At 62.0% G+C, this 57671-nt stretch carries 49 protein-coding genes and 1 pseudogene (1 of these 50 running past the window's edge); 19 read left to right on the top strand and 31 right to left on the bottom strand.

The features are described from left to right. The 4 genes in view from DXT59_RS28560 to DXT59_RS28545 are tightly spaced (at most 37 nt apart) and all read right to left on the bottom strand, a layout consistent with a single transcriptional unit that may run on beyond the window. A protein-coding gene (locus tag DXT59_RS28560; RefSeq protein WP_162878290.1) for an HlyD family secretion protein crosses the window boundary here: on the bottom strand, nucleotides 1–481 show its beginning. Its footprint begins 584 nt before the window's first position; the window shows 481 of its 1065 coding nt (coding positions 1–481); its start codon is at nucleotides 479–481; its stop codon lies beyond the left edge, outside the window. 10 nt (nucleotides 482–491) lie between these two features. Then, complete coding sequence (locus DXT59_RS28555; RefSeq protein ID WP_240324725.1) at nucleotides 492–2105, bottom strand: DHA2 family efflux MFS transporter permease subunit; 1614 nt, start codon at nucleotides 2103–2105, stop codon at nucleotides 492–494. 37 nt (nucleotides 2106–2142) lie between these two features. Continuing rightward, complete coding sequence (locus tag DXT59_RS28550) at nucleotides 2143–2793, bottom strand: HD domain-containing protein (RefSeq protein ID WP_116141639.1); 651 nt, start codon at nucleotides 2791–2793, stop codon at nucleotides 2143–2145. 12 nt (nucleotides 2794–2805) lie between these two features. Then, nucleotides 2806–3189 carry a DoxX family protein gene (locus tag DXT59_RS28545; protein ID WP_116141638.1) on the bottom strand — a complete coding sequence of 128 codons (384 nt, stop codon included), beginning with the start codon at nucleotides 3187–3189 and terminating at the stop codon, nucleotides 2806–2808. A 241-nt stretch (nucleotides 3190–3430) separates the two neighbouring features. Here DXT59_RS28545 and DXT59_RS28540 point away from each other — a divergent pair, with 241 nt between their 5' ends. Beyond that, a complete protein-coding gene (locus tag DXT59_RS28540; protein ID WP_116142227.1) occupies nucleotides 3431–3946 on the top strand; it encodes a DUF3331 domain-containing protein in 516 nt (171 codons plus the stop codon). A 64-nt stretch (nucleotides 3947–4010) separates the two neighbouring features. Beyond that, nucleotides 4011–6596, top strand: coding sequence for an ATP-binding protein (locus DXT59_RS28535; RefSeq protein ID WP_116141637.1), 2586 nt, complete (start codon nucleotides 4011–4013; stop codon nucleotides 6594–6596). Nucleotides 6597–6646: 50 nt separating this feature from the next. On the opposite strand, the gene DXT59_RS28530 is transcribed toward DXT59_RS28535, so the two are convergent. Both DXT59_RS28530 and DXT59_RS28525 read right to left on the bottom strand, forming a co-directional pair. Beyond that, complete coding sequence (locus DXT59_RS28530; RefSeq protein WP_116141636.1) at nucleotides 6647–7558, bottom strand: LysR family transcriptional regulator; 912 nt, start codon at nucleotides 7556–7558, stop codon at nucleotides 6647–6649. Nucleotides 7559–7625: 67 nt separating this feature from the next. Next, entirely contained in the window at nucleotides 7626–8600 is a 975-nt protein-coding gene (locus DXT59_RS28525; RefSeq protein ID WP_116141635.1) for a LysR family transcriptional regulator, read from the bottom strand. 315 nt (nucleotides 8601–8915) lie between these two features. Between DXT59_RS28525 and DXT59_RS28520 the strand changes: the two genes are divergently transcribed. Next, nucleotides 8916–14066 carry a trifunctional serine/threonine-protein kinase/ATP-binding protein/sensor histidine kinase gene (locus DXT59_RS28520; protein WP_162878289.1) on the top strand — a complete coding sequence of 1717 codons (5151 nt, stop codon included), beginning with the start codon at nucleotides 8916–8918 and terminating at the stop codon, nucleotides 14064–14066. Nucleotides 14067–14116: 50 nt separating this feature from the next. Here the strand turns inward: DXT59_RS28520 and DXT59_RS28515 are convergent, their stop codons facing one another. From DXT59_RS28515 to DXT59_RS28480, 8 genes are all read right to left on the bottom strand, one after another. After that, nucleotides 14117–14785: a response regulator transcription factor gene (locus tag DXT59_RS28515; protein WP_240324724.1), complete on the bottom strand. Its 669-nt coding sequence runs from the start codon at nucleotides 14783–14785 to the stop codon at nucleotides 14117–14119. A gap of 112 nt (nucleotides 14786–14897) precedes the next feature. Then, on the bottom strand, nucleotides 14898–15296 hold the full coding sequence (locus tag DXT59_RS28510) for a response regulator transcription factor (protein ID WP_205417492.1): 399 nt from the start codon (nucleotides 15294–15296) through the stop codon (nucleotides 14898–14900). Nucleotides 15297–15336: 40 nt separating this feature from the next. Beyond that, a complete protein-coding gene (locus DXT59_RS28505) occupies nucleotides 15337–16794 on the bottom strand; it encodes an ATP-binding protein (RefSeq protein WP_116141632.1) in 1458 nt (485 codons plus the stop codon). A gap of 288 nt (nucleotides 16795–17082) precedes the next feature. After that, the gene (locus DXT59_RS28500; protein WP_116141631.1) at nucleotides 17083–18000 is read right to left on the bottom strand and encodes a LysR family transcriptional regulator; all 918 of its coding nucleotides are present in this window, start codon (nucleotides 17998–18000) and stop codon (nucleotides 17083–17085) included. 221 nt (nucleotides 18001–18221) lie between these two features. After that, nucleotides 18222–18536 (bottom strand): DUF4148 domain-containing protein, encoded by a 315-nt coding sequence (locus tag DXT59_RS28495; RefSeq protein WP_116141630.1) that lies wholly within the window; start codon nucleotides 18534–18536, stop codon nucleotides 18222–18224. Between the two features lie 68 nt (nucleotides 18537–18604). After that, on the bottom strand, nucleotides 18605–18835 hold the full coding sequence (locus DXT59_RS28490) for a hypothetical protein (protein ID WP_116141629.1): 231 nt from the start codon (nucleotides 18833–18835) through the stop codon (nucleotides 18605–18607). 41 nt (nucleotides 18836–18876) lie between these two features. Then, on the bottom strand, nucleotides 18877–19143 hold the full coding sequence (gene infA, locus DXT59_RS28485; RefSeq protein ID WP_116141628.1) for a translation initiation factor IF-1: 267 nt from the start codon (nucleotides 19141–19143) through the stop codon (nucleotides 18877–18879). Nucleotides 19144–19269: 126 nt separating this feature from the next. Further along, on the bottom strand, nucleotides 19270–19473 hold the full coding sequence (locus tag DXT59_RS28480) for a cold-shock protein (RefSeq protein ID WP_102645870.1): 204 nt from the start codon (nucleotides 19471–19473) through the stop codon (nucleotides 19270–19272). 58 nt (nucleotides 19474–19531) lie between these two features. On the opposite strand from DXT59_RS28480, the gene DXT59_RS30895 reads away from it, so the two are divergent. The 3 genes and pseudogenes from DXT59_RS30895 to DXT59_RS28470 all read left to right on the top strand — a co-directional run bounded on the left by DXT59_RS30895 (nucleotide 19532) and on the right by DXT59_RS28470 (nucleotide 21965). Continuing rightward, nucleotides 19532–19702 (top strand): hypothetical protein, encoded by a 171-nt coding sequence (locus DXT59_RS30895; protein ID WP_162878288.1) that lies wholly within the window; start codon nucleotides 19532–19534, stop codon nucleotides 19700–19702. A 268-nt stretch (nucleotides 19703–19970) separates the two neighbouring features. Beyond that, nucleotides 19971–20246 (top strand): annotated as a pseudogene (locus DXT59_RS28475) (hypothetical protein). A 279-nt stretch (nucleotides 20247–20525) separates the two neighbouring features. Next, on the top strand, nucleotides 20526–21965 hold the full coding sequence (locus DXT59_RS28470) for a DHA2 family efflux MFS transporter permease subunit (RefSeq protein WP_116141627.1): 1440 nt from the start codon (nucleotides 20526–20528) through the stop codon (nucleotides 21963–21965). A 76-nt stretch (nucleotides 21966–22041) separates the two neighbouring features. Here the strand turns inward: DXT59_RS28470 and DXT59_RS28465 are convergent, their stop codons facing one another. From DXT59_RS28465 to DXT59_RS28455, 3 genes are read right to left on the bottom strand one after another with little or no spacing between them, the layout of a single operon-like run. Beyond that, nucleotides 22042–22503 carry a GNAT family N-acetyltransferase gene (locus DXT59_RS28465; RefSeq protein WP_116141626.1) on the bottom strand — a complete coding sequence of 154 codons (462 nt, stop codon included), beginning with the start codon at nucleotides 22501–22503 and terminating at the stop codon, nucleotides 22042–22044. Nucleotides 22504–22549: 46 nt separating this feature from the next. Then, a complete protein-coding gene (locus DXT59_RS28460) occupies nucleotides 22550–23875 on the bottom strand; it encodes a lysine N(6)-hydroxylase/L-ornithine N(5)-oxygenase family protein (protein ID WP_116141625.1) in 1326 nt (441 codons plus the stop codon). A 32-nt stretch (nucleotides 23876–23907) separates the two neighbouring features. Further along, nucleotides 23908–27831 carry a non-ribosomal peptide synthetase gene (locus tag DXT59_RS28455; RefSeq protein WP_116141624.1) on the bottom strand — a complete coding sequence of 1308 codons (3924 nt, stop codon included), beginning with the start codon at nucleotides 27829–27831 and terminating at the stop codon, nucleotides 23908–23910. A gap of 436 nt (nucleotides 27832–28267) precedes the next feature. Between DXT59_RS28455 and DXT59_RS28450 the strand changes: the two genes are divergently transcribed. Both DXT59_RS28450 and DXT59_RS28445 read left to right on the top strand, forming a co-directional pair. After that, entirely contained in the window at nucleotides 28268–29434 is a 1167-nt protein-coding gene (locus DXT59_RS28450) for a GNAT family N-acetyltransferase (protein WP_240324722.1), read from the top strand. Nucleotides 29435–29485: 51 nt separating this feature from the next. Then, a complete protein-coding gene (locus DXT59_RS28445; protein WP_116141623.1) occupies nucleotides 29486–30706 on the top strand; it encodes an aminotransferase class I/II-fold pyridoxal phosphate-dependent enzyme in 1221 nt (406 codons plus the stop codon). Between the two features lie 47 nt (nucleotides 30707–30753). Here the strand turns inward: DXT59_RS28445 and DXT59_RS28440 are convergent, their stop codons facing one another. After that, nucleotides 30754–31998, bottom strand: coding sequence for a metal-dependent hydrolase family protein (locus DXT59_RS28440; protein WP_116141622.1), 1245 nt, complete (start codon nucleotides 31996–31998; stop codon nucleotides 30754–30756). Between the two features lie 179 nt (nucleotides 31999–32177). Then, a complete protein-coding gene (locus DXT59_RS28435) occupies nucleotides 32178–33107 on the bottom strand; it encodes a LysR family transcriptional regulator (protein ID WP_116141621.1) in 930 nt (309 codons plus the stop codon). A 131-nt stretch (nucleotides 33108–33238) separates the two neighbouring features. Here DXT59_RS28435 and DXT59_RS28430 point away from each other — a divergent pair, with 131 nt between their 5' ends. Both DXT59_RS28430 and DXT59_RS28425 read left to right on the top strand, forming a co-directional pair. Beyond that, nucleotides 33239–34012 (top strand): SDR family NAD(P)-dependent oxidoreductase, encoded by a 774-nt coding sequence (locus DXT59_RS28430; RefSeq protein WP_116141620.1) that lies wholly within the window; start codon nucleotides 33239–33241, stop codon nucleotides 34010–34012. Between the two features lie 14 nt (nucleotides 34013–34026). After that, nucleotides 34027–35013 (top strand): aldo/keto reductase, encoded by a 987-nt coding sequence (locus DXT59_RS28425; protein WP_116142221.1) that lies wholly within the window; start codon nucleotides 34027–34029, stop codon nucleotides 35011–35013. Nucleotides 35014–35023: 10 nt separating this feature from the next. Here DXT59_RS28425 and DXT59_RS28420 read toward each other — a convergent pair whose 3' ends face one another. Genes DXT59_RS28420 through DXT59_RS28405 form a run of 4 tightly spaced genes read right to left on the bottom strand, consistent with a single transcriptional unit; the run spans nucleotide 35024 to nucleotide 38724 of the window. Next, on the bottom strand, nucleotides 35024–35665 hold the full coding sequence (locus tag DXT59_RS28420) for a response regulator (RefSeq protein ID WP_116141619.1): 642 nt from the start codon (nucleotides 35663–35665) through the stop codon (nucleotides 35024–35026). Continuing rightward, nucleotides 35655–37133, bottom strand: a complete 1479-nt coding sequence (locus tag DXT59_RS28415; RefSeq protein WP_116142219.1) for a hybrid sensor histidine kinase/response regulator — start codon at nucleotides 37131–37133, stop codon at nucleotides 35655–35657. The genes DXT59_RS28420 and DXT59_RS28415 overlap by 11 nt, the downstream gene beginning before the upstream one ends. A 38-nt stretch (nucleotides 37134–37171) precedes the next feature. Then, nucleotides 37172–37585: a response regulator gene (locus tag DXT59_RS28410; RefSeq protein ID WP_116141618.1), complete on the bottom strand. Its 414-nt coding sequence runs from the start codon at nucleotides 37583–37585 to the stop codon at nucleotides 37172–37174. After that, nucleotides 37582–38724, bottom strand: coding sequence for a sensor histidine kinase (locus DXT59_RS28405; protein WP_116141617.1), 1143 nt, complete (start codon nucleotides 38722–38724; stop codon nucleotides 37582–37584). The genes DXT59_RS28410 and DXT59_RS28405 overlap by 4 nt, the downstream gene beginning before the upstream one ends. 223 nt (nucleotides 38725–38947) lie before the next feature. On the opposite strand from DXT59_RS28405, the gene DXT59_RS28400 reads away from it, so the two are divergent. Together DXT59_RS28400 and DXT59_RS28395 are read left to right on the top strand one after the other, a co-directional pair. Continuing rightward, entirely contained in the window at nucleotides 38948–40180 is a 1233-nt protein-coding gene (locus DXT59_RS28400) for a hypothetical protein (RefSeq protein ID WP_162878287.1), read from the top strand. A 198-nt stretch (nucleotides 40181–40378) separates the two neighbouring features. Beyond that, nucleotides 40379–41173, top strand: coding sequence for a helix-turn-helix domain-containing protein (locus DXT59_RS28395; protein WP_116141615.1), 795 nt, complete (start codon nucleotides 40379–40381; stop codon nucleotides 41171–41173). Nucleotides 41174–41207: 34 nt separating this feature from the next. Here the strand turns inward: DXT59_RS28395 and DXT59_RS28390 are convergent, their stop codons facing one another. Both DXT59_RS28390 and DXT59_RS28385 read right to left on the bottom strand, forming a co-directional pair. Then, a complete protein-coding gene (locus DXT59_RS28390) occupies nucleotides 41208–42692 on the bottom strand; it encodes an aminotransferase class V-fold PLP-dependent enzyme (RefSeq protein ID WP_116141614.1) in 1485 nt (494 codons plus the stop codon). A 104-nt stretch (nucleotides 42693–42796) separates the two neighbouring features. Continuing rightward, on the bottom strand, nucleotides 42797–44851 hold the full coding sequence (locus tag DXT59_RS28385; protein ID WP_162878286.1) for an EAL domain-containing protein: 2055 nt from the start codon (nucleotides 44849–44851) through the stop codon (nucleotides 42797–42799). A gap of 309 nt (nucleotides 44852–45160) precedes the next feature. Here DXT59_RS28385 and DXT59_RS28380 point away from each other — a divergent pair, with 309 nt between their 5' ends. Next, on the top strand, nucleotides 45161–45475 hold the full coding sequence (locus DXT59_RS28380; RefSeq protein ID WP_240324721.1) for a hypothetical protein: 315 nt from the start codon (nucleotides 45161–45163) through the stop codon (nucleotides 45473–45475). A 226-nt stretch (nucleotides 45476–45701) separates the two neighbouring features. Next, nucleotides 45702–46037 (top strand): DnaJ family domain-containing protein, encoded by a 336-nt coding sequence (locus DXT59_RS28375; protein WP_116141612.1) that lies wholly within the window; start codon nucleotides 45702–45704, stop codon nucleotides 46035–46037. A gap of 26 nt (nucleotides 46038–46063) precedes the next feature. On the opposite strand, the gene gntR is transcribed toward DXT59_RS28375, so the two are convergent. After that, on the bottom strand, nucleotides 46064–47092 hold the full coding sequence (gene gntR, locus DXT59_RS28370; protein ID WP_116141611.1) for an HTH-type transcriptional regulator GntR: 1029 nt from the start codon (nucleotides 47090–47092) through the stop codon (nucleotides 46064–46066). A gap of 151 nt (nucleotides 47093–47243) precedes the next feature. Here gntR and DXT59_RS28365 point away from each other — a divergent pair, with 151 nt between their 5' ends. The 3 genes from DXT59_RS28365 to DXT59_RS28355 all read left to right on the top strand — a co-directional run bounded on the left by DXT59_RS28365 (nucleotide 47244) and on the right by DXT59_RS28355 (nucleotide 50572). Next, nucleotides 47244–47825: a gluconokinase gene (locus DXT59_RS28365; protein ID WP_116141610.1), complete on the top strand. Its 582-nt coding sequence runs from the start codon at nucleotides 47244–47246 to the stop codon at nucleotides 47823–47825. Between the two features lie 93 nt (nucleotides 47826–47918). Beyond that, nucleotides 47919–49241: an MFS transporter gene (locus DXT59_RS28360; protein WP_116142216.1), complete on the top strand. Its 1323-nt coding sequence runs from the start codon at nucleotides 47919–47921 to the stop codon at nucleotides 49239–49241. 131 nt (nucleotides 49242–49372) lie between these two features. Beyond that, on the top strand, nucleotides 49373–50572 hold the full coding sequence (locus DXT59_RS28355; protein ID WP_116141609.1) for a porin: 1200 nt from the start codon (nucleotides 49373–49375) through the stop codon (nucleotides 50570–50572). A gap of 68 nt (nucleotides 50573–50640) precedes the next feature. Here the strand turns inward: DXT59_RS28355 and DXT59_RS28350 are convergent, their stop codons facing one another. Together DXT59_RS28350 and DXT59_RS28345 are read right to left on the bottom strand one after the other, a co-directional pair. Then, nucleotides 50641–51204, bottom strand: coding sequence for an outer membrane lipoprotein (locus tag DXT59_RS28350; protein WP_116141608.1), 564 nt, complete (start codon nucleotides 51202–51204; stop codon nucleotides 50641–50643). Nucleotides 51205–51398: 194 nt separating this feature from the next. Continuing rightward, nucleotides 51399–53039, bottom strand: coding sequence for an AMP-binding protein (locus DXT59_RS28345; RefSeq protein ID WP_116141607.1), 1641 nt, complete (start codon nucleotides 53037–53039; stop codon nucleotides 51399–51401). A gap of 188 nt (nucleotides 53040–53227) precedes the next feature. On the opposite strand from DXT59_RS28345, the gene DXT59_RS28340 reads away from it, so the two are divergent. Next, the gene (locus DXT59_RS28340) at nucleotides 53228–54376 is read left to right on the top strand and encodes an AraC family transcriptional regulator (protein ID WP_116141605.1); all 1149 of its coding nucleotides are present in this window, start codon (nucleotides 53228–53230) and stop codon (nucleotides 54374–54376) included. A gap of 57 nt (nucleotides 54377–54433) precedes the next feature. Here DXT59_RS28340 and DXT59_RS28335 read toward each other — a convergent pair whose 3' ends face one another. Together DXT59_RS28335 and DXT59_RS28330 are read right to left on the bottom strand one after the other, a co-directional pair. Beyond that, nucleotides 54434–55048 carry a LysE family translocator gene (locus DXT59_RS28335; RefSeq protein WP_420823441.1) on the bottom strand — a complete coding sequence of 205 codons (615 nt, stop codon included), beginning with the start codon at nucleotides 55046–55048 and terminating at the stop codon, nucleotides 54434–54436. Between the two features lie 108 nt (nucleotides 55049–55156). Next, entirely contained in the window at nucleotides 55157–55756 is a 600-nt protein-coding gene (locus DXT59_RS28330; RefSeq protein ID WP_240324720.1) for a TetR/AcrR family transcriptional regulator, read from the bottom strand. A gap of 95 nt (nucleotides 55757–55851) precedes the next feature. On the opposite strand from DXT59_RS28330, the gene DXT59_RS28325 reads away from it, so the two are divergent. After that, nucleotides 55852–56715 (top strand): NAD(P)-dependent oxidoreductase, encoded by an 864-nt coding sequence (locus tag DXT59_RS28325; protein WP_116141601.1) that lies wholly within the window; start codon nucleotides 55852–55854, stop codon nucleotides 56713–56715. Here DXT59_RS28325 and DXT59_RS28320 read toward each other — a convergent pair. Beyond that, nucleotides 56712–57509 carry a glycine betaine ABC transporter substrate-binding protein gene (locus DXT59_RS28320; RefSeq protein ID WP_116141599.1) on the bottom strand — a complete coding sequence of 266 codons (798 nt, stop codon included), beginning with the start codon at nucleotides 57507–57509 and terminating at the stop codon, nucleotides 56712–56714. The genes DXT59_RS28325 and DXT59_RS28320 overlap by 4 nt on opposite strands. Nucleotides 57510–57671: the final 162 nt, after the last annotated feature.

Genomic DNA, 57671 nt, shown 5'->3' with positions numbered 1-57671 from the left:
CGCTTTTGCCTTCGTCGACGCGTTGCGACGAGATGGCGCGCATATCCGATACGGACTCCAGCCGGCTCAGATTGATCGCGGCTAGCTTCGCGTTGGCCTGCGCGACCTCCAGCTCCGCTCGCTGCTGCGCCACCTGCGCATCGGCAACGGGGATTTCATCGCGTGCTTCCTGCAATTTGCCCTCGGCGTCGGCCAAGCTCGCTTTGGCTTGGGACAGTTGAACCGCGTACTCGCGCGGATCGAGTTCCACCAGCAACTGGCCCGGTTTGACGCTGCTGTTGTCGTCTACGTGCAGCGTTTGCACGTAGGCTGGCACCTTCGGGATGATGGAGACGACGTGCGCATCGACGTAGGCGTCGTTCGTCGTCTGTGCGTAAAAGCCCGGCACGACGATATAGAGTGCGACGAGTATCAGCGCGGCACACGCCGATAAGCCGGCGATATGCCGGATACCGAGGGATGAATGCGTTGTCACGGCCATATGCAACCTGCTATTTGCCCTGGACAGGGGTGGGTGGGACGAGCGCGAGGGCGCACAGCGCGAGCACGCCGATCGCGGCCATGAATGCGAATGCATCGGCGTAGGCAAGTGTGGCCGCTTGACGAGCCGCTTCGTGTGCGAGCAGATGGACGGCGGCTTGAGCGGCGTCGAACGGCGTTTGCCCGCCGTGACCGACGAGCGCCGTTTGCATCGACGAGAGCCAGCTTCGCGTCGTGACGGAATCGGAGCGGACGTGCTCGAGAAGGCGCGACGAGTGTAGCGTTTCCCGATGCGCGATGAGAATGGTCAGCAGCGCGACGCCCAGCGATGCGCCGAACTGGCGAAACGTCATATAGAGGGAGACGCCGTCGAGCAGCTTGTTCTGGTCGATCCTTGCAACGGTGCCGCTGCCGACGGAGGGTAGGAGCGGCGCGAGGCAACAGGCGTAGAGCACGAGCGGCAGCACGAAACGCGGGCCCGGTGTGCCGGCGGTCATCAACTGGTGAAAGACGAGCATCGATGCGAGCAGCATGAGCAGCGAGATCGCGATCGTCTTACGCTGACCCACGCGGGTCACGAGCCCGACTACCGCGGGGCGCAGCCCCGCCGCGCACAGCGCGTAGACGCACATGATCTGACCAGTCTGGGTGGCGCTGTAAGTGTGATCGGCCAGGTTGCGCAGGAACTCGGGCAGCACGAAGACGCTGCCCGAGAGAATCATGCCGGTAAATACGCCCAGCACCGCCGAAGACAGCACATGGCGATCGCGCAGCAAATCCAGACATAAGAGCGGCGTGCGATTGGCGGTGCTCGCTTGCCACGCGACGAACGCAATGAAGGCGGCGGCGCCGGCGAACGCGAGCAAGCGCAGGTGAGCCGACCCGAACCAGTCGTCGATCTCGCCGCGGTTTAGAATGATTTGCAAGGAAACGAGCGCGATGGCGATCAATGCAATGCCGAGCCAGTCGGTCTCGATGACACGCCCCGACGCGGCCGGCGGCAGCGACGGAAAGTGACGCGAGAGCAGCCAGAGGGCGCCGCCCGCATAGAGCAGATTGGGCAAGAAGATCAAGCGCCAGTCGTAGCGGTCGGTGATATAGCCGCTCGCGAGCAGGCCCGCGGCGCTCGATAGATAAAGCACGGTCGATACGCGCATGAGCGCCGCGCTGCGCTGCGGCTTGGGCATCAGCACGTAGATGCTCGCGCGCCACCACACGACGAGACCGGCCCCCGCCAGTCCCTGAAGCGCACGGCAGAACAACATCGAATCGAGGCCGGGCGCGAGCGCGCAACCGATCGAGGCGACGGCGTACGCCCAAATCGTCGCGAGCAGGAAACGCTTGTAGCCGACGTGACCGGCAAGCCATACCGATACCGGTACCCCTAGGAACAGCGTGCAACTGTAGACGGTCAGCAGCCAACTGGCCTCGTCGGCCGAGACGCCCAGCGTGCCCGTCAAGTCGGGTAGCACGAGATTCATGCTGTCGAACGTGTAGAACTCCATGCCCGTTGCCAGGCCGAGGCCCAGCAGCAGCGATGAGTTCGCGGAGGCTGCCGGCGCGGTCGCGCCCGGCTCCGCGCTCGAGGACGCGGCGATAGGCCGGTTCAGGACGGGGTCGTTCATCGCGGATGCCTGGTGGTGGTTGGGGCGCCTTGGCGTGCTAGTCGTCCCAGTTCGATCCGAGGATCAATCCGCAGAAATTCCGGCGGCGATAGTTCGGGTCGTACCGTTCGAGGATATCCGCGTTGACCGTACCGAACGTGGTATCGGGGCGCCACACCATGCCTTGTGCGAATGCGGTGATGATGTGTTCCTTGAACTGCTCTCCGCGCGGAAATTCGTGAATGACGGCGTTGCGCTCGGCAAGCGTCATCTCGTCCGTGTGCATGCACAGCAACTCGGCTTGTACGCCTGCCGCGATCAACGAGGCGAGTGCGGTATGCGACGGCATGTCCGCATGAATGCCGAACGTCGTGTGCAGCGCGATTGCCGACCACGCTTCGGAAAGCATCTCCTGCGGCACGCCGTAGCCGGCGAGAAAGGCATGGACCGCGTTCGCGCCGTCGACCTCGAACCGCTTGCACGATCCGTGGTAGGCGGCGGTCAGTCCGATGTCGTGAAACAGCGCGGTCACGTAGAGCAGCTCCGAGTCGTGCACAAGCCCGCGGTTTCGACCGATAAGGGCCGCGAATAGAAAAACGCGCATCGAATGACGAAATAGGATTTCCGGTTTGGCGGCGCGTGCGGTCGCCAATGCGGCCTGTGCCATCTCGCTGTCCGGGATCGAAATGCCGGCGACGGTTCGGGTCATCGCAACGTCTCTTCAAAGTTTGATCAAGGGCGCCAGCGCATAGTGCCCGGGGCCCGCGATAGCGATCGTGCCGAATAGGATGAGCAGCATCCAAGCGAACTGCGCTTGTTCGACGGTCCACTCCGGATGCACGCGGGCGAGCGCGATGGCGGTGACGGCGATCACCGGAAGGGCGGCCAGGCGCGTCTCCCACCCGGCGATGATCAAGAGCGGACAGACGGCTTCGGCAAAAATCGCGAATCCGATCGTGAGCTTTTTGCCGAGGTGAAACGGGTCCTCGATGGCCGATTCTTGCGCGGCGAAGTGCCGGATTTTCGGCAGGCCATGCACGATCAACAGCAACACGCTTGCGCTGACGCGCAAGAAGAGCAACGCGATATCGGTGGTGTGGGTCATCGGGTGTTCCTCGGCGCAGGTGACCGTTCGCCTCGTCCTGCTTGTATCAAGACTACTGGAACCGCGTGCCGAAATCCTTGGTTAAGCCTGAAAGCTTCTTAAAACCCGAATGATTTGTCCTTGCGGGCGGGGCAACAGGAGTATTCAGAACGATTAAATTCGCGCGCCGAGTCCGCGTTGCTACGATGCAGTACGGAAATTGAAAGAGGTGAAGCGCAGCTACGTGCGAGGGCAAAAACATATGAACGAATTCGATCGTTGGGAGCAGATGCTCTCGCTGATTCACGCGCAGCCCGGCAAACCGCGGCCGATATTGCTGCCGCCTATCGATCCCGCGAGACGCCGCATTCCTAAGAACGGCGACGCCGGGCCGGCCGTGGCGGGCGTGCTGCTCGGCACGTCGGTGATTGCCGTCGAAAAACAAAACGCGCAGTCGCTGCTCGTCTCGTGGAGCGATTCGACGCAATGCCGCTATCTCGACCAGCGTTGGATTCGCGCCCAAGCCCGGCGAGGGGGCGTTTGCGCGTTGACGGGCCGCGCCATCCGCCGCGGCGACGCGATCTATAAACCGCAATGGCGCAGCCCGAATCGTCCCGCCAATTGCTTCGCGATGATCCTGGCGGCCGAATTGGAACGCGTGGCGATGCGCCCGGCCGGCGTACCGCCCTTGCTCCGCGCCGGCTATGTCCGGCAGGTTCAAAAAAATCGAACATTAGATTCAAAACATTTAAAACGTTGCGCGATGGCTATGCCGTAACATGTGCGCTCCGGCCGCGCCCGCCGTTCAATCACCGATCGATTTCCCGCTACACAGGTTCACCATGATCAAGATTGGACAATTGGATGTCTGTCTAGAGCACCGAGAGATTCGTTGCAACGGCGTGGCGTTGCGCATCGGCAGCCGGGCGTTCGATATTCTGGAAGTCCTCATTCGAGCCCAGGGCGCGCTGGTCTCGAAGGACGAAATTATGGCGGCGGTCTGGCCGCGCGCGGTCGTCGACGAGAACAATCTTCAGGTTCACGTGGCCGCCTTGCGCAAAGCGCTCGCATCGGACCGGGATCTCATTCGCACGGTGTCGGGCCGCGGTTACCGGCTCGTCCTCCCCGATCGTCTGCCGGTTCGTTCTCCGGCGGCCCTGTCGGTGGACATGGGCCTCCCGCGCCCCGCGATGCCCGTTTGCGCGCCGGTGCTGATCGGCCGGGACGCTTCGATCGATGATGTGGTCGATGCGTTGGATGCGACGAACCTCGTCACGCTGGCCGGCGCCGGCGGCATCGGCAAAACGAGCATCGCGGTGCAAGTCGCCAAGCGAATCGATACGCGGTTCGCGGACGGTGCGGTGTTCGTGCCGTTCGCGACCGTATCGGATTCGCGCTTCGCCGTCGACGCGCTCGCGAATGCCCTCGGCATTGCGGCGCCTGCCGGGCGGCTCACGATGGACGACGTCATGGCGGTCTTGACCGGCCGCCATATGCTGCTCGTACTCGATAACTGCGAACATGTCATCGAGGCGGCCGCGCAGATCGCGGCGGCGATCACATCGGCGAACGAAACGCTGTGCGTATTGACCACGAGTCGTGAAGCGTTGCGGATTCCGGGCGAAACCGTCTATCGCGTTCAGCCGCTCGATGTGCCGAAAGAAGGCGGGGCTGCCGAAGAGATTCTGCGCGCGAGCGCCGTGCGTCTGTTCGTCGATCGCGCCCGAGCGGCGGATCCGCGCTTCGTACTCGACGAGCGTGCGCTGACGGTCATCGGTCTTATCTGCCGCCGGCTCGATGGCATCCCGCTCGCCGTCGAATTGGCGGCGGCGCGTGCTGCCGTGCTCGGCGTCGAAGTGCTTGCGGAACACCTCGACGATCAGTTCCGGATTCTGTCCGGCGGCATTCGGACCGCGTTGCCGCGACATCAGACGTTGAAAGCGATGCTCGATTGGAGCTATCGATTGCTCGACGACCGGGAACGCGTGTTGTTGCGCTGGCTCGGCATCTTCATGAACGGTTTTTCGTTCGATGCGGCGTACCATGTCATCGCGGGGCGCGGCTTTACGCGCGCCGACGTACTGAACGCGCTGAGTGGTCTCGTCGCGAAATCGTTGGTGCAGCGCGAGAGCGAAGACGCGTGCACACGTTACCGGCTACTCGAAATCACGCGGGTCTACGCGTTGCAGCAACTCGAGGATCACGGCGAGCGTAAGGCTGCCGCGCTGGCCCACGCCAACTATTTCCGAGCAGGGCTGTCGCGGTTGCCCGCCCCGCATTCGGGGAGCGAGCAGGCTGCATGGTTCATGGCTTGCCGGCACGAGTTGGGGAATCTGCGCACCGCGCTCGACTGGGCGTTCTCGCCCGACGGCGACCGTGGCGTCGGCATCGCCTTGGCGGCGGTTGCGGTGCCGTGCCTGCTCGATCTTTCGTTGGTGGACGAATGCTGCGAGCGTGCACGCATCGCGCTCAACGCGATGTCCGCCCCGGCGGTGGCGCCGGTCTCCACCGCGAATCGCTTATCGCTGCTGGCGGCGTACGGGGCCGCGCTGTTCTATACGCAGGGGCCGGTGCAGGCTGTCGACGAAGTCTGGGGCGAAGTCCTGTCGCTGGCGGTCGCGGCGAGCGATGCGGAGTATGAACTGCGCGCGGTGTGGGGGCTATGGAGCGCCCACCAGTATCGGGGCGAGACGCGTGAGGCATTGAAGTTGGCGCGGCGCTTCGGCGCGCTTGCGCGAATGTCGGCTCGGTTCGAGCTACGCTTGACGGCCCAGCGAACGGAAGCGATCGCGTTGTTTTACGCCGGCGACCTGCGGGCCGCGCGCGCCCGGCTCGAGCAGATGCTGCCGGCCTACGCCTATGCGGACGAGCGCTGGGGCATTCCGGGTTTTCCCATCGAGGACGGCATCGTCGCGCGAACGACGCTCGCGCGCGTGCTATGGGCGGAGGCGGACGCCGGCGAAGCGCTGCGCGTCGCGCGATGCGCGCTACAAGCGGCGCTCGACTATGGGCGCGATGTCGTGCTGTGCCATGTCCTCGTCGAGGGGTTGGTGCCGATCGCGCTGATGAGCGGCGCGTTCGATTTGGCGCGCGAGGGCATCGCGCTGCTGCGCGCGCGTGCGACGCTCGGGGGCTTCGTCGTCTGGCTGGCCTGCTGCGACGGCTATGACGAATATTTGAGGTCCGTCGTCGATCCCAATCCCGCTCGCGCGCCCGCGTTCCGAGCCGCGCTCGACGCCGTGCGCGAAACCGGCTATCTCACCCCATGGACGATGCTGCTCGCGCAATACGCGCGTTTGCTGAGCGAATGCGGGCGCCGCGAGGAGGCGCGGGCGGCGCTCGAGGAAGCCATGCATCAGAGCGAGGGAACCGGCGGGCGCCGGCTGAAGGTCGAACTGGGCCGGGTGCAGGCCGACATCTCAGCTTGAACCGCGCCTCGATGGCCACCAGGCGGTTGCCCCGATGGCGCTATGCTTCGCTATACGATGTATTCGATGAAGCGGTCGATCAGATCGGGCCGGTCCAATTGGTCGACCCACCATTGCGCCGCGCGGCCAGCCTCGTCCGCACGCCATGCGAGGTAGCAATAAGTGGTGTCGCGCAGGCCGGTGACTTGCCGAGCGACGAGTTTGCCCTCGTCGATCGCGCGCTGCGCGATGCATTGCGGCAACGTGCCGACCGCGAGACCCTCGCATTGCGCGGCTAGCTTAGCGGCAAGCGTCGGCACCGCGATGCTGGGCTGCCCGTCGTTGGTGGCGACGGAGCGCGGCGCAAGTTCGCGCGACGTATCGCTGATGACCGCGCCGCGATAGCGAGCGACGGCTTCGAGCGTGAGCGGCTCGGGTACACGCGCGAGCGGGTGTTCGGGGGCAACGGCGAAGACATGCCGCAAGGTGCCGACGGGCCGCACCACGATGTTCGGCAATTGGGGCGGATCTCCGGCTGCTCCGACGACGACATCGGCGCGGCGCGAGATCAGCGCGTCCCAACTGCCGCCGAGCACCTCGGTGGACAGGCGCAGCCGTGTGTCCATTTCGAGGTTATAGAACCGATGCACGTAGGGCCATAGCGCGCCGAACGGCAGGATCTCGTCGATGCATAGCCGCAACTCGCTCTCCCAGCCGTCCTGAATGCGCCGCGCTTTGAGTTCCAACTGCTCTGCGGCGTGCAGGAGCCTGCGTCCTTCCTCCACGACGACACGCCCGGCATGCGTGAGTTTCGCGCGTCTGCCGGTGCGGTCGAATAGCGTCACCCCGAGGTCGCTTTCGAGCTTTTGCACGAGGTACGTAAGCGATGACGGTACGCGGTGCAGCAATTCGGCAGCCTCGGCGAAAGTGCCGGCGCGGTCGATGACATCGAGCGCTTCGAGCGCCTCGAATGACAATTTCATGGTTGGATTCCGCTAATCAGATCGTGAGCGCGCCGCGTGCGCGGCATAACGATCATCGTATCGCGACTTAGCCTGTTTGTTGATGTTCTTGTTGCCGATATCGGTTCGCGCGCTCGCAGCCGGTTCGCGTACGCAGTTGATCGAGGCTCTCGTCGAGCGTTCGACGCAGGCGCGAGGTGAGAAATTCGACGAACGTCTTGATCTTCGCATCGACATACCGGCGCGACGGATAGACGATGAAGATGCTCGTATGCATCAGACGCTGCTGCGGGAACAACTGCACGAGCTTGCCCTGACGTAGATCTTCGATGACGCAATGAACCGGCAGCGCCGCCGCGCCGCAACCGGCCAGCGCGGCGACGCGCGCAGCCTGCGCGTCGTTCACCACGAGCGCGCCGCCGGCTTGCATCGGTTCCTTGCGGGCGGGGCACCGCGCGCCGGGCTTGCCCTCGGATGCGGCAACCGGAATCGGCGTGAGCGCATGCGGGTCCAAGTCGGCCAGCGTTTCGATCGCGTGTTCGCGCAGAAATGCCGGCGTCGCCACGATGATGGGCTCGCATTCGCCCACGAGCATGCAGACGTTGTCCGAATCGTCGAGCGAGGGGGCGCAGAGTATGGACACGTCGACGCTTTCCTTGACGAGATTCGCGTGGCGCGACATGAACGTGAGATCGACGGTCACGTCCGGATACTGCCGGCGATACTCGATGATGGCCGAGGTCACATGCTCGAAACCAAGGTCGGGCACACTGTGCACGCGCAGCCTGCCGCGGGCCAGCGTATGCGCGGCGCCCGCTTCGGCTTCCGCTGCGTCGAGCTCGGCGAGGATTCGCTTGCAGCGCTGGTAGTAGCGTTCTCCGGGTTCCGTCACCGATACGTTGCGCGTATTTCGCTGCAACAGCCGGGCGCGCAGGCTCGTCTCCAGATCGGATATCGCGCGCGACACGCTCGCGGTACTGTGTCGCGTGTGCTTGCCGGCGGCAGTGAAGCTCCCCGTTTCGACGACGCGGGTAAACAGACGGATGCTTTCGATCTTATCCATGGCGGGACTCGTGCGGTTCGGCTGATCTGACGTATCTGACGCGCTTCGCGCTGCTGGAGTGAACGATAGCCGGCGAAGCGGCCAAGATGCTATTGCGCGATGGGCTGGCGCAGCCTATCGGTGAGGCGCACGGAGATATACGTCGGTATAGGCGCCGCGGATGCGGTCGCGGATCGATTCAGAAAATTTAAGGTAATCGTATTTGCGCGTTGTCATGGCGCCCTCATACTGCTCACTACTTGGGACTGAGCCTTGGGGGCGAATGCCCGCAAGCGCCGGACCCTCCCTCATGTAGCTAGCGAGATGCAGCCGGAGATGGCGGAAAGCGAACGTGATCCTTTCGAAGACGGGCCGGCGTGGGATGAAGCCCGGTACGCGCGGGCAACGCTGGACTTTCGGCATTCGGTCGAAGACATCGCCGAATATCGTCTCGTCGAGGACGGCTCGAATGCGTTGTGGCGCATCCGGCGGACCTCGTGGGCGTTCGACGAACGGTGCCGCCAGTTCGAGCGCGAGTATGCGCTGCGCAGCGAGTTGGGCTCGGATTGGGCGGTGTTGCCCTGCGCGCTGATCAGGCCGAGCGATGGACCGGTGCTCATCTATCGCGAGCCGTTCGGTACGACGCTCGACGAACTCGCGCATGGCACATTGCCGATTTCCAATTTGCTCCGCATGGCGGCGGGAATGGCCGCGGCTTTGGCGAAGCTGCATGGCGCGCGTCTTGTCCACCGCGATCTGCGGCCCGAGCACTTCGTATTGAGCGGCGATGGCAGCTTGCGCATCCGCTCGTTTCTGTCGGCGAAATCGCCATACGAGGATGCGAGCGCCGTCGAGCGGTTGACTGCATCGACGGCGCCTTATGCGGCACCCGAGCGTAGTGGACCGCATGCCTCGCTCGTCGATGAACGCAGCGACCTCTATTCGTTCGGCGTAGTGCTGTTTCAGCTTCTCACGGGCGCGATGCCGTTCAGAGCCGGCTCGGAGGCAGAGTGGGTCCATGCGCATTTGGCGATTCAGCCGGCGCGGCCATGGCAGTTTCGTGCCGACGTGCCGGGCATACTCAGCGAGTTGATCGCCAAATTGCTGGCGAAGGATGCCCACGACCGATACCAGACGGCCGAAGGGCTATGGCAAGACTTGATTCGCATGCAGCGCGACTGGGATACGTCGGGCACGCTTTCGCGTTTCGAACTGGCACGCGCCGAGCGGCTCGTCGCGGCTGTCGATCTCATACCGTTCATCGGCCGGCAGCAGGAACGCAAGCAACTGGCCGATGCCTATAGTGCGGTATTGCAGTCTTCGCAGGCTGCGCTCGTATTGATCGAAGGTCCGCCGGGCTCCGGTAAAACGATGCTGGCGACGGATTTCAGAAAGCGGCTGTTGCCCTTGTCGTTCTGGTCGGTGGGCAAGGCCGATCAATACCAGCCGTCGCAACCTTACGCCCCGGTCGTTCAAGCGCTGCGCTCGCTGTGCCTGAACGTGATCGGCAAGGGCGGGGCCGCGCCGACGGAGCGCGGCGCGCGACTGCAGACCTATGCCGCCGACGATCTGAACTTGTTGATACGGCTCGTCCCGGAAGTGGAGTTGCTGGTCGGGCCGCGCGACGCGGGCGGCGACGTTGCCGACGGCGCGCCCGCGCCGCGTATCCAGCGCGCGCTGATCCAGGCATTTCGTTCGTTCGCGGCCCTAGCGGCGCCGCTCGTCTTGATGCTTGACGATCTGCAATGGGCCGACGACGCCACGCTTGGGTTTGTCGAGGCTTTTGCCGCTCAGCGGCCCGCTAACATATTGCTCGTCGCGGCTTGCCGCGCGCGGACACATCAAACGGCGGCGTTTCGCGATTTTGCCGAGCGCATCGAGCGCGCGGGGGCGCTCGAGATTTCTCTGGCGGCGCTGACGCCGCAACTCGTCGTCGAAATGACGGCCGCGCTGATCGGCGAGCCGCAAGCGCGTGTCGCTCGCCTCGGGCGCATCGTGCACCGGAAAACGGGCGGCAATCCGTTTCACGTCCGGCAACTGCTGCGGGCACTCTTCGACGAGCGGTTCGTCCGGTTCGACGCCGCGCGCGAGCAATGGTCGTGGGATGAAGCGCAGGTCGAGGCGCTGCATACGACCGACGATATCGTTCATCTATTGAGGCTCCGGCTTCAGCGGCAATCGCCGCCTATCGTCGAGGCGCTCTGCTGGCTTGCATGCGCGAGCATGCAAGGCGACGAAGCGTTGTTGGCCCGCGCGTCCGGTTTACCGGCCGCCGAGCTCTCGCACCGCCTCGACGGCGCCTGCCGCGCGGGCTTGGTGGAGCCCGGCGAGGGCGGATGGCGCTTCGTGCACGACCGCGTTCTCGAAGCCGCGTATGCCGCGATGAGCGCGGACGCACGATCGGCACGGCATGCGGCCATCGCCGTCGCGATGATCGAGCTGTACGGGGGCCTCGGCGAGCAGATTGCGCTCGACATCGCAGGTCAAATCGAACTTGCCCAGGGCGCGACGATCAGTCGTGAACAAGCGAAGGCATTCGCGAGCGTGCTGGCCGATGCGGCCGAGCGTGCCGTCGTCGCCGCGGCGCGCGACCGGGCGCTGGAGTTCCTCTCGCTTGCCGCCGGATTGATCGGCGAGGATGCCTGGGCGAACCAATACGAACTGGCGAAGCGGATCGCATTGCTGCGATGCGAGAGTTTGTTGGCGGTGGGCCGCATCGAGTGCGCCGCACACGAAATCGACGCGTTGATGCCGCGGATGCGTTCGCGCGGCGACCAGGCGCACGCACATCGTTTGAAAGCGGCGCAGTTGACGGTTGCCTCGGATTTCGCGGGTGCCGTGGCCGTCGCGCTCGCGGGCCTCGAGAAGCTCGATGTGTATCTGCCTGCGCGTCCTTACAGCGAAGACCTGGTGGTCGCTTGCCGCGCCGTGGACGAGGCCCTCGGCGGCCGGGCGATCGCCGACCTCGTGCATCTGCCGAGGATGGACGATGAGGGAATCGAAGCCGCCATGGCGCTGCTCACCGCGCTCGAGGCCGCAATGTTCTATCCGAGCGAGGGCCTCGCGTTGCTGCACCTCGCGGCCATGGTACGTTTGACGTTGCGGCACGGCGTGACGGGCGCGTCGGTCCAAGGGCTCGCTTGGTACGGGGTGTATGTCGCACAGACGTTCGGGGATTACGCAGCAGGCCTCGAGTACGCCAAGGTGGCGCTCGCGCTCGTCGATCACCACGGCTTCGAGCGTTATCGCGCGGCGACCTTGATCGCGCTGGACCAAGTCAGCGTCTGGACACTGCCGCTGCGCTGGGCGCTTGCCCGCGCGCGCGAAGCCAAGGCGGCGGGCCATCTGAGCGCGGAGTTGAGATGGATGTGCTATAGCTGCAATCACATCGTGTCCGATCTCATCGCGATGGGCGAGGCGCTGCCGAAGATTCAGGAGGAAATCGAGCCGTTGCTGTCGCTAACGCGCGGCGCGGCGTATCACGACATCGTGGACCTCGTGACGACCCAGTCGGAATTCGTCGCCTCGTTGCAACGGGACCGTAGTCAGCCGATCGGTTCGTGGCAAGCGCCACCCGACGGCAGTTCGGCTAGCGCGGCGGCTCGGCCCGCGCCGATGTCGGTGCTTTCCTTTTGGACGCTCGTGTTGCGAGGCCAGTCCGCATTTTTGTTCGACGACGTGAAAACGGCCGAGATCTCCTTTCGGGAGGCGGCGCTCTTGGCTTGGTCGACGCCGGCGCACATCATGCTGTCGGACTTTCGGCTCTATAGCGCGCTGACGCTGATCTACGCCGTGCCGGATTGGCGGAGCGACGCATCGGCAACGGCGGCGATCCGGGCGCACCGCGAGCAGTTCGCGATATGGGCCGATCTCAATTCCGGTACGTTCGGAAACAAGCTTGCGATGATCGATGCCGAGTTCGAGCGCGTGGCCGGGAACGATGTCGCGGCCATGCGGCTGTACGAGACCTCGGCGAGCCTGGCGGCGGCCGCCGGCTTCGTTCATGAGCAGGCGCTCGCCCACGAACTGGCGGGACGTCATGCAGTCGAGCTTGGCCTGCCCGGCGTCGCACGCCATCATTTGGGGCTCGCGCATGCATGCTATCGGCGCTGGGGCGCGCTCGCGAAAGCGGCCCAGCTCGAAGCCAAATATGCTTTCCTTGCGGTCGACGACGTCTCGGCGTCCCGCCTCTATGCAAAGGGCGGCGGCAGGGATGACCTCGATTTCATGGTCGCCATGCGCACGGCGCAGTCGCTCTCCGAGGAGATCATTCTCGAGCGTCTGATCCAAAACTTGATGACGAACATGGTTGTGCACGCCGGTGCGCGATATGGCTTGCTGATGCTGATGCGCGACGCAAGTTTGCGGATCGAGGCAACGGCTCGCGTGGAGAACGGCGAGATCGTCGTCGATACCGCCTGCTCCGCGCCGACGCAAGAGCGTATTCCGCTCTCGATTCTCAATACGGTGATCCACACGAAAAAGCCGCTCGTGTTCGACGATGCCCAAAGGGAAGGCGAAATCGCGCATGCTGAGAGTCTGGGCATGCGTCCGGCTCGTTCGGTGTTTTGCTTGCCTTTGTTGAAGCAGGGCGCGCTCGTTGGCGTGCTGTACTTGGAGAACGCGCTGGTGCAAGGCGTATTCACGCCTAGCAAGACGGCCATGCTCGAAGTGTTGGCGCCGCAGGCGGCGAATTCTCTCGAGGCGGCCCGGCTCTACGCGGAACTCGTCGAGGAAAATACGCGCCGGCAAGAGACGGAGGCGGCGTTACGGCGCGCGAGGACAGAGCTGGCCCGCAACGCGCATGTCACGGTACTGGGTGAGATGGCGGCCTCGATCGCGCATGAGATCAACCAGCCGCTCACGAGCATTGTCTCGAGCGTCGGCGCCGGCGTTCGCTGGTTGCGGGCGGCGGACCCAGATATGGAAGAGGCGTTATCGAGCCTCGAGGATATTCAGATCGCCGCGGTGCGCGCGGCCGACATCGTGCGCTCATTGCGATCGCTGGCCAAGCAGTCGCCCGTCGCGCTCGCACCGGTGGCGATCGATGACGTACTGCGAGAAATGCTCGAATTGACGGCGATGGAAGTCGAGTCGAACGGCGTCGAATTGCGGGCCGATCTCAATGCCGGTGGTCTGGAAGTGTTGGCTGACCGTACGCTAATTCAACAAATCGTCCTGAATCTGATCACGAACGCACTCGACGCGATGGGCGGCATGACCGGCGCTCGACAGTTGGACGTGATGTCCCGGCGCGATAAAAGCACGGTCGTCGTGAGCGTCTCGGACAGCGGGTCCGGCATCGATATCGACCTCGCCGAACGGATCTTCGAACCGTTCTTTACCACCAAGGAAAACGGAATGGGGATGGGCCTCGCCATTTGCCGCTCGATCATGGAGGCGCACGGCGGCACACTATCCGTACAACCGAGGCCGCTCGGAGGGACGACCTTCGTCTTCGAATTGCCGCTTGCGTTCGCCAGCTAGCGGACCGGCGAACGCCAACCGGCGCCGGCTTTTCGAGCGCGGCGCCGTCGCTATGCGCGGTGCGGCTCGATTCCGAGTGCTTCGGCCATGCGGACGAGGTCAGGCACCGTGCGTGCCTGCATCTTTCTCATGACTTGGCCACGGTGGACTTTCACGGTGATCTCGTGAATGTCCATGTTCGCCGCGATCTGCTTGTTCATCATGCCCGTGACGACGAAACGCATGACCTCGCGCTCGCGCGGGGTCAGCAATTCGTAGGCCGCACGCAGACCCGACACGGCGCGTTCCGCCTCGATTCGATTCGCGTCGGCTTTCAACGCCTCCGTCACGGCATCGACCATGTCTTGCTCGCGAAACGGCTTCGTCAGGAAATCGACCGCGCCGCGCTTCATCGCATTGACAGACATTTGCACGTCGCCGTGCCCCGTCATGAAAAGAATCGGCAGCCGCAGACCCGCGCGCGCTGCTTCGGCTTGAAATGCGAGGCCGCTTTCGCCTTGTAGGCGGACGTCGAGCACGAGGCAACTCGGCAACGGCGGCCGATCGAAGAGCAGGAATTCGCGTGTCGATGCGAACGATTCGACACGCAGGCCGAGCGAGCGAAACAATGAGCCGAGCGAACGGCGTAACGTCTCGTCGTCGTCCACGATATAGACGATGTTCTCGCTGCTCTTACGCGCTGTGTCGGCCGGCATAGGCGATGCGTTCGCGCGTTCCATGGCGTTTTCCCTCAGCAAGGGCGGTCGATTCGATACTGCGAGTGGAAGGCATGCGGGCATTTTAGCGAGTTTCGATAAAAATCGGTCGGCGTTTCGCGAGCATGGCGACTCGCTACGGAGGAGGGGAACGTTGCTCGGGCGCGAGCGAAACGGCGCATTTTTCGATGAGCGCAAGCAGCTCGTCGGAGGAAAACGGCTTGCGCAAAAAGGCGAATGCACCCCCGGCGAGCGCGCGTCGGATGGACTCGTCATCGCCGTGCGCCGACATGAAAATAATCGGCGTGATGTCGTCCCGATCGCGTAAGGCTTGTTGTACTTCGAGTCCGTGCATGCCTTTCATCTTCAGATCGAGGACGATGCACGCGGTGGCCGCAGCAGGGGCCGGCCGCATCGCGGCGAGCAATGCGGCCCCGGACGAGAACGCGGCTACCGTATGCCCAGCCGACTTCAAGAGACTGACAATGCTTTTGCGCACGGAGGCGTCGTCGTCAACAATGCAAACGAAGGCCACTAGAACGAACCTTATGAGCTTGAGATAGTGCGCAAAGCATTCAGAGCGCCGGCGCGTTCGTATGTGAGCGCATCGGTTGAGCCGAACGCGCGTGAGCCAAGATGGGCTCGGCGGCGGCCGATGCGGACTCGAGCGATTCCCCGGCATCGATTCGGGCGGCATATCGAAGCATGAAGGCGCGAACCATTCCGAGCAGCGACCACGCTTCCGAGGCCGTACCGCCCCGAGTCATGATCATCGATTTCGATACGAGACCCGCGATGCTGTCGCGCACGGCTTTGATGTCGAAACTTTCGCAAGCGGCGAGCTCGCAAGCGGACGCGAGCTCGAACCAGCCATCGAGGCGCGCGAGCCGGCTCAGCACGATGCGTTCCGCTTCGTCGAGCAATTGATAGCTCCAATCGATCGACGCCTCCAGCGTGCTATGACGCCGTGTGACGTACCTGAGCCGATTGCGGATCGAGAGCAATAAATCGTCGGCATCCGACAGCACGGCATCGATACCGATGGAGGCCGCTCGCGACGCGGCCAGTTCGAGCGCGAGAGGGATGCCGTCAAGGCGCCTGCACAAAGCCGCGATGCGATGCAGCGTCGTGCTGTCGAGCGGAAACGCAGAGCCCATCGCCTCGCCGGTTCTGAGGAACATTTGCACGGCGCCGGCCATGAGGATCTCCGCGTTCGATGCGTCCGGCGCCGGCACGTTCAGCGCGGGTACCCGATAGATTCGCTCGTCCGGGATACAGAGCGGCTCGCGGCTCGTCGCCAGCACGGCGACGTTTGGTTTGCGGGCGCGGATCGAAAGGCATAGCACCGCAAGCTCGCCGATGACATGTTCACAGCTATCGAAGATCAGCATGACCTTCCGTTCCCCGACCGCGCGCAGGATCTCTTCGAGGCGGGCGGGACCGGCGGCGCCCAGGGCCCACGCGGTTGCTTGCATCACGGACACGGTCGGGCAGTGCGCCGCCAGATCCACGAAGTAGGCTTCGACGTCGAGGTCGGAAACCGCGTATCGCGATATTTCGCAGGCGACGGCCGTCTTGCCGATACCGCCGGGCCCCGCCAGCGTCACAACCGCCCCCTCCGCGAGCAAGGCGCGAATATCGGCAATCGCTTCTTCACGGCCGCTGAGCGACGGCTGCCCCCGCCACGCAGGGGTAGCGGGCACGAAGGTGTGGATGCGCCCACTTCGCTGCGGCGACGGTTCTGCGGCGGGGCGAACGAGCCGGTATCCGCGCCCGGCGCACGTCTTGATCCAGCCTTGTTTGCCGCCGAGCAGTTTGCGCAATGCCGAAATATGCACCTGGATATTGTTGTCGCCGACGACCGTATGCGGCCAGACGACGCGCATGATGTCGTGCTTGGTCACGAGGCCGCCGTCGGCATGGATCAACAGTTCGAGGATGTCGAAGGCGCGCGTGCTGAGGCGGTGCGGATCGCCGTCCACCCATACTTCACGGCTATCGAGGCAAACGGTGACCTGATCGAATCTGTACATTGTGTTGCTCGCTTAACGAGTCGCCCACGCGTGGCGCCGGCGCATCCCCGGCGGCCACCCCACGATGCCGGTCGAATCTCGATCGGGCGGCATCTGGTGCAATCGTAGGCCCACGGCCAGGGCGCCGCCATTATCCATGGGTTTAACACCGGTACGCCGGCACGTGTTCGGTCGCGCTCGCGTTCGATTGTCACCGCAATCATCAACCGGTGCTCGCCATTGCGGTTGGCGACGCTCGGTTCGGGGCGGCCCTGAACCGACGAGCGCACGGCGCGGCGAGGTCTTAGGTCAGCCGCGCTTGCCTTGCAGCGACGGGATATCCGCGAACAGGCTCGCGAGCCAGTCGATAAAGCATTTCAGTTTCGCCGAGACGTGGCGCGTCGGTGGGTAGAGCACGGAGATCGGGCGCGCGGGCGAGTTGAAATCGGTCAATACTTCGCGCAGTTGCCCCGAGCGCAAATACGGCTCGACCAGATACAGCGAGGTCTTGATCAGACCTAGCCCCGCGACGCCGCACGCAACGTAAGTATCGGCGTCGTTGACGGCGACCTTTCCGCACATTTGCACGACGCGCGTCGTATCGTCGACGACGAAGTCCCAGATTCTCGGGCGGCCCGTGTCCGCCGAGACATGGCTGACCGCAACGTGCTGCGAGAGGTCGTCGATCGTCAACGGCTCGCCGTAGCATTCGAGGTAAGCGGGCGACGCGCAGGTACAGGTCGTGAGACTGCCGATTTTCCTGGCGATCATCCCCGAGTCGTCGAGCGCGCCGATTCGCACGACGCAATCGACGCCTTCGCCGATCAAGTCGATCTGACGATCCGTTACGCTAAGCTCGACCGAAAGCTCCGGGTGCGCGGCGAGGAAGGCGGGCAATGCCGGAAGCACGACTTGTTTTGCCATGGCGGGGGGCAAATTGGCCTTGAGCCGGCCTCGGGGCGCATTGCGCGCATGCGACACCGATGCTTCCATCTCGTCGATTTCGCGCAATACGGCGACGCACCGCTCGTAGTAGGCTTGGCCTTCCTCTGTCAATGCGATGCGGCGGGTCGTTCGGTTCAGCAAGCGGCAGCCGAGGTGCCGTTCGAGCGTGCTCAAGAGCGCCGATACGCGCGGCGTGGCCAAGCCGGTCGTATCCGAGGCGCGCGTCAGGCTGCCCGCTTCCACGATGCGTGCGAACACGCGCATTGAAAGAAGTGTGTCCATCTTGATCGGGTCCTTCGGCGGTCTCGGTGCTTCGCGCGTACACGCGTAGGTTCGGCTACGATGAACGCCATGCTAGTGACGTGCGCCGCCGATACGCAACTGAAGCTTTCTGAATAATTCTTGTCGCTGGTATTGACGGTTTCATCGGCTTATATGAGCACCGGGTCCCGGGAAGGGGGCCGATCGCGCTTTCCGGCGGAAAGCGTCCGCCGCTCCCAAGCCTAGCCGGGCGGCGCGTTTGCGCACTCGGCTTGATACCAGATATCGACTTGGCGTTGTGCCGCTTGCAGATCTTCCGGATAGTACGGATCGAAAAATAGCGAGGGCTGATAGCCGGCTTCCTCCAGCGCGGCCAATTCACTGACGTTGCGCTCGCGCGTCAGCGGCGCGCCGTGCTTGAGCGCGGTCAAGTCGCGGCACTGCGCGGCGCTAAGCGGCGGCGCACTGCCCGTTCGAGGCGCGCCCGATAAGACGCAGCCCGCCAACAGAAGCGCGGAGAGAGGAAAAAGCGCGAATGTTTTCGATGGACGGTTCATGACGGACCTCCTTACGACGACAGGAGTGTCTCACGCATCGTCCGTTCCCGCTTGGGAACGCCGCTCGCTTAACCGCGGCTATCGATCCATTCACGAGCCCAACGATTCGAGTAGCGCAGCGCGGCGGCTTCGCTTTTGAAGTAGTCGAGCGAATAGAAGTCGTAGGAGGCGGCTTCGGCTTCGCGATGAGCGTCCGACCGAAGCAGCGTCAAGTTCGATGAAAAGCAGCCGTCGGGGAGACGGTGCGCGGAAGGGGTGATCGCGTAACCGCGGTAATGTTCGATAGTGGTACTTTGCATAACTAAACGTTGCGCACGGACGGCGCAACGGGGCGGCGGATTCAACGCCGGCGAAATTGCGAGCGTGCCGCGGCGGGCGTGGCGCGTTCGTCTTTGTGTCGATAATTGATGCGACCTTTGGTGAGGTCGTACAGCGATAATTCCAGTCTTACGCGGTCGCCGGCCAGGATGCGGATATGATTTTTCTTCAGTCGGCCGGCCGCATAGGCGGCGATGATGGTCCCGTTCTCGAGGGTGACGCGATAGCGGCTGTCGGGCAGCACTTCTTCGACGACGCCGTCTAGTTCAAGCAGCTCTTCCTTTGCCAAATTGATATCCCCAGTGATTGCGGCCGGGCCGTGCCCAAGTATCAAGACGTGGGCGCATGCCGTCGGCCGTGATGTTGCCGGCGATGCCGGCGCGTAAGACGGGAAATGCGTGCGGCTTTGCGGCTATTACAGCGGCTTGATGTTCGACGCTTGGAGACCCTTCGGGCCTTGCTTCGTTTCGAAGCTTACGCGTTGACCTTCGACGAGCGTGCGGAAGCCGTCGGCGCGAATTTCGGAGAAGTGCGCGAACAGGTCGTCCTTGCCGTTGTCAGGCGAAATGAAACCAAAACCCTTGCTGTCGTTGAACCATTTGACGATACCGGTATCCATAAAGATCCTTTGAGAAAAAAATAAGCGAACGAATATACGCACCCGATCGGGCACGAAAATGAAAATCAAGGAGGGAGAGGACAACGAATACCGCAACGTCGCGGTCAATGATGAGCAGCAATCGCGCTTCTTGAAGACTTCAGCTATCGACCATACGCGTAACTGCGGGCGCGGTCAAGACATTTCGTGTGGCGGACGGGGGCGGACGATCGGCGAACGCGGTGGCTAGGGCGTAAGAGGGCTCACGTGAACGGCGAAGTTAGCCGCAAATAAAGGCATCGAACCGCCGTGCAACCGGAGTATGATGAAACGCACGCCGGGCCGAATTCCTCATTTGCTTGCGCGCAGGTCGCTTCAAAGTCTCCGTGGTGGAGACGACCTGTTCCCGCCGTCGATAACTCGACCTCTCGTTCCCCTCACAACCGTTGCGCGTCAGGCGCGTGCCGGCCATCCCCCATCGATGGCGTCAACCTCGTTCGAACGCCAAGGAGTCAAACATGAGCATGCACGCATATCGCGGTTTTGAAATTTACCCCCTCGTCTACTCTCACGCGTAAAAGAAGGAGGGCTCGGGTCATAACTTCGAAGACGGGTTCGACGCCGCCGTGAAGATTTGCGTGCGCGGCGCCGATGCGGCATTGACCTACAGCAATACGTTCAAGCTCGACGAAGGCAAGCCGTTTCCGACCGCCGGCGCCGCGCGGCGCGCATCGCTCAAATTCGGCGAGGGCATCATCGATCAGCACGGCGGTGAAAGCTGGACGCCTGCGTAACGTGTCGCTTCCGTCTCGGGCGTGCGCGTGCGCGGCGCTCCACCGTGACGAACAGACTCGGCCTTTCTTCTAGGTTGGACATCGCTCCCCGATACCAATAACGGGGATTCGGGCGGATATCTATCGCAATCTGACGCCCGCAGTTCAAGGCACTCCTATATGCTCGCGACTCGACGATGAGGCGACGCTGCCGCCTCATCGATCCGACCGGGCTGCGAGACGCGCTTCGCGGACCGCCTAAGGCAATCGAAGGGACGCAACACACAACCGGAATAGTTCATGACGCGCGGCATCGACGAACTCAAGCGCTGGCTCGGCCTTATCGTGCTCAGCGTGGGCGTGTTGATGATCATACTGGACACGACCGTCGTGAATGTCGCGCTGCCGTCCATCAGGGCCGATCTAGGCTTTACCGAAACGTCGCTGGTTTGGGTTGTCAACGCCTATATGCTCACGTTCGGCGGCTTCCTGCTGCTCGGCGGCCGGTTGGGGGATCTGTTCGGGCACCGTCGATTGTTCCTGCTCGGCATCACGCTGTTTACGTTGGCGTCCGCCGTGTGCGGGCTGGCGAATTCGCAAAGGTTGCTGCTCGCCGCGCGCGCCGTGCAAGGACTGGGCGGCGCCGTCGTTTCGGCGGTATCGTTGTCTCTGATCTCTAACCTGTTTACTTCGCCGACTGACCGTGCCAAAGCAATGGGCATCTATGGCTTCGTTTGCGCCAGCGGCGGCAGCATCGGCGTACTGCTTGGCGGGCTATTGGTCAGCACACTCAGTTGGCACTGGATCTTCCTGGCCAACCTGCCGATCGGGGTGGCAGTGTATGCGGCGTGTGTAGCGCTGCTACCCGGCGGACAACCGCAGGCTCAACCGGGCAAGTTGGATGTGGGCGGCGCCGTCGCCATCACCGCGTCCCTCATGCTGGCGGTATATGCCATCGTGCACGGCAACGAAGCCGGCTGGGGATCCACTCAAACCCTTGCCCGGCTCGGCGTTGCCACCGTGTTGATGATCGTTTTTCTTTTCATCGAATCGCGCGTGCAACGTCCGCTCATACCGCGGCGCATCTTCGTCCTGTGCAACGTGGCCACCGCCAATGTGGTGAGTATTCTGTGGGCGGCGGCGATCCTCGACTGGTCATTCATCTCCACGCTATACCTGCAGCGCGTGCTCAACTACAGCGCGATGGAAGTCGGCCTCGCATTCCTGCCGGTCAACATCATCACGGCGGCGTTCTCGCTGGGGCTTTCGGCCAAGCTGGTAATGCGCTTCGGCATTCGTGCACCGCTGTCGGCCGGTTTCCTGGTGGCGGCGCTCGGGCTCATACTGTTTGCACGGGCACCCGTGGACGGCAGCTATGCCTTGCACGTGCTGCCAGGAATGCTCCTGCTGGGCCTAGGCGCCGGCATGGCGTTCAATCCGGTGCTACTGGCCGCCATGAACGATGTCGCGCCCGAAGAATCGGGACTGGCCTCCGGCTTGATCAGTACGTCCATCACCATGGGCGGCGCGCTGGGCTTGGCCATTGTCGCGAGCCTGGCGGCGGCACGCACTGAACGTCTGTCCGCCGACGGAGCGGACATCGATACCGCCCTCAACGGCGGCTATCACCTGGCATTCCTGCTCGGAGCGATCGCTGCCGCGGTGGCCGCGGCGCTGGCCGGTGCGTTCGTGCGGACACACGGGCGCACAGTCGCCTCCCATTGCGCTGAGACAACGTGACCGGTTTCCAACGCAAGTCGCGACAGCGAACGTCCGCTTGCGCTTCAACGCGGCGCAAGGCGAGTTAGTCGAACGCCTAGAGGGGTTTCACCAGAAACAAGCAGGGATGGTCTTCATGCCAAAGGGTCGGGAATACTTCGGCGCGAATGAATCCATTGTCGTCGTAGAACGCGCGTGTCGCATCGTAGTGCGGCTCATCTCGATCGCGCGGGGCCAAGGTCTTAACCGTCAGCAGCCGGCAATTCGCTTTTCTCGCAGCCTGCTCGGCTGCGGTCAGCAGCGCTTTGCCGACGCCGCCCCGGTGATGAGAGCGCCGCGCCGCGATAACTAAGATTTCCATTGCCGACGGCGGATGCTGTTTTAGACTAACAAAACCGATAACCTGCTCCTTAACCCGACACCCAAACATGGGCAGCGTCTCGACCGCCTCGGCACAGGCGTCGATCACCTCAGGCACCGAGAACCAGTCCGACAGATCCGACATGATCTCTCGGCAGATCTTGCCCTTGTCCTCGACGATTTCGATCGCGCTTTTCATGTGCGCTCGCTCCCTTGTTCCGGCTATATGCTCGGTGCTCGGCAATTTAGCGCGCCGCGTATGTCACCGCCGCCTCCGAGCCGCTAGGCGACGACCGTTCTCCCGCCCCCCACTGCACCATTGCATCGGGTATCGCAAGATCGAAATGCCGGCGGCCAAGAAGGGCGTTGGCGATCACCGCGCTTCGCCATGCGGCTAGACTCAGTTGCGGCTCCGCAATGCCATGGCTATAACGTCCCGCATTCATCAGGAAGATTCTGTTCTCGCGAGGACCGTCCCACGAGAGCGAAAAGTCATGCTGGAGCACAGGTTCACCGAGCGCATTGAAACTCATGCGCGACCGAAGCGATTCGAAGAAATCCGGCAGCACGAAACGATATCCCGTGGCCAGCACGATAGCGTCGACTACCAGGACCTCCGTCGTTTCATCGAAGCCGTTGCGGATCGTTAGCCAAACTTCCTTGCCGCGGCGCTCGGCGGAAAATACGTCACGATGCGGACGAAGCGAAATATCACCGCTCTTGTCGTGCGATGGATCGAGCTTTCTTTCGTAAATGCGGCGATAAAGCTTTTTCAATGTAGCAGGGGAGATCCCATCGCTCGCCAGTACCTGGCGGCGGACATGCGAAAGGCGGAGCCGCTCCGGTAGTCCGTGGAAGCACTCCATATACCCAGGGGAGAACAATTCGTTCGTAAATGGCGTCGCATCGATCGGCTCGAAGTTCGGCCGTCGACTGATCCAGCAAATCGATGCGCTCGGCTTGAGGTCGAAAAGCGCATCGACGATTTCGGCACCACTCTGGCCACCACCGATGACAGCAATGCGCTGTGGGCTGACAGAGGACAGATGCCTGGCCGCTTCATTGCTGTGGAATGCGACCTCATTGGGCAGGCGCTCAGCCCACTCCGGCACGGACGGCTTTTTGCCGACAGCAATGGAAACATTGCGCGCATACGCGCGTCCGCCATCGAACGCGATGGCGAACCGATCACCCTTGAGCGTCACTTCACGAACGCTTGCACCAAAGCGAAGGGATGAAAGCCCGGCTGCGACCCATTGCAGATAGTCGGAAAATTCGCGGCGGGGAACAGCTTCATATTCCGCGTTAATGAATTGATAGAAGCGCTTGTGCGCGACAAGGTAAGAAAGAAAACTCCACGGGCTCGTCGGGTTCGTTCCTGTCACGAGGTCTTTGAGGATCGATGTCTGCATTTGCGCGCCAGGCAACAGCATGCCCGGATGCCAGGCGAACGCGGACCGCGTATCGAAGAAGCGGGCCTTCAACTCGGGGATGGGGTCGAGTTGAGCCGCAAGACTGAGATTGAAAGGGCCAATTCCGATTCCCGCGAGATCGAGCACTTCAGGGGACATGTTCTCACTCCGACTAGAGCATTGTAGGGGTCTTAGCCGCGCTCCTTGGCAAACTCGCCCGAATTCACCCATGCCTCATCGAGCCTCCGGGCAAAGCGCTGGTGAAAGGGGCGCTTGCCGATAATCGTCAAGTGGTTGGTACCGTTGACGATTTCCGGCGCGGTTGCATTGGTGGAATAACGCCGCCAATCGATAACATTGAGTGAGCGCGTAAGCGAATCCTCTGCGGCAAAAGCGTGAATGCGAAATGCGCTTTTCTGGAGCTGGTAGTTGCGGAAGATGATGGCGTTGTCGACCAGTACCCAGAGCATATGTTCTTCCGATCCGATGTCAGGTCCGTCCGTAGGCAACTTGACACGATGCCGCACAACGTGACTCAAAAACTGCTCGTACACTTCGTCATCCATCACGGCAAAGAGTTTGTCCCAGTCGTCTCGCATCGGGGCGCTGACGCGCCATTGCTGGACACGGCGATGGGTTTCTTCCCTGACGGAATCCGCAAGCTGAGGTGAAACACCGACCGTAAACTCCTCGTCCATGTCGCAAACATCGACCATGCCGATCATCCGCAGGTCGATGTCATCGCCAAGTTGACGCGCTGCCTCATAGGCAAGAAGTCCGCCCCACGACCAACCGAGAAAAGCGCATGGCTGCCCTTTCGCAAAGCGGCGAACGACTTCTGCATAGCGTGCCGTAATATCTTCGACGCGAGTGCCGAACATCTTGGTCGCCGTTAGCGAATAACAAATGAATCCGGTAGCCGGTTGGTCTGGTCCAAGGTAATCGACGAGCCGCATATACTCCTGCGTGCTGACCAGCAGCCCAGGAAAGCAATAGAGCACTGGCCGCTCGCCGCCGCGGCGCAGATAGACCACATTCGCATCAGCATCTTCGCGCGCCCCGTTCAATGCCGACGCGAGATCACGGACCGTCGGATGATTGAAGATGTCCGCAACCGAAACCTGCCAGTCGGGATAACTCGTTTGCAACTGAGATACGATTCGGACGGCTGCGAGCGAATCACCGCCGATATCGAAGAAATTCTCGGTCACACCGATATCCGGAATGCTCAGCATGCCGCGCCAGACGCCGAGAATGGCCGTTTCCTTAGCACATCGCGGCTCGACGGCAGCAAATTGTATGCGGGGCGGAGGCAATGCATTTCTATCCAGCTTACTGTTTGGCCCCATCGGAAGCTTGTCCAGCGCAATGATGCTTTGCGGGACCATGTAATCCGGAAGCGAAACCATGGCAGCCCGGCGCAGCTCCGTGGTGCTCGGAACTTCGGAGCCACGCGGGACCACGTAGGCTACGAGCCATGTGCGCGGCCCCTCTTCATATAGCAGTACGACAGCTTCGGCCACGCGCGGATCGGCACGCAGCACCGATTCTATTTCGCCCGGCTCTATTCGGTAGCCACGCACCTTGATCTGGTGGTCGACTCGGCCCACGAATTCGACGATACCGTCCTCGCGCCAGCGTCCAAGATCACCTGATTTGTATAGTCGCGCACCCGTTCGCGAAAATGGATCGGCAATAAAACGCTCTTGCGTGAGATCAGGCCGCTCATGATAGCCACGCGCAAGCGCGCTACCGCCAATATATATTTCGCCGACGACGCCCACGGGAACCGGAACGAGATCGCTGTCGAGCACATACACCCTCCTGTCGCCGACGCCGCGCCCGATCGGAACGATCGCCGCTTCTGATTCCGTTCCGGCAGGTACCTTCCAGACCATCGGCGTCATGATCGTTTCTGTGGGTCCATATCCGTTGATGAGAATCTTCGGCCGCAGATTCCGGTTGATCATGTCGAATACAGCGCGCGGCAGCGCCTCACCGCCAAAGGAATAGAGCCTGAGCTGCGGAATGTCGCGATGCTGCCCGGCGTGTTCGGCAAGGCCGCGGACGTAGCTGGTCGGCAGGCTCGCGTTATTCACGCCGTACTTGCGCATGAGCCCGAAGGCTTCTTCCGGCGTCGCCAATTTATCGGGTGTAAGAACCACACCACCACCTGCCATCAGCGGGACCATCCAGCGCTCGTGCCCGCCATCGGATGTGAAAGGTAGCACGGGATACTCGCACGAGTCCTCGCTCATCTCGTAAATACGCAAGGTCGCCTTGCAGTGGTGTGCTAGTGGTCCATGCTCGACAGCGACGCCTTTGGGCACGCCGGTCGAGCCGGAAGTGTAAATGACGTATGCGAGTTGATCGGGCGCGATCCGTATCTGGGGAGGCTCGGCGCTTTCCGACGAAAGATCGGTCTTGTCGAGATCCAGCTTCGGCGCGGCCACATCGCGCGGCAGACTTTCGAGCAATTGCGTGCGCGTAATGACGAGCGACAGATCGGGCGCACTCAGAATATGTCGATTGCGCACCTCGGGATGGTTCGGGTCGATCGGCGTGAAAGCGCCACCCGCTTTCAGGATCGCAAGTATGGCGGCTATCGCTTCGATCGACTTGTCGAGCGCCACCGCGACCCGCTTTCCGGGACGGATACCCATCGTCATCAGACGATGCGCGAGGCGATTGGCCGCAACGTCCAATTCGCCGTGGGTCACCGAACGGTTGCCTTGCGCCACGGCAAAGGCGTGGGGGCGCCTTCCGGCCTGAGCGGAGATGACCTCGTGGATCGGCGTGCCGTCATCCGCTTGCGGCTCGTCGGGATACGGCGCAGAAAGCCGATCCAGCTCAGCCGGACTCACGAAGGGAATGTCTCGAACCTTCTCCGTGAGATGGTGCTGCAAACGCCCGAGCACGATTTCCAGATCGCTGGCGAATCGTCCGACATGCGTGCGATCCAGCCTCTGAGGATTGAAGCCCAAACTCACGATCAGGCGAGCGTCAGGCCTCGGACGGACCGTTACGACAAGTTCGGCATCGCGTCGGGACGGCGGCTCGATGATCACTTCATGAGATGTCCCCGCCCATTCGAAACCCGGCCGGACATCCAGAATCGTCCTGGCGAGCGCAGTCGCTTCGAAAGCGTCATCGCGCAGCGAGAACGCGTTTGCCATTGTCTCGAACGGCATAAAGTGGGCGGCGGCAACCGCGATTTCCTGCTCGAAAAGCCACCCCACGTCGCGCAGTGTCATCGCACCGTCGATCTGGGGCGCGAGGACCAGAATGTCCTCGATCCGCGCGGTGATAGTTGCGCGGTCGTCCCGCGTGACCAGACCGATTCGCTGCGTGCCGCAACCCGAGTAGCGTCGAAGTACGACTGCCAGCGCGGTGAGCAAGTCGACGCGGACACGCGTGGATGAAATCCGGGGCACCGGGAGTTCCGTTTCCACCCAGTCCACACTGTCCGATTCCGACGTGGAAGGAGTTGGCGAAGTCAAGGCAGCGATGGCTTCGTGTCTGCCCAGCCTGTGAAGCCAGAAATCCACCCATTCGGTCGTCGGGCCGCCGGTCGCGGTGACGTCAATCGGTGTGAGGTTTGCCCCGCCGATGTCGCCAGCATCGTCCCCGGTCTCGATATGCCGGAGGAAATCCGAGGCGATCCGTTGGAGCGCCGTGCAATCTCCAACGATGGGATGCAATGAAAAGAGAATGGCCATGGCTTCGTCGCCATGGACAAAGAGGACGAAACGGGCGGCACTCTCGCGTTCCAGATCGACCCGGCGATTACGCTCCATGCACGCCGCATCAAGCATTGCTTGATGAAGTTCACATCCGCTTGCGACGTAGCATTCCTCGATCGGTATGCGTCGATCGTCCGGCACAGTCTGGTAGACGACTCCTCCGGGGCGCAGCTCAAAAGTACTCGTGATGAGCGGGTGTCTTTCCGGAATTCCGGCCAAAGCGTTTCGCGCCGTTTGCACACTTCCGGAAAACGAGATCCCGAGCAACTGGCGACCGTACACCGCCTCGCTGCCGATGGCGGACAGATTCCAGATACGGGATTGTGTCGATGACAGAGGCCACTTCCCGGTTTTTATGATCTCGTTTTTCAACTGATGCTCCTATCGTGGGGCACGACAAAGCGTCACATATCTCTATAAGAAATTAATTTCAATTAATAATGGGAATTCCATAAGCGGAGAAGGGCCCACATTCCGCTTTCGCCTGAATGGCGCCTTCAAGCTTCGATGCGAAACACCGGCTACTTGTCGCCGTGGCATGCCGCCGCACTGACCGCAGGCTAACTTTCGTCGCTCCACGTACGCGACGCGATCACCGTTAAGTTAGCACCAGTTTCGAAAATCGTCCCTCGCAAAACGCTTTCGTGAACCGGTGCACCCAACGTTTAACCGCCTCGTCCCCAAAAATTGGTCTTTTGCTCGTCACTCCGTCGAGTCGACATTCAATGCTGATCTTTTTTCCCTATTTGTCGAATACGATGGCCAATGCAATCGTGCGGATCACATCAACGCTCATCCGAAAAAAGCGATGGACACAACACTACTGACGACCCACTCGCCAAGCTCAACGAGACACGAACAACTAAGGTTGCCCGATGGCGGGTTCAAGAGTTACGCGACAGGTTTCAGCGACAAAGCGGGGATGCCATCGGAACAGCCGCTGCGTGTACTGGCGGAATCCGATTGCATCACTGTCGAGCACGCCGGGGAGCAACTAGCGGTAGGCACGTGCTCCCTCACCACCCATTCGGTTCTGTCCTTAACAAAATTGCCGGCCTCGCCCATGCGATCAGACAGCGCGATCCTCGCGATGCTTGAAGCACTCTTCGCTTGTCATCCCGGCCTCCCGTTCATTGAACTCGAATTGGACGACAAGCACGATCTCGACGACCTTCTCGCCAGTGGCGCCGTCGAAATCCTCGGGCGCAGTTTCATCTCCCGGCCCGAAATGCTTTTTCAGGTATCGCGGCTTTGGCTCGGAACAACGCCGTTCGCGTATCCGGAATTTCCGGTAACCACCGGTGGCATACGCCACCCCGTGCGCCCGCGCAAACGACGCGGCGCACTCTATAAGCGGTTTATTCCATGGATCGACCAGACGCTCGCCTTTCACGTCGCCGACGAGGAGCGCGATATCGAACACTTTCATCGTTGGATGAACGAGCCGCGCGTCGCCGCTATTTGGGACGAATGCGGTAGCGTGGCCGATCACCGCGAGTTCATCCAACGACGCCTCGACGACCCGCGCACGCTTCCTCTGATCGGAACGATCGATGGCATCCCATTCGGTTATTTCGAACTGTATTGGGCAAAAGAGGATCGGCTCGGCCCCCATTACGACGCCTGCGGTCATGATCGCGGCTGGCACGTCGCGATTGGAGAGAATGCGTTTCGCGGAAAAGCCTTCGTTAGCGCTTGGCTTCCATCACTCATGCATTACATCTTTCTGGCCGACCCACGTACGGCAAGAATCGTTGGCGAGCCGATCCATCATCACCAGCAGCAGATACGTAACCTCGACCGTTCGGGTTTCGCCAAGATCAAGCATGTCGATTTTCCGCATAAAAAGGCACTGTTGGTCATGTTGCTGCGTGAACGCTTTTTCGTGGACCGGCTGCTTTTTCCCGATCTCGGATCGCTCACGGATGGACACGGTCACCCCGTCATCGGATCACTGGCGCGGGAGACCGGGTGATCAAACTCAACCGTAGCCACGTTTGTTTTCGCGTTTCTCGAGGAAGCCACCATGAGTGAACAGGATCACATCGTCGCCGACGACACAATCACGGCGACCTACGCCACGTCAGTCAGAAGCGATCCGTTCGATGCTGCGGTGCCCCCCATCTACCAAACGTCGCTATTCCTGTTCGACAGCTATGCCGAACTCGAGGCCGTTTTTGCGGGACGCTCATCGAAAGCCGTCTATTCGCGCGGCGACAATCCCACCGTGCGCCTGCTCGAACGCAAGGTCGCAGCGATGGAGGGCGCCGAAGAGGCTCGGGCGTTCTCGAGCGGTATGGCGGCGATCGCAGCGACCATCCTCGCCTTCGTCGCACCAGGTGACCGTATCGTCACGGTCGAGCATGTTTACAGCGATGCGTTCCGCTTTTTCGAGAAAATGCTGAAGCGCTTTGGCGTGCGGGTCGACTATATCGACGGCACGAATACGGAGCGGATGATCGCCGCGCTTCCCGGCGCACGTCTGGTCTATCTGGAGAATCCTACCTCCATGGTATTCCAGTTGCAGGAACTCCAAGCGATTGCAGAAGCCGCCCGACGACACGACGTACTGACCATTGTCGACAACTCCTGGGCCACGCCGCTTTACCAGAATCCGCTCGCGCTGGGTATCGACCTCGTCGTCCATGCCGCGTCCAAGTATCTCGGCGGGCAGAGCGATACCGTCGCCGGCCTCGTTGCAGGTTCGCGTAGACACATCAACCAAATCAACCGTGAGGCTTTCCCGTACATGGGAGCCAAGCTGTCGCCCCTGGAAGCATGGCTCGTTCTGCGCAGTCTCGAAACGCTGCCGTTACGTATGCGGCATCACCATGAAGCTGGATTGGAGGTCGCCCGTTGGCTGCGATCGTGCGATTCGGTAGCGAACGTCTTTCATCCTGCCTTCATGGACCACCCCGGCAAGCGCAGTTTCAGCGGATTCGGGGGGCTCTTCTCGTTCGAGGTAACCGACGCCATCGATGTCGAAGCCTTCGTCAACGCGCTGACGTTGATCCGCATCGGCGTCAGTTGGGGCGGGCCGGAAAGTCTCGTCGTCCCGGTGAAGGCCGCACTCAGCATTTCACCGGAAACGAACGTTTTCGCGCGTTTCGGCGTGAGTGATCGGACGATTCGCCTCAATGTCGGTATGCATGAAGCACACAAGATCGTGGATGATCTCGACCGAGCATTTCAAATCGCCAAACGAGACGTCGTTGGCCCCGCACTATTCGCTTTACCCGGCGAATGAGCTTACGCTGCCGCCGACGTAGCTCATAGCCAGACGGCCCAGTACGTTCAGTGCGAAGCCGCGTTGCGCGTCTTGACGACCTTCCCTCGTTGCAGCACGTAACGCACGTGTTCGCCGTTATTTGCAACTATGCCGATATCCTCGAGCGGATTGCCGTCGAGCACGAGCAGGTCGGCGATGGCGCCGGTTGCGACCACGCCCAACTGTCCTTGCATGTTGACGATCTCGGCTGCGACCGTCGTCGCCGAGCGCAGCGTTTCCAAATTGCCGAGTATTTCCGCGCGAATGTTGAATTCGCCGCATTGAAACGCGTGCATGTCGCCGAGCAAGTCCGAGCCGAACCCCATCTTGACTCCCGCCTTCGCGTAAATCTCCAACGATTCGCGACCGGCCCGCTGCACGGACGCGACCTTCGCGATCGAGTCGGGCAGCATGCCGAATTGCGCACCGTGCTGCGCGAGTGCGTCATAGGTGACGAGCGTCGGTACGACGAACGCGCCGTGTTCGCGCATGAGGCGAGCCGTCTCTTCGTCGACGAGATTGCCGTGCTCGATCGTACGCACGCCGCAGCGGACGGCTCGCGCGATCGCACGGCCCGTGTACGCATGTGCCATGACATAGGTATTGGCCGCGTGCGCTTCGTCGACGATGGCACGAATCTCATCCTCCGAGTATTGCGTATTCGCGATAGGATCGGTCGGCGAGGCTACGCCGCCCGACGCCATGATCTTGATTTGCGTGGCCCCTTTCTGGATCTCCTCGCGCACGGCAAGGCGTACGGCATCGACCCCGTCCGCCACCCGCGCAATCGCCCCGGTACGGAAGCAGCACGAGCACGGTTCGAGGACATCGCCGCGCGGACGGAAGTCGCCGTGCCCGCCCGTCTGCGAGAGCGCTTTGCCGGACGGGAAAATCCGCGGCCCGGGGGTGAGGCCGGTCTCGACGGCATGCATGAGACTCCAGTCGGCCCCGCCCGCGTCGCGCACGCTGGTGAAGCCTCGCGCAAGCATGGCGTCGAGAATCGGCAAAGCGCGAATGACCGCCAAGATGTTCGGCTGCGAGGCGTTCGCGCCTAGGTTCGCATTCGACGCCAGCACGTGCACATGGCAGTCGATCAATCCCGGCATGACGGTTTTGCCGCGCACGTCGATCGTTCGCGCATTCGGAAGATCGACCGGGCGATCGGTGACCTCCACGATTCGCTCGCCCTCGATAACGACATGATGATGTTCGAGCAGCGCACCACGATCGAGATCGAGGACATTCCCGCCTTCAAGCAAGGTAATGGTCATTGCAAAATCTGAGTCGGTTGATAAGGGACAAGGTGCCAAGGACGGTGCATTGGTCCGCGGTTGCCGGCGGTTTCGCGACGTCGAGCGGCGCGCGAATTCGGTTGCGCGCCACGTATGATAAATGAGTCGATGTCATGCGCGGTGGTAATGGCAGCCTCATCGATGCGGCTGCGATCCACCTAGGTTCTCTTCTTGGTGAGCTTGGGCAGCGAGTGTTGTGCCCGAATGATGTTGATGAGCGTGACCAGCGCGGGATGGTTGTAGCGGCGGCTGCTGTAGTACATGTGCAGCGGATCGTCGACGAAAGCGTTCTTTTCAAGCACGATCCGCAATTCGCCTCGCTTCAATTCTTCCGCGATCCTTGCTTCGAGCAGGTAGGCGATGCCCAAGCCGGCCTTGCAGGCGGCGATCGTCGTTGCCGTGTCGTTGATCGTCAGCAACCCCGGCACGCGGATGCGGCGTTTTTCACCGGCGTCGTTGATTTCCCAGCGGTAGCTCGAGTTATCGCCGAGCAAAAGCTGAAGGCACGTATGCCGGGCCAACTCATCGGGCTCGCGAGGCGCGCCGTATCGCTCGAGATAGGCGGGTGCCGCCGCCATCACCCATCGTTGCGGGCCGCTCAAGGGAACCGCGACCATGTCTTCCGGAACGTAATGGCCGTAGCGAATGCCGGCGTCGTAACCTTCGGCGACGATATCGATGGGCCTGTTTTCGACGACCACAGTGAGCCGCACCTCGGGACACTGGCGCACGAATTCGGGCAGGGCGGGTGCGATGAGCAGGTCGGCCGCATCGGCGAATACGTTGAGCCGGATTTCCCCGAGGCGAGCGGTTCCCGGCGCGTCGAACGTTTCGAGCGCGGAGCCGATCTGATTGAATCCGTCTTCCAATCGCGCGGCGAGATCGCGTCCGGCCGCCGTCGCGGACACCGCTCTGCTCGTTCGATTCAGTAATTTTGCCCCAAGGCGCGCTTCGAGCCGCCGCATGGCATGACTGATCGCAGACGGCGTTTGGCCCATTTCGATGGCCGCCAGTTTGAAGCTGCCGCATCTCACGATCGTGAGGAACGATCGGAGATCCGCGAAATCGATTCGGTCGGTTTTCGCCATGGTGAATGCTGTTCAATCGCCCAGTGAATGCCATTCATTTTAAGTCATGCAATGATTTCCCTCCCGGCCCAGGTGAATGTCGCGCGAGGCACGCCGGGCGATTAGCGCTTCGCCTTTTTCAAGGAGGATCCATGCCGAGCTTCGAGCACATTCGTATTGGCGATGTCGACGGCACGAGAGTGCTCGTGACGGGCGGATCGACGGGAATCGGCGCCGCGCTCGTTCGGGCGTTTGCCGCGCAGGGCGCACGCGTCGTGGCGCACTACAACGAGAGCGAGGCGGCCGCCCAAGCGCTGCGTGCACAAGCCCCGGAGCGCATCGAACTCGTGCGGGGCGATTTGAGCGAGCCCGGCGGCGCGGCGCGCGTCGTGGCGGCGGCGGTCGATTTGCTCGGCGGCTTGGACGGCCTTATCAATAACGCGGGCGGCATGCTGGGACGCATGAAGTCGACCGAGATGCCGGAGGCGCATTTCGATCGCGTCGTCAATCTGAATGCGCGTTCCGTTTGGGAGGCAACCGCGGCCGCCTATCCGTTCCTCAAGGCGTCGCGCGGTTATGTGATCAATACGTCGTCGGTCGCCGCCCGCACCGGCGGAGGCGCGGGTGCCGTCTTGTACGCGGCGACGAAAAGCTTCGTCAGCAGCGTGACGCGCGGACAAGCAAAAGAATTCGTGCAGGACGGCATCCGCGTGAATGCCGTCGCGCCAGGACTGATCCAAACGCCGTTCCACGATCGATACACTCCCCCCGACGTCATGGCGGTGCAGACGGCCTCTGTGCCGATGGGCAGGGCGGGGGCGCCCGAGGAATGCGTCGGCGCGTTTCTTTTCCTCGCGTCTCCCGCGCTATCCGGCTACGTCACGGGACAAATAATCGAAATCAACGGCGGACAACTGATGCCATGAAAGAGGAAACGAAAATGAATCAGCGGCTATTTGGGCAAACAGGAAAGCAGGTCTCCGAAATCGGCTTCGGCGCGTGGGCGATCGGAGGATCGTGGGGCGACGTATCGGAGAGCGATGCGAAAGCCGCGCTGCATGCCGCGCTCGACAGCGGCACGAACTTTATCGATACGGCCGACGTGTACGGCGACGGACGCTCCGAGCGAATCATCGCGGCCGTGCTCAAGGAGCGAGGCGGTGAGCGGCCGTTCGTTGCAACGAAGGCGGGCCGGCGACTCGATCCGCATGTGGCGCAGGGCTACAACGCGGCGAACCTCAATGCGTTCGTCGAGCGGTCCTTGGTCAACCTCGACACCGATTGCCTCGATCTCGTGCAATTGCATTGTCCGCCGACCGAGGTCTACTATCGGCCGGAAGTCTTCGACGCGATGGACCGCATGGTGGCGGCGGGCAAGATTCGAAACTACGGCGTCTCGGTGGAGAAGGTCGAGGAGGGGTTGAAGGCGATCGAATATCCGGGCGTCAAGTCGGTTCAGATCATCTACAACATCTTTAGGCAGCGGCCGGCCGAGCTGTTCATGCGCGAGGCCCGAGCGAGAGAGATCGCCGTCATCGTGCGCGTGCCGCTTGCCTCCGGTCTGCTCACGGGCAAGATGAAAGCCGATACGACCTTCGCCGCCGACGACCATCGGCTCTTCAACCGCGAAGGCCAAGCATTCGACAAGGGCGAGACGTTCGCCGGCGTCCCTTACGGCGTGGCGCTGCAAGCCGTCGAGCAGATCCGCCCCTTGGTGCCGGCGGGGATGACGATGGCCCAGTTCGCCCTGCGATGGATTTTGATGAACGATGCGGTGAGCACGGTCATTCCGGGGGCGAAGAATCGGGAGCAGGCGCTGGCGAACAATGCGGCGAGCGGCCTGCCGCCGCTGACGGATGCGACGATGAACGCCCTACGCGCGCTCTATACGGACAAGATCGCGCCGTTCGTTCATCACTTCTGGTGACATGGCGGCTTTAGCTCAAAAGACCATTTTCGAGCGCATAGCGGGTGAGTTCGGCATTGCTCCCGAGGCCCATTTTGTCGAGAATGCGCGACCGATAAGTGGTGACCGTCTTCGGGCTCAGGTGCAGTTGTTCACCGATATTGACGAGGCTTTCTCCGCGCGCGAGTAGTTTCAAGACCTCCAACTCGCGATCGGAGAGCACCTCGTGTGAGGAGGCGGGTTTGCCGCTCATTACGCTTGCGAAGCGCTCCGCAAGCGACGGGCTGACGTACTTACCGCCTTTCGATGCCTTGCGCACGGCTTCGATCAGGGTCGCCGCCGAGCTGTCTTTCGTCAGATAGCCCGCGGCGCCCAGCTTTAGCGCTCGCATGGCATAGATATCTTCGGCATACGTGCTAAGAATCAGCACGGGAAGCTCGGGATGACTGGCTTGCATACTTTTCAACAAGTCCAATCCATTCTTGCCGGGCAGCGCGATATCCACCAATGCAACGTCGAATCGCTGCGTTTCAACGGCCTGCGTCGCCTCGGCGGCGGATGCGGCTTCCGCCGCAACCTCGATATCGGCCGCCGAACTCAACATGAGACGCACGCCGTTGCGAACGATGGCGTGGTCATCGACCAGCAATACCTTGATCGTTTCAATGGCCATGGCTATCCTCGATCGGAATCCGTAGTTCGACGGTCGTGCCGTTCCCGGGACGACCGGAAATGGTCAAGCTGCCGCCGAAATGCCGCGCGCGTTCATGCATCCCGAAGATGCCCCACGATTGGCCGCTTACCGGATCTTTCCGCGCAATACCTTTGCCGTTGTCCTGCACCTCGACGACGATCTCGCCCACCCGCGCTTGCGCGCGGATGCTGACGTGCGAAGCGCCGGCGTGGCGTACGGTATTCGTGAGCGCTTCCTGCACGACCCGAAACAGCATCGTGCTTAGTTCGGCGTCGATCGAGAGCGCCGATAGCGCGGCATCGATCGAACAGTCGCAGATCAGATCGGATCGCGCCTGGATTTGATTGGCGTACCACTTCATCGCTTCCCAAACGCCTAGCTGATCTAAAACGCTGGGCCTCAGATCCGTAATTACGCGACGCACGGCGGCGATGGCGTCGTCGGCCAAGCGCGTCGCATCCACGAGTAGCGGATCGGCGGCCCCTCCCGCGCGAACGGTACGCTCGACCGATACGGATACATACGCTTTGATGCCAGTCAGCAGACTTCCGAGTTCATCATGGATCTCTTGGGCGATACGTTTGCGCTCGTTCTCTTTGATTCGCTCTTGGTGAGCGGCAAGCGAGCGCAATTCGGCCTGCGACCGCTGCAACGTTTGTTCGGCAAGTTTGCTGTGCGTGATGTCGAGCAAAATGCCTTGGATCGGCGGGCGCGGCGAGCCGTCATGGATGATCTGCGCTTCGTCGCGAAACCAAAAGATCTTGCCCTCCTTGGCCGTCATGCGATATTCGATGCTGAGCGGCTCGCCGGCCGCGCGGCTCGCCGCGACTGCCTCGCGGACGCGCTCGCGATCGTCGGGGTGAACGTGAGCCTCGTGAAAGGACGGACCGAATAGCCATTCGTCGGCCGTAAATCCGAGCATGGCGACTTGCGGGCTGACGTACTCGAGCCGGTTCTGCGCGGCCGACCAGATATAAGTGATGGCTTGTATCTGTTCGACGAGCGTGCGAAATCGCGCTTCCGCCGCGCGCTTCGCTTCGAGCAGCCGCTGCGCGCCGAGCATCCGCTCGATCGCCGCCGAAATCTGCCCGAGATACTGCCGGTCGGCATCCTTCGTCAGATAGTCGCGGGCGCCGCGGCGCATCAGTTCCACGGCCAAGGCCGCGCTGTTCCCGCCCGTCAACACCATGACCGGAATGGCGATTTCTCCATCGGCTTGTGCAAGCGCTTCGAGAAACTCGAGACCGGTTTGATCGGGAAGGTGATAGTCGAGCAAAATGCAATCGGGTCGATGCTCGGTCGCGAGCAGCAGCCCTTGCTCGCCCGTATCGGCTTCGATGAATACGTACTGGCGCTCGCCATCGGCCGCGAGCGCCCGCTTGCACGCGATTCGATCGACGAGATCGTCCTCGACGAGCAAAATGCGGATTTCGCGTGGTGCAGCCATGTCGTCCCCGCTGTCGGCGTATAGGCGGCGCGCTGCCGTCAAGGCAACTCGCTCAGCGACCAATAGATGTCGATGGAGCGCATGACGTCGACGAATTGCCGGTAGTCGACCGGCTTGGCCATATACCCCGCTACGCTGAAGTTGAAGCTGTCGACTTTATCCTCTTGTTCCCTCGATGTCGTCAGGACCACGACCGGGATTCGCTTCAAGTATTCGTCGCTCTTGATCACCTCGAGAAATTCGATGCCGCTCATGACGGGCATATTCAAATCCAGCAAGATGATGCACGGCGTCGCGTTTTTCGGGTCGCGCAAGTACGCGATCGCTTTTTCGCCGTTTTCCTGACGTTCGATCGGATTCGAGACGTGAATCTCCTTGAGCGCGCGTCGTATCGTCATGACGTCGACATCGTCGTCCTCGACGACCAGAATGGGCTTGTTCGGTATCCTCATGCTTTGTTCTCCGTCGATGGGGCAAGCATTTGCCGCGGTAACGTAAAAAAGAATGTACTGCCTGTACCCACCTCGGATTCCAGCCAGACCTGGCCGCCGTACATTTCCACGATCTTCTTGACCAGGGCCAAGCCCACTCCCGTGCTTTCGAACTGATCGCGAGGCGTCAGCGTTTGAAAGAGTTGAAATATTCTCTCGAAGTGCCGCCGCTCGATTCCGGGGCCGTTGTCGGCGATGGAAAAACGCAGCGTGTCGTCGTGCCGGGTGCATTCAATGCGAATACGTCCGGCCGGCTTGTCCATATATTTGATGGCGTTCGACAGCAGGTTCTGAAAGACTTGTTGAATCCGCGTTTTGTCCGCGAAGAGCGTGGGCAACGGTCCCGCGACCTCGATCTCGATATGCGGCGGAGGCGCCAATAGGTCGATCGCCTCGCGCAGCAAGGCGTTCAAATCGACGAGCGTCGCCGTTTCCTTGATCCGGCCCGCTCTAGAATACTCGAGTATGCCGTCGATGAGCGCACTCATGCGATGCACGCGGCGGATCAAAAGCCGCATGTGCTCTTTGCCTTCCTCGTCGAATTTGTCGGCGTAGTCTTGCGACAGCCAATCGGCCAACGAGGCGATACCGCGCAGCGGCGCCTTCAGATCGTGTGACACGACATAAGCGAAGTTGGTCAATTCCTCATTGGCGGCACTGATTTCTTGCATCAGCGTACGCATGCGGGCTTCGCTGTCGAGCAGCGCTTGCTCCGCCTTTTTGCGCACGGAGACGTCGTGGATGGTCGCCATCACGAGGTTCAGGCCGCGATCGGTTTCCAAGGGCGATAGGCTGACTTCGACCGGTATTTCGCTACCGTCGCTGCGTTGAGCGCGCAGCTCCATCCCGACACCCATGGGACGCGCCCTTAGTTGCGAGAAGAAATCCACGCGTACCGCGACGTGCGCGGACCGGAACCGCTCAGGCATCAGGATCTCGAGTGCCTGCCCGACCAATTGCTGACTCGAATAGCCGAAAAGACGCTCCGCCGGCGGATTGACGAAAGCGATTCGACCGTCTCGATCGACGATGATCATCGCGTCGGCTGCCGAACTCAGCAGCCAGTCGAGCGTTTGGCCTTCGAGGATATGGTTTTTCATCTGTGGCGAATCAGTGAGAATCCGGCGTGCCGTACGGTACGCGACCGACCGCACTGACCTCGATTTTAACAGTCCGAAAGCTTTTGCCGGTCGAGGACGGTGATTGACCCAGGTCATATCTGTACGCGTCCGCTCAGTGGAAGATATCCATTCCAGAGTCACTACGATCCGGCCGCGCGTCATGCACGCCATGCACTTTTGTTATCCCGGGCCAGAATGGTTTGTGCAGGCCCTTGGTGCGTCCTATGTCGAGTCGTGGATCAAGGCTAGCCGCCAACCGTATTGGTTTCGCCCCTCGACGTTGGTCGTCTTAACCCCGCCCGTTCGCCATAGGGGGGAGGGTTCGTCGCGCGATACGTCCGCGGGCGACGACGTCCGCGCGAATCTGTTGCGGCAAGAAATGGCGCTCTTTGCGCGAAAGCACGGTACGCGCGCCGGCTTGGCGCACGTGTATTGGTCCGTCGGCGTAACGAGCCTTCCCGTGTCCGCTTTGCGGCGCCTGCACGCCACGATGACCGACTCGTACGACGTTCAGGGTAACGCCGGATTCACGGCGCACGTGGCGATGGATTCGAGCGGTCCGGCGCTGCTTTCCACCCTGCGCGCCCTGGGCGTCACGACCTTGCGCGCGAGCATCGCCGCCACACGCACGCCGAATACGGCGGTGATCGAGCGATTTTTCAATCAAGCGCGCGAAGAGGGATTTCGGTCTATCGCCATCGACTTGCCCATCGCGGTCCCGGCCGTGCCGATACGCACCGTGCGGGAGTGGGCGAGGATGCTTTCCGCTTATCGGCCCAATCGAATTTTCTTTGCTCGCCTAGGCAGCGACGAGGCGCCCGCAAGGGCGGGCACCAGAGCGCAAGACGCGATGCTCGTCGGGCGGGCTTGGCGGGACGCCTATGCGACGCTGATCTCCACCGGGTACGGGTACATCGCCCATGACGCTTTCGCCTTGCATTCGGATGTGTTCGCCGATGCAAAACGCTTGGCGACGCTGGCGCCGGGACCCTACGGCTATGGCACGGCCGTATCGCATACGGCCATTGCAATCGGCCAGGGCGCGATCGGCAATGTCGGTCCGATGCAGTATCAAAACTGCCGCGATCCGAAAACGTATGCGGCGATGCTGCAAGCCGAGAAGCTGCCTATCGAGCGAGGCTTTCTGGCGACGGCCGACGACCTGGCGCGCCGATCGATCATGACGGGCCTCTTGACGAATTTCTCGGTGGACATCGAGGCGATCGAGCAATGCTATGGGATCGACTTTCGCGCGGCGTTTCGCCGGGAATTGACGGAACTCGAGCCGCTGCGGCTCGAGGGGGCGATCGAGCTTGGGGAGAAGCAGTTGAGTGTCACCTCGATCGGGCGCTTCGCCTGCAATCGCGTGGCCGACGTTTTCGATCGCTACATCCGGCGCGTGGAGCAGGCCCGGCCCGAACGCGACGGCTTCTGAGGCGGCAGCCGCCGGCCCGGCCGAGCCGCTAACGCTACCCGCACGGCATTGCTCTGTAGGGGATCCCCTACGAAATGCGACATGGAACGCCGATAGCCGCGGCGCGGCCCGTGCACGACAATTCGTCCTAACGGTGGCAGGCGAGGTCTCAAAGGCTATCCGCCGACATATCGACCTACGTCGCTTAGGAGCACGGACATGTACAACACGACATTCGCGGAAATCGAAGCGCCGATCAAGTGGCACGCGCAGGCGTCTCAAGCCGCGCCGAAGATGGCGCTCGCGGCCGATCGCAACGACTGCGAGCATTGCAGTTCCCGCAAATTTTGCATGCCCGAGGGCTTCGATACCAAGAAGGCGGGCGCGCACAACGGCGTCTTCGGCAATATGCGAAAAATCAAGCATGGCGACGCGATCTTCCGTGCGGGCGAGCCGTTCCGCAATCTCTACGTCGCGAAAGTCGGCTCGTTCAAGACGGTCGCGATCGACAACGACGGCCGCGAGCAGATCATCGGCTTTCCGATCGCGGGTGAGTTCATTGGGATGGACGGCATCGGGACGGGCGTGCACGCCTTCGACGCTATCGCGCTCGAAGACGGAATCGTTTGCTCGCTGCCGTTCAGCGCACTCATCGAAATGAGCGAGCATGATCTGAGCTTACGCAGCCACTTGCATAAGCTGATGAGCCGAGAACTCGTGCGCGAATCGGCCCTGCTGATGTTGATGGGGCGGATGACCGCGATCGAACGCTTGGTCTCCTTCCTGCTCAACATTTCGAAACGCTATGCGCAGCGCGGGTACTCGTCGCATGATTTCAATCTGCGCATGACGCGCGACGAGATCGGTTGCCACTTGGGCCTGACGCTCGAAACGGTAAGCAGAAGCTTGTCCAAGCTGTCTTCGCTCGGGCTCGTCAAGTGCGCCGGGAAGCAAGTGTCGATCATCGACATGGCTGGACTCGAGCAAGTAAGCGGCCACTATATTCCGCACTAACCCGCTCGGCGCTGTACCGCTGCGCTCGCCGAAACTACGTTCCGGCCGTGCTTCGGGTCGTAAGACGGCTCCAAAGCATGCCGGCTCGGCTTCCGCTTCGGCAATAGGCGAGGATGGGCTTGGGCAATGCGTCGACCAACGCGCCGAAGGCATCGACCTGTGCATCGTCGATGCTGCCGGGCTCGATCGGTAGATAGCGCGCCTCGATGCCCCATTCGCGGGCGGCCGCCGCGATTTCTTCGAAAGCCGGCTGGTCGGGACTCTCGCCGTCGGGGCGATTGCAGATTACGGAGCGAAAGCCCGCATGACGGATGGCCTTCAGATCGGCCGGCGCGATTTGCCGTGAGGCGGCAAATCCGCTCGATGCGGTCGCGCGGCATTGCTCGATCGCGCGACGGAAACATGACACCGCGAAGTCGATGTCGCGCTCCGTCGTAAATCGGCCGAGGCTCACGCGCACGGTTCGGCCCGCCGCATCCGCGTCGAGGCCGATGGCCGTTAGAACATGCGACGGCGTGCCGGCGCTCGAGTTGCAGGCCGACGTGGAAGACACGGCGAGCGCATCGCCCAGCATGGCCGGATAGAAGCCCGGCACATCCACGGTCAGACTCAACGTATGAGGGATACGTCGCGCCGGGCCGGCGTTCTCCGATATGTTCCCTAGCGCCAGAACCGACGTTCGCAATCGCGTGCTAAGGGCCGCGATCCTCGCGGCCTCGGCCTCGAGTTTCGATGCCGCCACGTCGCACGCGGTGCCCATGCCGACGATCTGATGCGTCGCGAGCGTACCCGAGCGCAACCCGCGCTCGTGTCCTCCGCCGTGCATTTGAGCGGCGATGCGGGAAGTGATGTCGCGCCGGATATAAAGCGCGCCGATACCTTTCGGCCCATAGACCTTATGCGCGGACATCGACAACAGGTCGATGCCGAGCGCACGCACGTCGATGGGCGTTTTGCCGAGCGCTTGGGCCGCATCGACATGCAACAGCGCGCCCGCGGCATGCACGATTCGAGCGATCGGCGCGATGTCGGTCAGCGTGCCGAGTTCATTGTTGACGAGCATCAGCGATACGAGCCCCGTATCCGGGCGCAGCGCGGCGGCGACGGCGTCGGCCGTGATTTCGCCGTCCGGCGACGGCGATAGATAGGTGACCGCAAAACCTCGCCGAGCAAGGCTTGCCATCGTATCGAGAACGGCTTTGTGCTCGAGCCGGCTCGTGATCAAGTGGCGTCGATCGGTTGCCGCGTCGGCGTAACCTTTGAGCGCGAGATTGTTCGATTCGGTGGCGCCCGAGGTCCAGATGATTTCGTCCGCGTCCGCACCGATGAGGGCCGCCACCTGGGCTCGCGCTTGTTCGACCTTTTTGCGCGCCAGCGTTCCGGCCACGTGTGAGGTCGATGCGGGATTGCCGAATACGCCGTCGACGCCGAGGCATGCGGACATCGCTTCGATCACGCGCGGATCCGCCGGCGTCGTGGCCGCGTAGTCGAGATAATGCAACGTATCGTTCGCGCTCATGCTGATTCTCTTGCCAATCGATGAGAGGGCATGATATAGCGATCGTGCTGGAAAAGGGCTCCAAAATCTATCGAGAATTCGAATATCGATAGAAGATTTTTCTACTACGCCGGAGCGCCGGTCTGCATCTGATCGCGCAGGGCTCGGTATTGGGGGCTGCGCATGCCATATTCGAGTGCGACCTGAACCAGCCGACGTTGCAATGGCGTGGCGAATAGGCCGTCGCGAAGCCGCTCCCGGCTATACGCATCGTCGATCACGAGCGAGAGTTTTTCTTCCCATAGCATGAACTGCGCGAGTTGGACGAAACGGTTCGTTTCGTTCCCGTGGGGCGGTTCGCCTGTGCGCTCGCGCAGCCAGGCGAAGAATTCGTTTGCCGGTAGCGGACGCGCAATCGCATAGCCCTGCGCCGCGTCGACACCGAGCACGCGCAGCGCGGGCAAGAGCGCGGGATCCTCGATCCCTTCGGCGACAACGGACATCCGCAGCGAGTGCCCGAGACGCGTCAACTGGTAGACAAAGCGCAACGGATCGGATGCGTCGCGTTTGATCTCGCCCACGATAGACCGATCGATTTTGACGAGGTCGAACGGAAATTCGTGCAGGCGAGCCAGGCTGCTGTGTCCCGATCCGAGATCGTCTTCGGCCAGGAGGACGCCGATTGCCTTGAACTTGCCGAATTCGTCATGGCATTCGAGGCTTTGCGGGACGCGCTCGGTTTCGAGCACCTCCAGGATGAGCCGTCCCGCGGGACAGCCGAGCGCCGTCATCGCTTCTTGGGTCGCCTCGACGTAGCGGCTGTCGTGAAGCGCCATCGACGGCAAATTAATGGACATGCCCAAATCGAAACCCGCCTCGAGCCAGACGTTGCGCTGCTCTAGCGCCCGCTTGAGCGCGCGGACATAGAGAGCGAAGAAATCCTCCGTCGAGAGCACGCTCAGAAAGTCGCCGGGTGCGAGCAACTGCTCGCCATCGTAGAGTCGAGCCAAAACTTCGACCTTCTTGACCTCCCCCGAAGCTAGATCGACGATGGGCTGATAGTGCATTTGGAGCGCATCGGAGCGAAGCAGCGTCACCCAACGCTGGCGCACGCCGAAGGGAATCGTGTTTGCCTCGCCCTCGGTCGCTTGTATGTGCGCGAGGGCGAACCCGAGCAATGTCTGCAGCAAATCGACGAAGACGCGTTGACTGGTACCGCTGTAGCCGCCGGGCAATGCGCTGTACAGCGACAACACCGCGAGCGGCAAGTGGCCGGGGGCGCGAATCGGAATCGCGACACTCGAACGAAAGCCCGCGTTGCGGGCCATCTCGCTCCACGCGGCCACACGCCGATCCGTCTGGAAGTTGACGACGCGCTCCGGTTTTCCGCTGCGCCATGCGTTTCCCGCCGGGCCTTGCCCGGTCGGGTCGTCGGCGTGGATCGAAATGGAGCAATCGGATTCCTCCATGGCCTCCAGGTAGCCTTGCATGCGCGCGTCCGACACCGCTTCGAAACGCAATACGCCTTGATGATCGGGGCGGCCGATCGCGCATGCCGTGACTTCGTCCAGCGAGGCGAGGATACGAACGACTTGCGCGATCAGGTCCGAATAGCTGCCGGCCGACCATGCGAGTTCGGTGATGGCGAGCACGGCTTGCTGGCGGGCCTCTTGCAGCGATTCATAGGCTTCCAATTGCCAAGCCAAATCGCGATTGAGCCGGCGCGACAATATCGATAGACATTCGCCGTATGCGGACACGTCGATGCAATCGGCCAGCGACCCCAGCAGAACGCCGCGGCTACGCGCCAAATATTGCCTGTCTAGTCCGACGATCGCGTGCACGCGCCCGATCTTCATGGCCGAGGCGCGATGGGCCTCTTCGGTGAGCTCGGGATTGGCGATCAACTGTAGGTTGGCCTTTTGTGCCGCGCGCAAATGCGCGTGCTCGTCGTCCGATAGCGTCCCGAGCAGTTGCTTCGGCAATTCGAGGCGGCTGAGTCGAACGTAAAAAAGGTCGATGGCCGCGGGAATGGCTTGCCGCAGCGTTTCTTGAATCGTATGAAGAACCTTGCAAGCGGCGGGGCCGTAAGGGGAGGAGTCCCCGGCCGGTGACGATGGTCCGTGCTGGCCGTTTGACTCGAGCGGTTCGGCGCTTTCCTGCTGATGTCGTTCGTTCACCGGGTCCCCAACGATACTATTTTTCGACCGATCGCGATGCATCACCGCGCGACCTCACATGTGGAGTTAGTGTGACGAAGGCCATCTGCGCGAGCCTTGACCTGGGTCAAGGACGGGGAGCGCTTCTTTCCTTGCGCGACCGGAACCGATACACGACAACGTTTGCATGAAAAACGGGTGTTGCGCGAAACACGAACCTCTAGGCGCGGTTGATGGCGATCAATTTAATTCGGTGTCCTGAACGATAAATTGGTGCACATAAATACGGCTCGATCACACAACAAGAGCCCCCGAGGGTCGTTCAAAAATATGCTTTATACGGGGATCGTGTCTGTGCAGGCAGCGTACTTCAGCGCGTTTAATTTTCTTGTCGTCGTCGCGTGCGTCATCATCTTGGCATCGTCGCTCGACGATCTCTTCATCGACGTTTATTACTGGATCCGCGCGGCGTACCGTGCTCTCGTTATCCGGCGGCGCTACCCGAGGCTTACGGCGCAGACCTTGCGCAGTGAAGAGCAGCGCTGGTTTGCCATCATGGTGCCCGCATGGGGAGTGATAGGGGCGTCCTGCACGCATTCGATACTGATTGGTCTGTTTGAAATGGGGATGAAGGGGCGGCGGTGATAACGCAGCATCCTTGTGCTATTGTTCTTCGCTGAATAAATAAAAATTCGCATCGATATGAGAATTGATCGAAATTTTCCGTAATTATTGCATTTCTGTTGATATTTTTAAATTGTGAAGAATGCGAAAGATTACGCTCATCGAATGATAGGCGGGCTATCGATTCGAGCTGCGGACGTATTCGAATTTGGCGATGACCTGAATGTGAACATGGAGCATCACTCTCATGGCTACTCTTGATGAACAGATCGCACGCGCACTGGAGGAAAGTCGAAAAAGTGGGGAGCTTGAAGGCGCAAAAAGTTGGGCGAAGCCCCAGGTAGAGGATCGAGGATTTAGCGAGACGCCCGATGAATTCCGCATGCCGTTCAAGATCTTGAAGGATGCGGGATTCGTTCCGCCGGAAGTCGAAATGTTGAGGGAGATCGCTACCCTGATGGAAGAACTGAACGCGATGTCACCCGCCCACCCTCAATACGAGGAGAAGAGAGCCCGCCTCGCCGACCTGCGAGTCAAGACCTCGGTGCGCCTGGAAGCGATGCGAGGAAGCGGGCGGATTTGAGGGAAACCGCATCGACATGCTCACACTCAAGCACTCTCCCGCACCACGAGTTCGAACCCGAGATCGATCATCGGCGCACTGACCGTCTCGCCTCGCATAATCGACAGTAAAAGCTCGGCGGCCGTGCGTCCCATCTGCGCGCGCGGCGTACGCACGGTGGTGAGCCTCGGCACGCAGTCCGCTGACCCGGCCAAATCGTTGAAGCCGACGATGGCGACGTCTTCCGGCACACGAATGTTCATCCGGCGTGCCTCGAAGAGCGCACCCTGCGCGAGGTCGTCGTTACCAAAGAAGATCCCCTCCACATCGGGGCGCCGCGCGGTGAGTTGCCGCAAAAGCTCGCACCCAAGCCCGATCGACGAAGGCGCCGGCGTCAGTATCTCCAGTTCGGGATCATGCAATCCCGCGCGCTGCAATGCGCGGCGAAAACCCTCGCCCCGCTGCAACATCCGCGGGTCCAACTGAGCCGCAACGAACGCATTGCGGCGGCACCCGCGCGCAACGAGATGACGCGCCACCGCCTCACCCGCATCCTCTTGAGAAAAGCCCACGCAATAGACGTTATCGGCGCGAGTGAGCTCCATCATATAAACGCACGGCACCCCGCTAGCATCGATCAGGCGCCGGGCGGCCTCGCTGCGGTCGAACCCGGTCACGATCATCCCCATGGGCGGCGACGCAAGGTAATGACGCACCAGCGCTTCTTCCTCGTCGCGCAGGTAGTGCGAGTTGCCGATCAAGATTTCAATACCATGCGGCCGTAGCACGGTATGAATTGCCTCGACGACGTCGGTGAACACATTGTTCGTCAGCGACGGCACGAGCACGGCCACGGTGTCGCTCTGCGCCCTTGCCAGCGCGCGCGCCGCGGCGTTCGCCACGTAGTTCAATTCCCGCGCCGCCTCCTGCACCCGATCGGCATACTCCGCACCGACAGAGCTGAGGCCGCGCAGCGCGCGCGAGGCCGTGATCGTGCTCACGCCAGCTAGGCGCGCCACTTCCTCGAGGGTGGGGCGGCCGGTGCCACGGGTTTTCCTGGGTGTCGGGGGCGTCATGATTCGTTTAGGATAGCGCTGTCTCAATCGTCGCACAAACGTTCGTTATTGTATGCGAGCGGGTGACGAATCAGAGCGAGAGGCGAGCTCAGGCCGCCTTTCTTTAGGTCATACGAGATAGCGCTATCTCAAGACAAGGAAACCGAAATCGATGGACCAGACTGTATCGGCTATCGTCGTCATGGGCGTCGCGGGATGCGGCAAATCGAGCGTCGCACACGCCGTGGCGGCGCGTCTCGGCGCGCGCTTCGTCGAAGGCGACGCCTTTCATCCGGCCGCCAACGTCGAGAAGATGCGGCGCGGAATCGGCCTCGTCGACGCCGACCGTTGGAATTGGCTGGATCGCCTCGCAGCGGAGCTGAGACACGCGTGCGAGCGGGGCGAACGCGTCGTGCTCGCTTGCTCGGCGCTCAAGCGTCGCTACCGTGAGCGCTTGCGGCTCGGCAGCGCGTCGGCCGGCTTTGTCTTTCTGAATCTGCCTCCCGAGGAAGCGGCCAAACGGGTCGGGGCGCGCCCTAACCACTTCATGCCGAATTCCCTCGTGGCAAGTCAGTTCGCCGATCTCGAGGCGCCCGTCGACGAAGCGCTCACGCTTACCGTCGATGCATTGCAGCCGCTCGATACGATCGTCGATCAAGCGCTCGACTGGCATCGCCGTACCGTCTTGCGCAGCGGACATCGTTCGATTTCCAAAGATAGCGCTATCTTCAATAATGCTGCGATGCAGCGCTAGGTCAATAGCGGGGCGTATCGAGGCCGTACTCGCCGGGCGAGCCGCGCTCCACAGTTTCATGAAGCCAATCCGACAAAATTCGAGGAGACGATGATGGCATCGACGACTACGCAGAAAGTCGCAAAGCGGCGCTGGGTGATGGGCGTGTTGTTGGGCGTGGGTGTGCTCATCAACTATTTCGACCGCATCAACTTGTCCGTCGCGGCGCCGCAATTAAAAGCGGCGTTCAATCTCTCACCGGCCGAAATGGGCTTGCTGTTCAGCGCATTTTTCTGGCCCTACGCGTTGTTGCAAGTACCGGCGGGCATCGTCCTCGATCGCCTCGGCGTGACGCGCCTCGGCCGTTGGGGCTCTTTCCTGTGGGCCATCGCATCGGCCGTGACGGCGCTCTCGAGCGGTTTCGCCGGCATCTTCGCCGCGCGCGCGATGCTCGGGATCGCGGAGGCGCCGGGCTTTCCGGTCAGCGCCAAAGCGACGGGCTACTGGTTCCCGCGTAAGGAACGCGCGCTGGCCACGGCGATATTCGACGCCGCGGCGAAGTTCTCGAACGTAATCGGCGTGCCGCTCGTCGCGGTCGTGGTGGTGAGCTTGGGCTGGCGCTGGGGCTTCGCGGTGACCGCGTTCATGAGCTTCGCCTATTTCGTTGCGTTCTTCGTGATCTACCGCGACCCGAGCCAGGATTCGAAACTGTCCCCGGCCGAGCGGCGCTATATCGTCGAAGGCGGCGCAACGCCCGAAGGCGCGCCGAGCGCAAGCGTGTTTTCGATGCTTGGCTATCTCTTGAAGAAATCGAAGGTGTGGGGACTCACGATCGGCTTCGCCGCCTATGGGTACTCGTTCTATCTGTTCCTGACCTGGCTGCCCGGCTATCTCGTTCAGACGATGCATATGAGCATCCTCAAATCCGCCGGCTTCGCGGCCATTCCCTGGGCGGTGGCGACGGTCTCGGATCTCGTCGTCGGCGGCTGGCTCATCGATCATCTGATCGCGCGCGGCCGTGACGAGACGCGCGTGCGCAAGGCCGTGCTCGTATGCGGGATGGTGCTGGGCCTCGCGGTGTTCGGGGCCACGCTGACCACGAACCCCACGTGGGCCATCGTCTGGATCTCGGTTGCGCTCGGCGGCCTCGCCGCCGCGGCACCCGTGGGCTGGTCGCTGCCTTCGCTGATTGCGCCCAAGGGCGGGGTAGGGACGATCGGCGGCATCATGAACTTCGCGAACAACTTGATGGGCGTGGCGGCGCCGGTCGTGACGGGGTTCATCGTCGGCGCCACGAACTCGTTCACCAACGCGTTCCTGATCGCGGGCGTCATCCTCGTGGTGGGTATCGTCTCGTTCGTGTTCGTGATGGGCCGCATCGAGCCGATCGCCGAACCCGACGAGCCCGTGAGCCGCGGCAAACCCTCGCTGGCCTGACGTTCCCGCCGGGCGGGTGCTCCCCACCCGGCGTCATTTCTTCCCCGCAATCGCCTGCCGCTCGCCAAACCGCGAGCGGTATCGGCGAACACGATAAATTAATTAGTCGTCCTAATAATTAAGGAGATACGATGAAAAAGACAACGATAGCCACGGCGGCCTTCGCCGCATTGGCGTCCCAACTCGCCTGCGCGCAGGGTAGCGTGACGCTGTATGGGGTGGTCGATAACGGGCTGGCTTATCAGAACAACGGGACGACGCTCGGGTCGCCGGCAGCGGGCCATTCGCTCGTGAAGATGTCGACGGGCGTATGGCTCGGCGATCGGTTCGGGCTTAAAGGATCGGAGAATCTCGGCGGCGGGTCGAAGGCGATCTTCACGCTCGAATCGGGTTTCTCGGCGGCGAACGGCGCCTCGCAATACACGAACGGCCTCTTCACGCGGCAGGCGTGGGTGGGCATCACGAACGACACGTACGGCACGCTCACGGCGGGCCGGCAATATACGGCCTATTACACGCTGCTCGCGCCTTATAGTCCCACGACTTGGCTCACGGGCTACTTCGGCGCGCACCCCGGCGACATCGATTCGCTCGATACGCTCTATCGCGCGAACAATTCGCTCGTCTATATGTCGCCCTCGCTGCATGGGTTCACGTTCGGCGGTTCCTACTCATTCGGCGGCGAGCCCGGCAGCGTGAACGCGGGCTCGACCTGGAGCGCGGGCGTGCAATATCAGCAGGGCGCCTTCGGCATCGCGGCGGCATTTCAACGCATCAACAATTCGACGTCCGGCGGCGGCGCGTGGGGCGCGGACTCGACGACGTCGAACGGTGGGGCGCAAACGGCGGTATCGGCCATCAACAACGGATACGTGACGGCGCAGGCCCAGCAGCGCGTGGCAATCACGGCGGGGTATAAATTCTCGTCCGCATGGGATGTGAGCGCATCGTACTCGAACGTGCAATACGTTCCGGGCGTGAACTCGACGTTCCGCGATACGGCGATTTTCAATACGGTGGGCGCTGTGCTTCACTTCAAGCCGGCTGCGGCTTGGGACTTCGGCGCGGGCTATGCGTACACGCGTGCGACGAAGGCTAACGGCGTGACGAAGGGTGCCCAGTATCAACAGTTCACCCTAACCCAGTACTACTCGTTGTCCAAACGCACGGGCCTGTATGCGGCGCAGGCGTATCAGCATGCGAGCGGGCAGACGATGAACAAGGGCGCGATCGTCGATGCAACCGCGACGATCGGCGATGGCTTCAGCGGCAATCCGTCTTCCACGCGTAATCAGATCGGCGTCGGCGTGGGGATCGTGCATCGGTTCTGATCCGCCGCGACGTGCTGTTTCGCGCGACGCTTATTAGGCGTCGCGCGAACATCGGGCGGCTTTATGCTTTACTGGTCGCGCGAAATTTGATTGCCGTCGATGCGCACACGCTCACCCGGCCGCAGGTCGCCGGGCGTCTGCATATCGAACGAGCGCATCGTGCCGTCGCTCAACTGAATGTCGACGCGATAGCCCGAAGGCTGCCCCATCTGTTGCCCGAGCTGGTTGCCGGCCACCGCACCGCCGAGAACGCCGAGCACCGTGGCGGCATCGCGTCCATGTCCCCGGCCGATTTGATTGCCGAGTACTCCGCCCACCAACGCGCCCACGAGCGAGCCGGCCACGCCCGAGGGGCTCGTTGCTCCGCCGATCGGACGAATCGCCGCTACCGTGCCGTATTGCACGCCGTAATTGCCGGGCTGGACATAGGCAGGCTGGGGTGGCGGCGTATAGGCGGGTTGCGCGTAGCTCGGTTCGGCATAGCTCGGCTGAGCGTAAGCGGGTTGCGCATACTGCGGCTGCGCACCGTACATGCCGTACGGCCCCGGCGCAACGCATCCTGTCAACGAAAGCGCGGAGGCCGCGAAAAGAGCGACGAGCAAAGCGGACTGGATCAGCGTGGGCCGTTTCATTGAGTTTCTCGGTATCGATTGAGCGCTTGCAAGGCGCAAACGAATCAGTTGCGGACCGGAGTATAGGGAAAGCCCAATCGACTGTACGCGCCGGCGCGGTAACAGAGTGTAAAGTCTGTTGCGACGGCGTTGGCTGACCCATGAGCAACTCATTATTTGAGGCGCACGGCGGATGCAACCACTGCGATTTCAAGTCATTTCATACACTGCAACTCGCGTCTGAGGATCTTGCCGACTGTCGATTTCGGCAGCGCGTCGACAAAACGTATCGTCTTCGGAGTCTTATAGGCGGCCAACACGCGCCGGCAGTGTTCGATCAACGCCGCTTCACTCACGTCGGCCTGCGCGCGTTTCACGACGAAGAGTTCGACGGCTTCGCCCGTCTTGGAATCGGGAACGCCGATGCATGCGCACTCGGCTACACCGGCGAACTCGGCGGCGACCGCTTCCACTTCGTTCGGATAGACGTTGAAGCCCGAGACGATGATCATGTCTTTCTTCCGATCGACGATCTTGAGGAACCCGCGTCCATCGAATACACCGATATCGCCGGTTCGGAAATAGCCGTCCGGCGTGAACGCCGTGGCGTTCGCTTCCGGCGCGTTCCAGTACCCCCCCGTTACCTGCGGGCCTTTCACGCACACCTCGCCGCATTCGCCGATACCCACTTCGTTGCCGGCGTCGTCGAGCAGTTTCACATCCGTGGAGGGCACGGGCATCCCCGTCGTCGCCGTGAATTCGGCAATGAACTGAGGATTGAACGAAATGACCGGCGAGGTCTCCGATAAACCGTATCCCTCGCGGATGAACTTGCCGGTGGCCGCGCGCCAGCGCTCCGATACGACGTTCATTACCGCCGCGCCGCCGCCTGCCGATAGCTTCAGGCGCGACCAGTCCGTCGTGCTCATGCGCGGATGCGAGGTGAGCGCGGCATACAACGTGTTGACGCCCGTGAGGACGGTCGGGCGCGCGGCTTCCAGTACGTCGAAGAGTTGCTCGGCGTTGCGCGGGTTTGCCACGAGCCAGTTTTCCGCGCCGATCGAGAAGTAGGTGAGGAAATTCACCGCCAACGCAAAGATGTGATACAGCGGGATCGCGGTCACGACCACCTCGGATCCCGGGTCGAGCGCGCCGCTCATGAATGCTTTGAATTGCTCGATATTGGCGAGTACATTGCGATGCGATAACGCCGCGCCTTTAGAGACACCGGTCGTGCCGCCCGTGTATTGCAACAGCAACAAGTCGTTGCTGCTCACGTACACGGGGTCGCATTGAAACGACTCGCCACGCGCGATCGCCGTCGAAAGGCTCACTGCGTCGCGTAGGATTGCGCGGTCCTGGTCGCTCGGTATCGGCCCGATTCCGCCGCAATCGCCTTGGCTAACGGTCACGACCGTCTTTACTTGCGTAGTGTCGATGACGGCCGCGAGCGTCTTGGCGGCCGACGCGGTGCAAACGACGATCGATTCCACTCCGGCGTCATTGAGTTGATGCTCGAGTTCGCGCGCCGTATAGAGCGGGTTCACGTTGACGACGATACCGCCGATCCTCCAAATTGCAATCGTGGCGATCGGAAACGCCAATAGGTTCGGCAGCATGACGGCTACGCGATCGCCCGCTTTTACCCCGGCGGTTTGTTGCAAGAACGCGGCGAAGGCATACGACAATCGATCGACGTCTTCGTAGGTCAAGGTCGTGCCGAATGCATGGAACGCGGGCTTGGCGGCAAATTGCCGCATGGCGTTGCCTAAGAGCGCGTTCATGGACGGATGACGATCCGCATCGATCTCAAAGGGAATCGACCCGTACGATCGGGTCCAGTGTCTCCTGCTCAATGTCGCTCCTTATCGTTTATCTACATCGCGCGACGACTATCGCTCGCCCGGGGCCCAATGCAAATGATCGATGTGGCCAAAACGATGATCGGAACGGACACCCGAGCCGTCGTCAGGATTGCGCCCTATGGCTCGTCCGCGTCTAAAGGCGCACAATGCGGCCGGTCAAAATACGCATTTCTTCGGACATGGAACATGCCCTCGCGACTGCCACTGTCGCCACGCATGAAGCATCGGACGCGCCGCGCCGCGAGCGGCTATCCCGGCATACCCAGGGCATTGCGTTTCGTGAACCGCGTTTCTCGCCTTCCAAACTGGCCGCGCTCGTCGAGGTAGGCGTCGAGCTGGGGTTGGACGCGCATGCTTTGCTGCGCGGCACGGGACTGACGCCCGAGTCGGTCGCCGATCCTTTTACATTGACTTCGTCGATGCAGTTTCTCGAGGCCGCGCGCAACGCGGTGCGGCTTTATGCCCATCCCGATCTCGGCGTACGCGTGGGCCGCCGAATACATGTCACCGGGTACGGGATGTACGGGTATGCGTTGCTGTGCTCGGAAACATTGCGGCGCGCGTTCGATACCGCGGTCAAATATCATCAATTGGCCAATCCGATGCTCGATATCCGTTGGGTGGAGCGGGACGACGCATTGATATGGATATTCCCCGAGCGGGTGGAGATTCCTTTGCCCGGCCTCGATGTGCCGCTCTACGATTTCTTGATCGATCTGCAATTCACGGTGCACGTGACGCTGACCAAGGACATCATGGGCGGTTGGTGCGTGCCCGCTAGAGCGAGTTTCATGCGCGCGCAGCCGCCGCATGCCGCCGCGCTGGCCGAAGCGTTGGAGTGCCCGCTGGCCTTCGAGCAGCCGCACAATCTATTGAGCTATCCCGCGTCGTGGTTGTCGCGCTCGCCGCGGCTCGCCAACCCCATCACGGCGGCGCAGGTCTCGAAGCAGTGCGCGCAACAGCTCGAACAGTTGCGCTGGCAGGCCGGCATTACGCGGCGTGTTTATCAAGAGTTGACGCGCACGCCAGGCAAGTTTCCCGATATCGACGAGATCGCCGAATGCCTGTGCATGACCTCGCGCACGCTGCGTCGCAAGCTCGAGGCCGAGGGCACCTCGTATAGCGAGCTCTTCACGAGCGTGCGAAAGGCGCTGGCCATCGACTACTTGACGACGACTTCGCTCGGCATTGAGGACATTGCGCAGACGCTCGGATTCAGCGATGCGGTCGGATTTCGGCACGCATTCAAACGATGGACCGGAACGACGCCGAGCGAGGTACGGCGCAACGGGCCCCTCGCGCTCGCGAATGGGGCCGGCGCCGTCTGACGATGCGATGTGCCAGCGTGCGCCGCGACGGGACACGGGGCCGCGGGAAGGGCCTTGTCATGGCGATGCATGACCGACCATCGGCACGATCGATGCGATCAACAATGCCGCCATCGTCCAATTGAACGCGCGCAGCATTGCCGGGCCTGAAAGGAATCGTCGGACGCCGAGACCGAACGCCGCCCATACCGTAATGCTCGGCAAATTCACGATCGCGAACGCCACGGCCAAGAAAACGGCGTTCAGCAGCAAGTTGTCGTTGAGCCGGAAGGCGGTCGCGCCGGTGACCGCCATCATCCATGCCTTCGGATTGACCCATTGAAACGCCGCCGCTTGGAGGAAGGTGAAGGGCCGTTCGTTATCGGCGCTGATCGCCACCCCGCCGGATCTTGCGATCTTCCATGCGAGATAAAGCAAATAAGCCGCGCTGAGCGCCTCCATGACGGAATACAAACTGGGAAATCGGGTAAAGACTTGGCCGAGTCCCAATGCGATCGCGATCAGCATGACCACGCACCCGCAGGTAATCCCAAGCATATGGGGCATCGTGCGCCGAAGGCCGAAATTGACGCCCGAGGCGAGCAACATCGTGTTGTTGGGGCCGGGGGTAATCGACATCACCAAGGCGAAGGACATCGCGGCGGAAAGGGCGGCAAAGGGCAAAGTGGTCAGCATCGCTCGTAGGTCCAACTCATGAATAGTCGAGACAGTCTACGTGCACTGAACGTAACGGTACCGGTACAGTTAGATGGTTAATTAGCGGTACGGATCCGGCTGCGGCTACTCGAGCAAAGCACGCAGGCCCGCTGCGGCCGTCTTGGCCACTTTCAGGAGCCGCGCCTGCGGCATTCCTTCCCGGGCGCAGCCCGACAAACCCGACAGCACTGCCGATACGTAGTCAGTGACTGCCTCGGCGCGGCGAGGATGCGACTTCGCGACGAATGAGCGAACTTGCGCGCGGCGCCTTTGCGCCACCGCGCGGGCGAGCGCCGCGCTTTCGCTCTCCGAAGGCCCGCGCGCCGCTTCGAGCACGAGGCAGCCCGTGCGCTGGGGATCGTGCGCATAGGTTCGCGCAGCGCGTTCGAGCAAGTCCGAGAGCGCTTCCACGGGCGGCCTCCCGGGCAGCAGGATGCCCGTCAGCGCCGACTCGGTCGCCGCGTAGCGCTCCAGCACACGCTCGAAGAATGCCGCTTTACTGCCGAACGCCGCATAGAAACTCGGCGGCGTGATGCCAAGCTCGGCCGTCAGCACGCTGAGCCCGACGGCGTCGTAACCGGCCGCATGGAACAGGCGTTGACCGACCGCCAGCGCGGTCTCGGGATCGAAACTGCGCGGGCGTCCGCGCCCCGGTTTCGGGATGCTCTCTAATGTAGTAGTCACTATAAAAAACCCTTGCGGCGTCGTTCCGCGAAATATATAGTGATCACTAATTTAATTCAAGCCGGGCTAACGCAACGAGAGAAAGGGGAAGCGAAATGGAAGTCGGCTTTATCGGTCTGGGATCGATGGGTAAGGCAATGGCGCGCAACCTGGCCGCCGCCGGTCACCGGGTCAAGGCTTGGAACCGCTCGGGCGGCGCGGTTGAAGGTGTCGCGATGGTCGATACGCCGGCCGCGGCGTTCGAAAGCGATGCGGTGATCACGATGCTCTCCGACGACGCGGCGATTCGCTCGGTCATACTCGCGCCCGGCCTCTTGGGCGCAGTCCGGCCGGGCGTGGTTCATGTCGTGGCGTCCACGATTTCGGTCGCGTTCGCGCACGAACTCGTGTCGGCGCACGAGAAGGCAGGTATCGGCTTCGTTGCCGCGCCGGTACTCGGGCGGCCCGACGTTGCGGCGAGGGGAGAACTGAACGTCCTCGCGGGCGGCGACCCGGCAGCCGTCGAAAAGGTTCGCCCGCTCCTTGAAGTCGTCGGCGGCCGAATCTGGGACATGGGCACTCGGGCACCGGCCGCCTACGCCGCGAAGATCGCGTGCAACATGATGATCACGATGGCGATCGAAGCGATGGCCGAGGCCGTGGTGCTGACCGAAGCGAATGGACTCGGCCGCGATCGCTTCTTCGATCTGATCCTCGGTACGTTGTTCGGCAGCCGGTCGTATCAAGTTTATTCGGCGAACATCGCGAGCGGAAATTATGAGCCCGGGTTCAAGGCGGTACTGGGGCTGAAGGATCTGCGGCTCGCATCGGAAGCCGCCGTCGAGGCGGGCCGCGCCTTGCCGATGCTCGCGGCGGTACATGGGCGAATGGCCGAAGCGGTCGAAGCGGGATGGGGGGATCGGGATTGGTCGGTCATGGCCAAGATGACTATTGGCGCGGCCGAGTCCGCACCGCGTTAAGACAAGCGTTCGCCGTCGCGCGCCTCGAGGTAGCGTTCGCCCGCTTGTTCAGGGGCGAGTCCCTCGTGCGATATCGAATGGTCGAGCCGCGTGATCGCGCCGTTGCCGGGAGCGAGCGCGCGCAGGGCGGCGAGCGCTGCCGCCGGCAATGTCTCGGTTGTCGATTGGCGCAGCACGAGCGTGGCGGCGTCGGTGCCGCGCAGCAGACCGCGCGGCTCGCGCAGTTCGCGAATCGCGTGTTGCGCATGTAGATATTGCGGCTGCCACAAGGGCACGACGCACCAACGGCGTTCGCGCACGGCATCTTCAAATGCCGCGACGCATTGTTCGAGCGTCCCGTTCTCGAATCGGTAACCGTATTGCCCGAGGTCGTACGCCGCGAAAATCTCTCGCGAAAAGCGTGAGATCCCGGCGCCGGGACCGATACCCTGAATCAGTTTGGTCATGCGGGCGGCAACGTCGGGCTGCCTAAGATCCGCGACGCACGTGACGGCATCGGCCGGCACGTAATCGGGAACACCCCACAGCGCATAGGGCGTATAGAGCACGCAAAGCTGATCGAATTGGTCTGCGATCGGATCGAAATACACGCTGTGACTGCCGGGCAGCCATGCCGAGCAGAGCATGTCGGCTTCGCCGCTTGCCAATAGCTCGAAGGCGGCCTCATGCGGGCGGCGAATCTCTTGAACGGCGACGCCGTGGCGCGCGAGGACCGCACGCACGATGCCGGCCGCGGCGTGATGAAAGGATAGGTCGATCGTGGCGAGTTTGACGACGGGGGCGATGGCGGGCATGGCGCGAGTACCGGCAAGAAGGGCGGAAGAGGAATAGAACGCGCCTATCTTGCAGCGGCTCCTCTAAGGGAAACAGGAGCTAAAGTCGAATGTGGTGTACGGGGGAGTTGAGGCGGGAAGTTGAAGGCGGTGGAGGTTTCAGCTGAGAATCTGATTGTCGAA

This window comes from Trinickia diaoshuihuensis (assembly GCF_003390925.1).
Lineage (GTDB): Bacteria > Pseudomonadota > Gammaproteobacteria > Burkholderiales > Burkholderiaceae > Trinickia > Trinickia diaoshuihuensis.
Note: the sequence above shows the minus strand (reverse complement) of the source record. Positions and strands in the feature narration are given on the sequence as shown.

Coding starts and splice junctions, on each gene's coding strand:
- DXT59_RS28555 (WP_240324725.1), bottom strand. CDS start 2,105: ATGAACGACCCCGTCCTGAACCGGCCTATCGCCGCGTCCTCGAGCGCG.
- DXT59_RS28550 (WP_116141639.1), bottom strand. CDS start 2,793: ATGACCCGAACCGTCGCCGGCATTTCGATCCCGGACAGCGAGATGGCA.
- DXT59_RS28545 (WP_116141638.1), bottom strand. CDS start 3,189: ATGACCCACACCACCGATATCGCGTTGCTCTTCTTGCGCGTCAGCGCA.
- DXT59_RS28540 (WP_116142227.1), top strand. CDS start 3,431: ATGAACGAATTCGATCGTTGGGAGCAGATGCTCTCGCTGATTCACGCG.
- DXT59_RS28535 (WP_116141637.1), top strand. CDS start 4,011: ATGATCAAGATTGGACAATTGGATGTCTGTCTAGAGCACCGAGAGATT.
- DXT59_RS28530 (WP_116141636.1), bottom strand. CDS start 7,558: ATGAAATTGTCATTCGAGGCGCTCGAAGCGCTCGATGTCATCGACCGC.
- DXT59_RS28525 (WP_116141635.1), bottom strand. CDS start 8,600: ATGGATAAGATCGAAAGCATCCGTCTGTTTACCCGCGTCGTCGAAACG.
- DXT59_RS28520 (WP_162878289.1), top strand. CDS start 8,916: ATGGCGGAAAGCGAACGTGATCCTTTCGAAGACGGGCCGGCGTGGGAT.
- DXT59_RS28515 (WP_240324724.1), bottom strand. CDS start 14,785: ATGGAACGCGCGAACGCATCGCCTATGCCGGCCGACACAGCGCGTAAG.
- DXT59_RS28505 (WP_116141632.1), bottom strand. CDS start 16,794: ATGTACAGATTCGATCAGGTCACCGTTTGCCTCGATAGCCGTGAAGTA.
- DXT59_RS28500 (WP_116141631.1), bottom strand. CDS start 18,000: ATGGACACACTTCTTTCAATGCGCGTGTTCGCACGCATCGTGGAAGCG.
- DXT59_RS28495 (WP_116141630.1), bottom strand. CDS start 18,536: ATGAACCGTCCATCGAAAACATTCGCGCTTTTTCCTCTCTCCGCGCTT.
- DXT59_RS28490 (WP_116141629.1), bottom strand. CDS start 18,835: ATGCAAAGTACCACTATCGAACATTACCGCGGTTACGCGATCACCCCT.
- DXT59_RS28480 (WP_102645870.1), bottom strand. CDS start 19,473: ATGGATACCGGTATCGTCAAATGGTTCAACGACAGCAAGGGTTTTGGT.
- DXT59_RS30895 (WP_162878288.1), top strand. CDS start 19,532: ATGAAAATCAAGGAGGGAGAGGACAACGAATACCGCAACGTCGCGGTC.
- DXT59_RS28470 (WP_116141627.1), top strand. CDS start 20,526: ATGACGCGCGGCATCGACGAACTCAAGCGCTGGCTCGGCCTTATCGTG.
- DXT59_RS28465 (WP_116141626.1), bottom strand. CDS start 22,503: ATGAAAAGCGCGATCGAAATCGTCGAGGACAAGGGCAAGATCTGCCGA.
- DXT59_RS28460 (WP_116141625.1), bottom strand. CDS start 23,875: ATGTCCCCTGAAGTGCTCGATCTCGCGGGAATCGGAATTGGCCCTTTC.
- DXT59_RS28450 (WP_240324722.1), top strand. CDS start 28,268: ATGGACACAACACTACTGACGACCCACTCGCCAAGCTCAACGAGACAC.
- DXT59_RS28445 (WP_116141623.1), top strand. CDS start 29,486: ATGAGTGAACAGGATCACATCGTCGCCGACGACACAATCACGGCGACC.
- DXT59_RS28440 (WP_116141622.1), bottom strand. CDS start 31,998: ATGACCATTACCTTGCTTGAAGGCGGGAATGTCCTCGATCTCGATCGT.
- DXT59_RS28435 (WP_116141621.1), bottom strand. CDS start 33,107: ATGGCGAAAACCGACCGAATCGATTTCGCGGATCTCCGATCGTTCCTC.
- DXT59_RS28430 (WP_116141620.1), top strand. CDS start 33,239: ATGCCGAGCTTCGAGCACATTCGTATTGGCGATGTCGACGGCACGAGA.
- DXT59_RS28425 (WP_116142221.1), top strand. CDS start 34,027: ATGAATCAGCGGCTATTTGGGCAAACAGGAAAGCAGGTCTCCGAAATC.
- DXT59_RS28420 (WP_116141619.1), bottom strand. CDS start 35,665: ATGGCCATTGAAACGATCAAGGTATTGCTGGTCGATGACCACGCCATC.
- DXT59_RS28415 (WP_116142219.1), bottom strand. CDS start 37,133: ATGGCTGCACCACGCGAAATCCGCATTTTGCTCGTCGAGGACGATCTC.
- DXT59_RS28410 (WP_116141618.1), bottom strand. CDS start 37,585: ATGAGGATACCGAACAAGCCCATTCTGGTCGTCGAGGACGACGATGTC.
- DXT59_RS28405 (WP_116141617.1), bottom strand. CDS start 38,724: ATGAAAAACCATATCCTCGAAGGCCAAACGCTCGACTGGCTGCTGAGT.
- DXT59_RS28395 (WP_116141615.1), top strand. CDS start 40,379: ATGTACAACACGACATTCGCGGAAATCGAAGCGCCGATCAAGTGGCAC.
- DXT59_RS28390 (WP_116141614.1), bottom strand. CDS start 42,692: ATGAGCGCGAACGATACGTTGCATTATCTCGACTACGCGGCCACGACG.
- DXT59_RS28380 (WP_240324721.1), top strand. CDS start 45,161: ATGCTTTATACGGGGATCGTGTCTGTGCAGGCAGCGTACTTCAGCGCG.
- DXT59_RS28375 (WP_116141612.1), top strand. CDS start 45,702: ATGGCTACTCTTGATGAACAGATCGCACGCGCACTGGAGGAAAGTCGA.
- gntR (WP_116141611.1), bottom strand. CDS start 47,092: ATGACGCCCCCGACACCCAGGAAAACCCGTGGCACCGGCCGCCCCACC.
- DXT59_RS28365 (WP_116141610.1), top strand. CDS start 47,244: ATGGACCAGACTGTATCGGCTATCGTCGTCATGGGCGTCGCGGGATGC.
- DXT59_RS28360 (WP_116142216.1), top strand. CDS start 47,919: ATGGCATCGACGACTACGCAGAAAGTCGCAAAGCGGCGCTGGGTGATG.
- DXT59_RS28355 (WP_116141609.1), top strand. CDS start 49,373: ATGAAAAAGACAACGATAGCCACGGCGGCCTTCGCCGCATTGGCGTCC.
- DXT59_RS28350 (WP_116141608.1), bottom strand. CDS start 51,204: ATGAAACGGCCCACGCTGATCCAGTCCGCTTTGCTCGTCGCTCTTTTC.
- DXT59_RS28340 (WP_116141605.1), top strand. CDS start 53,228: ATGGAACATGCCCTCGCGACTGCCACTGTCGCCACGCATGAAGCATCG.
- DXT59_RS28325 (WP_116141601.1), top strand. CDS start 55,852: ATGGAAGTCGGCTTTATCGGTCTGGGATCGATGGGTAAGGCAATGGCG.
- DXT59_RS28320 (WP_116141599.1), bottom strand. CDS start 57,509: ATGCCCGCCATCGCCCCCGTCGTCAAACTCGCCACGATCGACCTATCC.